50 protein-coding genes, 2 tRNA genes, 2 rRNA genes and 7 pseudogenes (2 of these 61 running past the window's edge) are annotated in these 56000 nt (G+C 60.3%); 23 read left to right on the plus strand and 38 right to left on the minus strand.

What is annotated here, in order from left to right; genetic code table 11:
- From ACZZ0K_RS01670 to ACZZ0K_RS01690, 5 genes are all read left to right on the plus strand, one after another.
- Window positions 1–459 (plus strand): 23S ribosomal RNA (locus tag ACZZ0K_RS01670); it begins 2435 nt to the left of the window's first position.
- A gap of 153 nt (window positions 460–612) precedes the next feature.
- A 5S ribosomal RNA gene (gene rrf / locus ACZZ0K_RS01675) occupies window positions 613–728 on the plus strand.
- 146 nt (window positions 729–874) lie between these two features.
- A complete protein-coding gene (locus ACZZ0K_RS01680; protein WP_056790348.1) occupies window positions 875–1534 on the plus strand; it encodes a paraquat-inducible protein A in 660 nt (219 codons plus the stop codon).
- Window positions 1521–2144, plus strand: a complete 624-nt coding sequence (locus ACZZ0K_RS01685; protein ID WP_095181639.1) for a paraquat-inducible protein A — start codon at window positions 1521–1523, stop codon at window positions 2142–2144. The genes ACZZ0K_RS01680 and ACZZ0K_RS01685 overlap by 14 nt, the downstream gene beginning before the upstream one ends.
- Complete coding sequence (locus ACZZ0K_RS01690) at window positions 2137–4440, plus strand: PqiB family protein (protein ID WP_041480022.1); 2304 nt, start codon at window positions 2137–2139, stop codon at window positions 4438–4440. The genes ACZZ0K_RS01685 and ACZZ0K_RS01690 overlap by 8 nt, the downstream gene beginning before the upstream one ends.
- 178 nt (window positions 4441–4618) lie before the next feature.
- Here the strand turns inward: ACZZ0K_RS01690 and mksF are convergent, their stop codons facing one another.
- Genes mksF through mksB form a run of 3 tightly spaced genes read right to left on the minus strand, consistent with a single transcriptional unit; the run spans window position 4619 to window position 9427 of the window.
- Window positions 4619–7459 carry an Mks condensin complex protein MksF gene (gene mksF, locus ACZZ0K_RS01695; RefSeq protein WP_041480021.1) on the minus strand — a complete coding sequence of 947 codons (2841 nt, stop codon included), beginning with the start codon at window positions 7457–7459 and terminating at the stop codon, window positions 4619–4621.
- Window positions 7456–8157: an Mks condensin complex protein MksE gene (gene mksE / locus ACZZ0K_RS01700; protein ID WP_016773189.1), complete on the minus strand. Its 702-nt coding sequence runs from the start codon at window positions 8155–8157 to the stop codon at window positions 7456–7458. Before mksE ends, mksF begins: the two co-directional genes overlap by 4 nt.
- The gene (gene mksB / locus ACZZ0K_RS01705; protein WP_160768349.1) at window positions 8147–9427 is read right to left on the minus strand and encodes an Mks condensin complex protein MksB; all 1281 of its coding nucleotides are present in this window, start codon (window positions 9425–9427) and stop codon (window positions 8147–8149) included. Before mksB ends, mksE begins: the two co-directional genes overlap by 11 nt.
- A 242-nt stretch (window positions 9428–9669) precedes the next feature.
- Between mksB and ACZZ0K_RS01710 the strand changes: the two genes are divergently transcribed.
- Window positions 9670–10416 carry an energy transducer TonB gene (locus ACZZ0K_RS01710; RefSeq protein ID WP_258708219.1) on the plus strand — a complete coding sequence of 249 codons (747 nt, stop codon included), beginning with the start codon at window positions 9670–9672 and terminating at the stop codon, window positions 10414–10416.
- A complete protein-coding gene (rimI, locus tag ACZZ0K_RS01715) occupies window positions 10409–10861 on the plus strand; it encodes a ribosomal protein S18-alanine N-acetyltransferase (protein WP_039761243.1) in 453 nt (150 codons plus the stop codon). Before ACZZ0K_RS01710 ends, rimI begins: the two co-directional genes overlap by 8 nt.
- Window positions 10862–10981: 120 nt before the next feature.
- Here rimI and ACZZ0K_RS01720 read toward each other — a convergent pair whose 3' ends face one another.
- Window positions 10982–11386: a serine kinase/phosphatase gene (locus ACZZ0K_RS01720; protein WP_258707202.1), complete on the minus strand. Its 405-nt coding sequence runs from the start codon at window positions 11384–11386 to the stop codon at window positions 10982–10984.
- Between the two features lie 140 nt (window positions 11387–11526).
- Here ACZZ0K_RS01720 and can point away from each other — a divergent pair, with 140 nt between their 5' ends.
- Window positions 11527–12171, plus strand: a complete 645-nt coding sequence (gene can / locus ACZZ0K_RS01725) for a carbonate dehydratase (protein WP_039761245.1) — start codon at window positions 11527–11529, stop codon at window positions 12169–12171.
- Between the two features lie 9 nt (window positions 12172–12180).
- On the opposite strand, the gene ACZZ0K_RS01730 is transcribed toward can, so the two are convergent.
- Both ACZZ0K_RS01730 and ACZZ0K_RS01735 read right to left on the minus strand, forming a co-directional pair.
- A complete protein-coding gene (locus tag ACZZ0K_RS01730) occupies window positions 12181–12705 on the minus strand; it encodes an SET domain-containing protein (RefSeq protein WP_071173592.1) in 525 nt (174 codons plus the stop codon).
- Between the two features lie 174 nt (window positions 12706–12879).
- Entirely contained in the window at window positions 12880–14052 is a 1173-nt protein-coding gene (locus ACZZ0K_RS01735) for a hypothetical protein (RefSeq protein ID WP_252882686.1), read from the minus strand.
- A 217-nt stretch (window positions 14053–14269) separates the two neighbouring features.
- On the opposite strand from ACZZ0K_RS01735, the gene ACZZ0K_RS01740 reads away from it, so the two are divergent.
- Window positions 14270–14560, plus strand: coding sequence for a nucleotidyltransferase family protein (locus tag ACZZ0K_RS01740; protein WP_071173590.1), 291 nt, complete (start codon window positions 14270–14272; stop codon window positions 14558–14560).
- A gap of 60 nt (window positions 14561–14620) precedes the next feature.
- Here the strand turns inward: ACZZ0K_RS01740 and ACZZ0K_RS01745 are convergent, their stop codons facing one another.
- Complete coding sequence (locus tag ACZZ0K_RS01745) at window positions 14621–16039, minus strand: short-chain fatty acid transporter (RefSeq protein WP_258707201.1); 1419 nt, start codon at window positions 16037–16039, stop codon at window positions 14621–14623.
- Between the two features lie 342 nt (window positions 16040–16381).
- Here ACZZ0K_RS01745 and ACZZ0K_RS01750 point away from each other — a divergent pair.
- From ACZZ0K_RS01750 to ACZZ0K_RS01765, 4 genes and pseudogenes are all read left to right on the plus strand, one after another.
- A pseudogene (locus ACZZ0K_RS01750) lies at window positions 16382–17694 on the plus strand (MFS transporter).
- 204 nt (window positions 17695–17898) lie between these two features.
- A pseudogene (locus ACZZ0K_RS01755) lies at window positions 17899–18585 on the plus strand (PAS domain-containing protein); the annotation flags it as partial.
- Between the two features lie 102 nt (window positions 18586–18687).
- Window positions 18688–19125 (plus strand): annotated as a pseudogene (locus ACZZ0K_RS01760) (methyl-accepting chemotaxis protein); the annotation flags it as partial.
- A gap of 216 nt (window positions 19126–19341) precedes the next feature.
- The gene (locus tag ACZZ0K_RS01765) at window positions 19342–19941 is read left to right on the plus strand and encodes a flavin reductase family protein (RefSeq protein WP_041480012.1); all 600 of its coding nucleotides are present in this window, start codon (window positions 19342–19344) and stop codon (window positions 19939–19941) included.
- Window positions 19942–19995: 54 nt separating this feature from the next.
- Here ACZZ0K_RS01765 and ggt read toward each other — a convergent pair.
- From ggt to ACZZ0K_RS01810, 9 genes and pseudogenes are all read right to left on the minus strand, one after another.
- A pseudogene (gene ggt / locus ACZZ0K_RS01770) lies at window positions 19996–21827 on the minus strand (gamma-glutamyltransferase).
- Window positions 21828–22043: 216 nt separating this feature from the next.
- Window positions 22044–22292, minus strand: coding sequence for a bacteriocin immunity protein (locus ACZZ0K_RS01775; protein ID WP_252878888.1), 249 nt, complete (start codon window positions 22290–22292; stop codon window positions 22044–22046).
- Window positions 22293–22343: 51 nt separating this feature from the next.
- Window positions 22344–22613, minus strand: a complete 270-nt coding sequence (locus tag ACZZ0K_RS01780) for a bacteriocin immunity protein (protein WP_076564114.1) — start codon at window positions 22611–22613, stop codon at window positions 22344–22346.
- A pseudogene (locus ACZZ0K_RS01785) lies at window positions 22610–22827 on the minus strand (bacteriocin immunity protein); the annotation flags it as partial. The pseudogene ACZZ0K_RS01785 and the gene ACZZ0K_RS01780, both read right to left, overlap by 4 nt.
- Before the next feature lie 145 nt (window positions 22828–22972).
- Window positions 22973–23248, minus strand: coding sequence for a bacteriocin immunity protein (locus tag ACZZ0K_RS01790; RefSeq protein WP_076564112.1), 276 nt, complete (start codon window positions 23246–23248; stop codon window positions 22973–22975).
- Between the two features lie 6 nt (window positions 23249–23254).
- A complete protein-coding gene (locus ACZZ0K_RS01795; RefSeq protein ID WP_330221322.1) occupies window positions 23255–23425 on the minus strand; it encodes a hypothetical protein in 171 nt (56 codons plus the stop codon).
- A gap of 16 nt (window positions 23426–23441) precedes the next feature.
- Complete coding sequence (locus ACZZ0K_RS01800) at window positions 23442–24500, minus strand: S-type pyocin domain-containing protein (RefSeq protein WP_463558937.1); 1059 nt, start codon at window positions 24498–24500, stop codon at window positions 23442–23444.
- Window positions 24501–24726: 226 nt separating this feature from the next.
- Window positions 24727–24803: transfer RNA gene (locus ACZZ0K_RS01805), tRNA-Met, on the minus strand.
- A gap of 115 nt (window positions 24804–24918) precedes the next feature.
- On the minus strand, window positions 24919–26976 hold the full coding sequence (locus tag ACZZ0K_RS01810) for a methyl-accepting chemotaxis protein (protein WP_258707197.1): 2058 nt from the start codon (window positions 26974–26976) through the stop codon (window positions 24919–24921).
- A 432-nt stretch (window positions 26977–27408) separates the two neighbouring features.
- Between ACZZ0K_RS01810 and ACZZ0K_RS01815 the strand changes: the two are divergent.
- Window positions 27409–28620: pseudogene (locus tag ACZZ0K_RS01815) on the plus strand (MFS transporter); the annotation flags it as partial.
- Window positions 28621–28769: 149 nt separating this feature from the next.
- On the opposite strand, the gene ychF reads toward ACZZ0K_RS01815, so the two are convergent.
- The 8 genes from ychF to ACZZ0K_RS01855 form a co-directional block, all read right to left on the minus strand.
- Window positions 28770–29870, minus strand: coding sequence for a redox-regulated ATPase YchF (ychF, locus tag ACZZ0K_RS01820; protein WP_016773202.1), 1101 nt, complete (start codon window positions 29868–29870; stop codon window positions 28770–28772).
- Between the two features lie 22 nt (window positions 29871–29892).
- Window positions 29893–30477: an aminoacyl-tRNA hydrolase gene (pth, locus tag ACZZ0K_RS01825; RefSeq protein ID WP_016773203.1), complete on the minus strand. Its 585-nt coding sequence runs from the start codon at window positions 30475–30477 to the stop codon at window positions 29893–29895.
- A 171-nt stretch (window positions 30478–30648) separates the two neighbouring features.
- Window positions 30649–31251 (minus strand): 50S ribosomal protein L25/general stress protein Ctc, encoded by a 603-nt coding sequence (locus ACZZ0K_RS01830; RefSeq protein ID WP_024014298.1) that lies wholly within the window; start codon window positions 31249–31251, stop codon window positions 30649–30651.
- A gap of 141 nt (window positions 31252–31392) precedes the next feature.
- On the minus strand, window positions 31393–32334 hold the full coding sequence (locus tag ACZZ0K_RS01835) for a ribose-phosphate pyrophosphokinase (protein WP_003171603.1): 942 nt from the start codon (window positions 32332–32334) through the stop codon (window positions 31393–31395).
- Window positions 32335–32379: 45 nt separating this feature from the next.
- Window positions 32380–32454: transfer RNA gene (locus ACZZ0K_RS01840), tRNA-Gln, on the minus strand.
- A 37-nt stretch (window positions 32455–32491) separates the two neighbouring features.
- Entirely contained in the window at window positions 32492–33343 is an 852-nt protein-coding gene (ispE, locus tag ACZZ0K_RS01845) for a 4-(cytidine 5'-diphospho)-2-C-methyl-D-erythritol kinase (RefSeq protein ID WP_122706695.1), read from the minus strand.
- A 3-nt stretch (window positions 33344–33346) separates the two neighbouring features.
- Complete coding sequence (gene lolB / locus ACZZ0K_RS01850; protein ID WP_016773207.1) at window positions 33347–33964, minus strand: lipoprotein insertase outer membrane protein LolB; 618 nt, start codon at window positions 33962–33964, stop codon at window positions 33347–33349.
- A 3-nt stretch (window positions 33965–33967) separates the two neighbouring features.
- Window positions 33968–35692: a tetratricopeptide repeat protein gene (locus ACZZ0K_RS01855; RefSeq protein WP_463558938.1), complete on the minus strand. Its 1725-nt coding sequence runs from the start codon at window positions 35690–35692 to the stop codon at window positions 33968–33970.
- Window positions 35693–35874: 182 nt separating this feature from the next.
- Here ACZZ0K_RS01855 and hemA point away from each other — a divergent pair, with 182 nt between their 5' ends.
- The 6 genes from hemA to ACZZ0K_RS01885 all read left to right on the plus strand — a co-directional run bounded on the left by hemA (window position 35875) and on the right by ACZZ0K_RS01885 (window position 41234).
- On the plus strand, window positions 35875–37161 hold the full coding sequence (gene hemA / locus ACZZ0K_RS01860; protein ID WP_016773209.1) for a glutamyl-tRNA reductase: 1287 nt from the start codon (window positions 35875–35877) through the stop codon (window positions 37159–37161).
- Window positions 37158–38240, plus strand: a complete 1083-nt coding sequence (prfA, locus tag ACZZ0K_RS01865) for a peptide chain release factor 1 (RefSeq protein WP_016773210.1) — start codon at window positions 37158–37160, stop codon at window positions 38238–38240. Before hemA ends, prfA begins: the two co-directional genes overlap by 4 nt.
- Window positions 38241–39071 (plus strand): peptide chain release factor N(5)-glutamine methyltransferase, encoded by an 831-nt coding sequence (gene prmC / locus ACZZ0K_RS01870; RefSeq protein ID WP_252884831.1) that lies wholly within the window; start codon window positions 38241–38243, stop codon window positions 39069–39071.
- The gene (locus ACZZ0K_RS01875; protein WP_258707195.1) at window positions 39065–39820 is read left to right on the plus strand and encodes a molybdopterin-synthase adenylyltransferase MoeB; all 756 of its coding nucleotides are present in this window, start codon (window positions 39065–39067) and stop codon (window positions 39818–39820) included. Before prmC ends, ACZZ0K_RS01875 begins: the two co-directional genes overlap by 7 nt.
- The gene (murI, locus tag ACZZ0K_RS01880) at window positions 39813–40604 is read left to right on the plus strand and encodes a glutamate racemase (protein ID WP_122747842.1); all 792 of its coding nucleotides are present in this window, start codon (window positions 39813–39815) and stop codon (window positions 40602–40604) included. The genes ACZZ0K_RS01875 and murI overlap by 8 nt, the downstream gene beginning before the upstream one ends.
- 111 nt (window positions 40605–40715) lie before the next feature.
- Window positions 40716–41234, plus strand: coding sequence for an acyloxyacyl hydrolase (locus ACZZ0K_RS01885; protein ID WP_041480001.1), 519 nt, complete (start codon window positions 40716–40718; stop codon window positions 41232–41234).
- 93 nt (window positions 41235–41327) lie between these two features.
- Here ACZZ0K_RS01885 and ACZZ0K_RS01890 read toward each other — a convergent pair whose 3' ends face one another.
- The 12 genes from ACZZ0K_RS01890 to ACZZ0K_RS01945 all read right to left on the minus strand — a co-directional run bounded on the left by ACZZ0K_RS01890 (window position 41328) and on the right by ACZZ0K_RS01945 (window position 51450).
- Window positions 41328–41633, minus strand: a complete 306-nt coding sequence (locus ACZZ0K_RS01890; protein ID WP_024014290.1) for a YkgJ family cysteine cluster protein — start codon at window positions 41631–41633, stop codon at window positions 41328–41330.
- Between the two features lie 52 nt (window positions 41634–41685).
- Window positions 41686–42177, minus strand: a complete 492-nt coding sequence (locus ACZZ0K_RS01895) for a DUF2878 domain-containing protein (protein WP_151551149.1) — start codon at window positions 42175–42177, stop codon at window positions 41686–41688.
- On the minus strand, window positions 42170–43435 hold the full coding sequence (locus ACZZ0K_RS01900) for an SAM-dependent methyltransferase (protein ID WP_095181656.1): 1266 nt from the start codon (window positions 43433–43435) through the stop codon (window positions 42170–42172). Before ACZZ0K_RS01900 ends, ACZZ0K_RS01895 begins: the two co-directional genes overlap by 8 nt.
- On the minus strand, window positions 43422–44237 hold the full coding sequence (locus ACZZ0K_RS01905) for a DUF1365 domain-containing protein (protein ID WP_095181657.1): 816 nt from the start codon (window positions 44235–44237) through the stop codon (window positions 43422–43424). Before ACZZ0K_RS01905 ends, ACZZ0K_RS01900 begins: the two co-directional genes overlap by 14 nt.
- On the minus strand, window positions 44234–45481 hold the full coding sequence (locus ACZZ0K_RS01910) for an NAD(P)/FAD-dependent oxidoreductase (protein WP_258707194.1): 1248 nt from the start codon (window positions 45479–45481) through the stop codon (window positions 44234–44236). The genes ACZZ0K_RS01905 and ACZZ0K_RS01910 overlap by 4 nt, the downstream gene beginning before the upstream one ends.
- Window positions 45478–46260: an SDR family NAD(P)-dependent oxidoreductase gene (locus ACZZ0K_RS01915; protein ID WP_041479996.1), complete on the minus strand. Its 783-nt coding sequence runs from the start codon at window positions 46258–46260 to the stop codon at window positions 45478–45480. Before ACZZ0K_RS01915 ends, ACZZ0K_RS01910 begins: the two co-directional genes overlap by 4 nt.
- The gene (locus ACZZ0K_RS01920; RefSeq protein ID WP_071173575.1) at window positions 46257–46679 is read right to left on the minus strand and encodes a nuclear transport factor 2 family protein; all 423 of its coding nucleotides are present in this window, start codon (window positions 46677–46679) and stop codon (window positions 46257–46259) included. The genes ACZZ0K_RS01915 and ACZZ0K_RS01920 overlap by 4 nt, the downstream gene beginning before the upstream one ends.
- Complete coding sequence (phrB, locus tag ACZZ0K_RS01925) at window positions 46672–48117, minus strand: deoxyribodipyrimidine photo-lyase (RefSeq protein WP_463558939.1); 1446 nt, start codon at window positions 48115–48117, stop codon at window positions 46672–46674. Before phrB ends, ACZZ0K_RS01920 begins: the two co-directional genes overlap by 8 nt.
- Before the next feature lie 16 nt (window positions 48118–48133).
- Window positions 48134–49075 carry a MerR family transcriptional regulator gene (locus ACZZ0K_RS01930; protein ID WP_016773222.1) on the minus strand — a complete coding sequence of 314 codons (942 nt, stop codon included), beginning with the start codon at window positions 49073–49075 and terminating at the stop codon, window positions 48134–48136.
- Window positions 49075–50037 carry a YbgA family protein gene (locus ACZZ0K_RS01935; RefSeq protein ID WP_041479992.1) on the minus strand — a complete coding sequence of 321 codons (963 nt, stop codon included), beginning with the start codon at window positions 50035–50037 and terminating at the stop codon, window positions 49075–49077. The genes ACZZ0K_RS01930 and ACZZ0K_RS01935 overlap by 1 nt, the downstream gene beginning before the upstream one ends.
- A gap of 214 nt (window positions 50038–50251) precedes the next feature.
- On the minus strand, window positions 50252–50467 hold the full coding sequence (locus ACZZ0K_RS01940; RefSeq protein ID WP_076564097.1) for a TIGR02450 family Trp-rich protein: 216 nt from the start codon (window positions 50465–50467) through the stop codon (window positions 50252–50254).
- Window positions 50464–51450, minus strand: a complete 987-nt coding sequence (locus ACZZ0K_RS01945) for an NAD(P)/FAD-dependent oxidoreductase (protein WP_041479990.1) — start codon at window positions 51448–51450, stop codon at window positions 50464–50466. The genes ACZZ0K_RS01940 and ACZZ0K_RS01945 overlap by 4 nt, the downstream gene beginning before the upstream one ends.
- A 197-nt stretch (window positions 51451–51647) precedes the next feature.
- On the opposite strand from ACZZ0K_RS01945, the gene ACZZ0K_RS01950 reads away from it, so the two are divergent.
- Complete coding sequence (locus tag ACZZ0K_RS01950) at window positions 51648–52550, plus strand: TIGR01777 family oxidoreductase (protein ID WP_236168901.1); 903 nt, start codon at window positions 51648–51650, stop codon at window positions 52548–52550.
- A gap of 13 nt (window positions 52551–52563) precedes the next feature.
- Window positions 52564–53582: pseudogene (gene hemH / locus ACZZ0K_RS01955) on the plus strand (ferrochelatase); the annotation flags it as partial.
- 110 nt (window positions 53583–53692) lie between these two features.
- Here hemH and ACZZ0K_RS01960 read toward each other — a convergent pair.
- Entirely contained in the window at window positions 53693–54967 is a 1275-nt protein-coding gene (locus tag ACZZ0K_RS01960) for a uracil-xanthine permease family protein (protein ID WP_016773229.1), read from the minus strand.
- Window positions 54968–54969: 2 nt separating this feature from the next.
- Complete coding sequence (gene upp, locus ACZZ0K_RS01965; protein ID WP_024014279.1) at window positions 54970–55608, minus strand: uracil phosphoribosyltransferase; 639 nt, start codon at window positions 55606–55608, stop codon at window positions 54970–54972.
- A 165-nt stretch (window positions 55609–55773) separates the two neighbouring features.
- Here upp and ACZZ0K_RS01970 point away from each other — a divergent pair, with 165 nt between their 5' ends.
- On the plus strand, window positions 55774–56000 hold the 5' end (the start) of the coding sequence (locus ACZZ0K_RS01970; protein WP_016773231.1) for a hypoxanthine-guanine phosphoribosyltransferase. Its footprint extends 331 nt past the window's final position; 227 of the gene's 558 nt are visible here — the first part of the coding sequence; it begins with the start codon at window positions 55774–55776; its stop codon lies off the right edge, out of view.

A 56000-nucleotide genomic window follows, 5' to 3' on the forward strand; every position in this document is an offset into this window, starting at 1 on the left:
GGATAACAGGCTGATACCGCCCAAGAGTTCATATCGACGGCGGTGTTTGGCACCTCGATGTCGGCTCATCACATCCTGGGGCTGAAGCCGGTCCCAAGGGTATGGCTGTTCGCCATTTAAAGTGGTACGCGAGCTGGGTTTAGAACGTCGTGAGACAGTTCGGTCCCTATCTGCCGTGGACGTTTGAGATTTGAGAGGGGCTGCTCCTAGTACGAGAGGACCGGAGTGGACGAACCTCTGGTGTTCCGGTTGTCACGCCAGTGGCATTGCCGGGTAGCTATGTTCGGGAAAGATAACCGCTGAAAGCATCTAAGCGGGAAACTTGCCTCAAGATGAGATCTCACTGGAACCTTGAGTTCCCTGAAGGGCCGTCGAAGACTACGACGTTGATAGGTTGGGTGTGTAAGCGCTGTGAGGCGTTGAGCTAACCAATACTAATTGCCCGTGAGGCTTGACCATATAACACCCAAGCAATTTGCTGACCTGAAAAGGCGCCAGATTGCGGTGTGTGAAGACGAAACGAACCGAAAGTTCGAAGTTCACAAACACCAGCTGTCACATACCCAATTTGCTGAAGCGAGGCCATCCGGTCCCGAGTCAGTACCCGAATTTCTTGACGACCATAGAGCGTTGGAACCACCTGATCCCATCCCGAACTCAGCAGTGAAACGATGCATCGCCGATGGTAGTGTGGGGTTTCCCCATGTGAGAGTAGGTCATCGTCAAGATTAAATTCCGAAACCCCAATTGCGAAAGCAGTTGGGGTTTTGTTTTGCCTGCGAGAAAGTTTCAGCGCTATGGCGAACAAAATTGCACAGTTATTTTCGAACCAGAACACTAGAATAGCCCCATCTTTATCGGAGCCAGAGCCTGTATGTCAGAATCGGTTGACGCCCCCGGGCTGTCAGATTTACCGCTGGAAGACTTGATAGCCTGCCACGAGTGCGACCTGCTGATGCGCAAGCCGACACTTGCCCATGGTGAGAAAGCACTCTGCCCGCGTTGTGGTTATGAGTTGTACGCCCATCGCCATAACGTGGTGCAGCGCAGCCTCGCCCTGGTGATTGCCGCGTTATTACTTTACGTGCCGGCAAACTTTTTACCCATCATGCAACTCAATATCCTCGGGCAATCCTCGCAGGATACGGTCTGGAGTGGCGTAGTCGGCCTGTTCAGCACCGACATGCAAGGCGTGTCGATTGTCGTCTTCCTCTGCAGTATGGCGATACCGTTACTCAAGTTGCTGTGCCAGCTGTTTGTGTTACTGACGATTCGTTTCGATGTCGGCCGCAGCTACGGTTTGCTGCTCTATCGTATTTACCACCACCTCAGAGACTGGGGCATGCTCGAGGTCTACCTCATGGGCGTCCTCGTCGCGATCGTGAAGCTGGCGGATATGGCAGCAATCACCGTCGGCCTCGGGCTGGCATGTTTCATTGGCTTGTTATTGGTGCAAGTCTGGCTGGAGGTGGTGATGTCACCGCATCAGATCTGGCAGGCATTATCAGGAGAGGATGCCCATGCGGGCGATTGATGCGGGCATTCTGGTGTGCACCGAATGCCACGAACTGAACAAGCAGGAAGCTGACGTCGATGAGCAGAGCTGTACCCGCTGCGGCGCGCAGGTTCACGCTCGCCGCCCCAACAGCCTGACCCGCACCTGGGCGCTGTTGATCACGGCAGCCATTATCTATGTTCCGGCGAATGTCTTGCCGATCATGACGGTCAGTTCTCTGGGCCAGGGTGAACCGAGCACTATCATGTCTGGGGTGATTGAACTGGTTCAGCACGGCATGATCCCGATCGCCACCGTGGTGTTCATCGCCAGCATTCTGGTGCCCACGTTCAAACTGGTTGGCATCGCGCTGCTGCTGTTTTCCGTGCAGCGTCGGCAGCCATTGTCGGCCCGTCAGCGTATCTGGATGTACCGATTCATCGAGTTCATTGGCCGCTGGTCGATGCTCGATATTTTTGTGATCGCCATTCTCGTGGCGGTCGTCAACTTCGGCCGGATAGCCAGTGTCGAAGCAAATCTGGGCGCCGTCGCCTTCGCCACCGTGGTGATTCTGACGATGCTCGCCGCAGTAACTTTCGATCCCCGACTGATTTGGGATAACACGGAGTCGGACGACGACCATGACTGATTTGCCTGTAGCGAAAACCCGACCGGCTTCGAACTGGTCGGCCATTTGGGTGCTGCCTCTGATCGCGCTGATCATCGGCGGCTGGCTCGGCTGGCGTGCTTATTCCGAGACCGGTATCGAGATTCAGGTGCGCTTCGAAAGCGGCGAAGGCATCCAGGCCAACAAGACTGAAGTGGTCTACAAAGGCATGCCGGTCGGCAAGGTCAAGACGCTCAAGCTCGACGATGAGGGCAACTCGAAAGGGGTGATCGCCACCATCGAGATGAACAAGGATGTTGAGCAGTACCTGAAGACCAGCACGCGGTTCTGGCTGGTCAAACCGAGCGTGACCCTGGCCGGTATCACCGGTCTGGAAACATTGGTCTCGGGTAACTATGTCGCCATCAGTCCCGGTGAAGGCGAGCCGGTTCGCAAGTTTAAGGCTTTGGCCGAAGAGCCGCCGCTGTCCGACGCCAAGCCCGGTCTGCACCTGACCATCAAGGCCGATCGCCTCGGCTCGTTGAATCGCGGCAGCCCGGTGTTCTACAAGCAGATCAAGGTCGGTCAGGTCAAAAGCTACGTGCTGTCCGAGGATCAGAGCACCGTTGAACTGAAAGTGTTCATCGAGCCGACCTACGCCAAACTGGTGCGCAAACATACTCGTTTCTGGAACGCCAGCGGCATCAGCATCGACGCTAACCTGTCCGGCGTGAAAGTGCGCAGCGAATCCCTGGCTAGTATCGTCGCCGGTGGTATCGCGTTCGCGACGCCGGAGAATCGCAAGGACAGTCCGGCGACCGATCCGAGCCTGCCATTCCGTCTCTATGAAGACTTCGACGCTGCCGCTGCCGGGATTCGCGTGAAGGTCAAACTCAGCGATTTCGAGGGCCTGCAGGCCGGTCGCACGCCGGTGATGTACAAAGGTATTCAGGTCGGCAACCTGAAAGCGCTAAAGGTCGATCCGGACCTGAACAGCGCCACAGCCGAGCTGACTCTGGATCCGTTGGCCGAAGACTATCTGGTTGAGGGCACGCAGTTCTGGGTGGTCAAGCCGTCGATATCCCTTGCCGGTATTACCGGCCTGGAGGCGCTGGTGAAAGGTAATTACATCGCCGTGCGCCCGGGTGATAAAGGCGCCGCGCCAAAGCGCGAGTTCGAGGCGCGACCGAAAGCACCACCGCTGGATCTGCGTTCGCCAGGCCTGCATCTGGTGCTGTTCACCGACTCGCTGGGCTCGATCGATGTCGGCAGTCCGATTCTGTACAAGCAGGTCAAGGTCGGTTCGGTGCAGAGCTACCAGTTCTCCCGAACCAAGAAGCAGCTGGTCATCGGCGTGCACATCGAGAAGGAATATGAAAACCTGGTCAACGCCTCGACGCGCTTCTGGAACGTCAGCGGCATCACCCTCACCGGTGGCTTGACCGGGGGCATTCAGGTCAAGAGTGAATCCCTGCAAACCCTGATGGCCGGCGGTATCGCGTTCGAAACGCCGCAAGCCAATGCGCCGTTGAAGAAACGTATCCCGCGCTTCCGTCTGTTCGCCGATCACGATGAGGCGAACAAGAAAGGTGCGGTAGTGACGATCAAGGTTGATCGCGCTGACGGCTTGAGCAGCGGTACGCCGGTACGTTTCAAGGGGCTGGATGTCGGCAAGATTGAAAGCGTCGATCTGACCGATGACATGCAGTCGGTAATCCTCACCGCTCGCATCACTGAAGTGCCGGAGAAGATCGCGCGAGTCGGCAGTCAGTTCTGGGTGGTCAAGCCGGAACTGGGTCTGATCAAGACGCAGAATCTGGAAACGCTGGTCACCGGCAAATACATCGAAGTCCAGCCGGCGGCGAAGAATCTCGGCCCGCAGAAGAACTTCGTTGCCTTGGCCGAAGCGCCGGAAGTCACCAGGCAGGAAGCGGGTCTGAGTCTGGTGTTGAGCGCCGCACGTCGTGGTTCGCTTAAGCCTGGCGTACCAGTGACTTACCGTGAGATCACCGTCGGAAAGGTGACCGGTTATGAATTGGGCCAGACAGCTGACCGTGTGTTGGTGCACATCCTGATCGAGCCGAAGTATGCGCCACTGGTGCGCAGCGGCAGCCGTTTCTGGAATACCAGCGGCGTGGGCTTCGATTACGGCTTGTTCAAAGGCGTGACGGTGCGCACCGAATCGCTGGAGACGCTGATTCAGGGTGGCATTGCCTTCGCCACCCCGGACGGTGAACGCATGGGCAACCCGGCGCGGGCCGAGCAGACGTTCCCGTTGTTCGACAAGTTCGAGGATGAATGGCTGACCTGGGCGCCGAAGATTCAGCTGGGTAAGTAGTGGCGCCTATTGAATAGCCTTCGCGAGCAGGCTCACTCCTACAAGGGGAACGCATTCCAATTGTGGGAGCGAGCCTGCTCGCGAAGGGGCCAGCCAAATCAACACAAAATCCACTCCATAAAAAAGGGCCGCGATCCCAGCAGATCGCGGCCCTTTTTATGCCTTCAGCTAAAGCCGATCAAACCGCATCCAGCTCCGGCTCATCCGCCTGCACATTCAGCGTGGCCTTGACCACATCATGGCGGCGGATGTACTTCCAGTCCGCTTCATCGATGTAGATCCCGGCCGGGCCGCTGCCGCCTTCCAGGTCGATTGCGACACTGGCGCAGACCTGCGGCTTCACACTTGCGAGAATCGGCACGAAGCCCAGTTGCAGACTGGTTTCCAGCAGCGCCGCCTGGTTCTTCTCATCGATGTCCGCCGCCTCGTCGAGGTAGTACGGCAGACGCACGCGGCCGGCCAGATCGCGATCCATCAAGTGCAGCAACAAGTACATGTTGGTCAGTGCCTTGATGGTCATGGTCGTACCGTTGGAGGCCGCGCCGTCGATGTCGGTGTGGATGACTGGTTGACCGTTGACCTTGGTGATCTCGAAGGCCAGTTCGAACAAGTCCTTGAGGCCGAGCTGGTTGTGGTTCGCTGCCACCAGCCGCGCCAGATATTCCTTGGCCTCTTCGTTCTTGTTGTCCTGCTCGGCGCTCTGGCTGAGGTCGAACACCGACAGGGTTTCGCCTTCCTCATATTGCCCGGCGCTGTGGATGATCTGGTCGATGTGCTTGAGTGCTTCCTTGTTTGGTGCGAGGACGATGCGGAAGCTCTGCAGGTTGGAAACCTGCCGCTTGTTGATCTCGCGGTTGAACAGCGCCAGTTGATGCTCGAGGCTGTCGTAATCGCTGCGGATGTTACGCAGGGTCCGGGCGATGTCGGTGACCGCCGCGCGCCGCGCCTTGCCGAGGGTCAGGGCTTCATCGGTGCGGTGCGCGTAAGCGTTGATCAGCAACGACAGACGCCGCTCCATATCATCTTCGCTGTCGAACTTGGCCACACCTTTCAGACGCACCTGCGCGTACAGCGCTTCGATCTGGCCATCGGCACGCAGCAGGCCCTGCCAGCTGTCCTGATAGTCGTTGAGCAGCGGCAGCAGGTTGTCCATCGAATCATCGACCGGATCCATGAACGGCGTGCCGAACGGCAGATCCGCCGGCAGCAACTGACGACGACGCAGCGCATCGTCGAGCGTGCGTTGCTTGGCTTCCATGTCGGCGATCTGACGGCCGACCAGTTGCAGCTTGGCCGACAGTTGCTGGACGCGCTCGGTGAACGCATCGCTGGAGCGCTTGAGTTCGTCCTGCGCGGCTTCCATCTGCGCCAGTTGCTCAAGCTTGTCGCTTTCTTCGGCGCTCAGGGTCTGGGTGCGACGGAAATCTTCCAGCGCCTTCTGTGCGTCCAGCACCTGCTGGTACAGCGCTTCGGTCTGGGTCTTGCTCGCGGCGCGGTCGGCGGCCACGGCCTGCTGGGTTTTCAGTTGCTTGAGCTCTTTTTCCAGACGCTCTTTCTGATCACGCAACGCGGCGCGGTCAGCCAGCGCCTGCAAGGCGGGCGGCTCAATGTGCGAGATGTCTATCGACAGGCCCGGCACTTCGAAGCGCTCGCCCTTGAAGCCATCAAGAATCAGCTCCACGGATTTGACCCACTCACCGTTCTCGTCGAGGGTGATGCCGTGTTCGCCCAGCGGCAGGCTGAACAGCGCGCTATTGAACAGACGCATCAGACGCTCGACGTCCTGTTGCGAGAACTCTTCGCGCAGGCGGGCGTAGCTGTTGTTATCAGCGTGATCGAGTTGTTGCTTCACCGACTTCAGGCGTTTTTCCAGATCGCGCAGACGCTCTTCCAGATCTTCGGCGCTGAACTGACGCGACTGCGCCAAGGCACCGGCCAGTTCGTCGTGTGCATCCTTGGCGGCGAGCAATTGTTGCTCTAACACTTTGACGTCATCGACCAGGGCAAAGCGGTTCTTCAGCACCGACAACTCGCCGAGCCAGCGCTGGATGCCGGAAATTTCCCGCTCCAGACGCATCAGTTCCTGAGTACCACCGCGTTGATCGTTCTGCAGATCGTCCTGCTCGCGACGGTAGTGCTCGGCCTGGATGGTCAGCTCTTCCTTGCGCGCCGTGGCGTAGTCCGACCAGGTGCCGAGCAAGGAATCGAGCAGCGGCGACAGGCGATGCAGTTTGCCGCGCAGCACGTCGCGCTGTTTCACGCCGTTGGCCAGCGCTTCAACCAATGGGCCGGCGGCGACCAGCGAGTTGTAGTCCTGCTCCATGCGCCGCACGTCGCGGAAGGCTTCTTCGCACGCGGCGATGTAATCGACGCTGCCCGAACGCAGGCTGTGCTCGAAAGCATCGAGGAACAGTTGCTTGAGCTTGGCCGCGGTGATTTCGCGCATGTGCAGCAGGTTGATGAACAGCGCGCGGAAGGTCTTCAGGCTCTGCTCGCTGGTGGAGCGCAGCGGGATCAGCGTCAGGTCGAGCGGGATCGACGTATGGCCGCCAACCAGCAAGCGGCGCAGTTCGTCCGGCTTGAGTTCGTAGGCTTTCAGGCCTTCTTTTTCGAGATTGCTGAACAGTTCTTTCTGGCGCAGGCAGGTGTCGTTTTTCTGGTAATGCGCCAGGTCGAGCTTGCCGGCGTAGGCGAAGAACTGGTGCCCGAAACCGCCGCCCGGGCCGCGACCGACCACGCCGATCACGTGCGGGCCGTGGGGCAGGTTGACTTCAACGAGGATGTAACTGGTGTCGGAGGCGAAGTAGAAGCGCCGCGATTGTTCGAGGCTGTACTTGCCGAAGCTCATGTCCGACATGCGCGCCAGAATCGGGAACTGCAAAGCGTTGATCGACGCCGACTTGCCGAGGTTGTTCGCGCCGTAAACCGACAGCGGTTCTTCCAGCGGAAACAGACCGAGGCTGTAGCCGGCGGTGTTCAAAAGAGCAAAGCGGCGGATGCCGTAGCGTTCCTGGCTCATGCATCGGACTCCTGTTCTTCGGCAATGGCGCGGGCCAGTGCGTCTTCTTCGCTTTCTTCTTCAAATTCGGAAAGATCGAGCGGATCGTCGGTTTCGAGGAATTTCGCTTCGGCTTCTTCGTCGATCAGCACCGGCGCAGGCAGCGGCAGAACGCTGTGGACGCTGGCTGCCAGGTCGCGGTCCTGCTGTACCGACAGGCACACGTCGAGGAAACGGTGCATCGGCGGCAGGAAGCGGTAGACGCCGTTTTCTTCGCCGGCAAAACCAAGCTGGGTCATGCGGCGCATGATTTTTTCTTCGAGTTCTTCAACAGTCTGCACTTCGGCCTGAATGAACAGGTCGCGGTACTTGTCCAGCAGCGACGGCAATTCTTCGCGGCCGAGGCTGCCGCCGTCGAGCACGGCAATCGGGTCGCGGCCCTGATCGGCCAGGTGCTCGACGAGGATGAAGGTGAACAGCGCCAGACGCTGGGCGGTCTTGTTCACCGCTGCGGCGGCCATGTCCGGCACGAAATAGTAGAAGCCACGGGTGTCGCAGACCAGTTCAAAGCCCAGCGCCTTGAACAGCGTGCGGTACTGATCCTGGAAGTTTGACAGTTGTGCGTACAGCTCAGGATCACGGCGGCTGACGTGGTAACCCTTGAACAACTCGCGGAAGATCGGCGCCAGTTGCGACAGTTCGGAAAGATCAAGATGCATTTGGGATGCTCGCAGAATCCTCGGCGGCGGTATCGCTGGCCGAGAGCAGGGCGAAGGAGCGCAGGCTGACCTGATGCTCGTGAGTGTGGTATTCGCGGCGTTCCAGACGCTCGCGCTTGAAACGTTTTTCCCGCGACAGGCGCGAGAACCAGTAAAGCAATTCGTCGGTGGCGCCGTCCGGTTCCTGCTCCAGCAGCCAGGTCATCAGGTCCGGCATCGGCAGGGACTCTTCGCAACGATCGACCATCTCGCGCACGGTGCGCGGCGCTCGTGGAGCGTCGCCCGCCTTCTGGGTTTTGTGCGCCTTGGGGAAGCGCGCCGGTTTCGGCTCGAAACGCGCCAGCGCGTAGACGTAGGCTTCGACCTGACTGGCGCTGCCGAGGAAGGTGCTTTGCGGGCGGGTGAACAGTGGCATCGCTGCTTGCGGCACGGCGTCGATGCCCTTACGCCGGATCGCCGCCAGCGCCAGTGCGGCGCCACGGGTCACGGCGTTGTGCCGACGCGCTTCTTCACGCAACGGCAGCAGCAGTTCGCGGGCATGACGCAGGGTCAGTTGCGCGCTGGTCTGCATTTCGAGGATGCGCGCGTGGGTGCGCAGGAGCATGTCGTCATCGACCAGATGGCCGAGGCGCTGCTGTTCGCTGAGCATCTTCAGCAGCACGGTTTCGACCTTGCGCACGCCTTGTTCGAAGGCGCCATCGGCGTTGACCAGATCGATCATCGGCTCGACGTATTCGTCCCACGTCGCCAGGACTTCGGCGTAACGCTGACGCAGCGGAATCTGCCGGTCGCTGGTCTTCGCCCGTTCGGCCACGGCCACCAGGGCCTGTTCATCGTTGTCGAGTTTCTTCAGTACGTCGCGCACACGCATGTCGAGCAAACGCAACTGGCGCGCCAGATCGTTGCCGTCACGGACGTCGAAAGCGTCCTGGATATAACCGGCCAGACGCTCAAGGTGACGCAAATAGGCTTCGATTTCCAGGCACAGACCGAGGCGGTGTTCGCGGCGCAGGTAGGCGAGGAAGTCGTGGATCTGCGCGTTGAGCTCGAAACGGTTCGGGCTTTTCGCCACCGGAACCAGAATATCGAGGCGAATCCACACGTCGAGCAGGCTGGTGATGTCCTGTGGCGTGCTGTCGAGTTGTTGGGCGGCCAGTTGCGTGCGCAGTTCGTTGAGGCTCAGGGTGCCTTGGTCGAAGTGCTCGCACAGTGGCTCCAGAAGTGCCCAGTGTTCAGCGAGGGCGCGCAAGACGCGCTTGGGTTCGATCATCGGAATGGCCGGCTGGTTGGCGATTAAAAGCGGCGATTGTACTGCATCACAGGCGCGGCGATTCACTCTCGGGACGGGCTGTCGCATTCTTTGGCCAAAGGGCAGCGGCGCAGCGCAGCGCGGGGTATCGATCAACAGCGAGCGATCTTGTGCGAAGGGCGGTAGAATCAGCGCACTTTCCGTTATCCACAAGTGGCCGACCTTTGCTTATCGAGTCCCGCCGCCGCGCCTATTTGAACGCCATGCAGGTGGTCAACTGGCTGCCGCGCACCGAACTGCCTTTCGCCGCACCGTCGCGGCCCGAGCTGCTGGAGATGCCCGAGCCCGAGCTCGAGGTACCGGTTGCTCCGGCGCCTCAGGCCGAAGCACCGGCGCAGCCTGCCGCGCGTCAGGCCGAGCGACCGAAAATCGAGGTGCCGCGTCCGTCGCTGGCCAGTACCCGCAACGGCGCGAAACCGGTGGAGGAAGTCGACGACACGCCGGTGGTGGTCAAGCCTGCGCCAGTGCCGCCGCCGCGGTTCGCCCTGCAACTGCTGCGCGCCGGGCGCTGCCTGCTGCTGGTCGAGTTACCCACAGGCGAAGCGTTTCAGAGTCGCGATCCGGCCTACCTGCTGCTCAAGGACATGCTGCGCGCCGCCGGTCTGCCGGATGCGCCGCAAATCGTCGGCGAACCGGTGCGCTGGCCGTGGCTCAATCGCGGCACGCTGGATCAGGGGCCGGAAGCGGCGCGCGACTTTGTGCAGGGTTTCCTCTCGGTGCAGATGGAAGCGGCGCCCTGCGCCTGTTTGTGGCTGATCGGCCTGCCGGCGCTGAAGTTTGCCGGGGAGGCGGACGCTGAAGCGTTCAATAGTGAATTGCAGATCGAAGGTCTGGGCCTGGCCTGGGCGATTCCCGGTCTGGAACTGTTAATGGAAGAGCCACAGCGCAAGGCCGCTGTGTGGCAAGCCATGCGTCGGCTGATGGCGCGCTGGAAACAATCCGATGAGTGAGGCTGTAACCTTTCGCCCGATGACCGAGGCGGATCTGGACGCTGTGTTGAAGATCGAATACGCCGCGTACAGCCATCCGTGGACCCGGGGCATCTTTCTCGATGGCCTGGGCAAATACCAGATCTGGCTGATGTTCGAAGGCCAGCAACAGGTTGGCCATGGCGTGGTGCAGATCATTCTTGATGAGGCGCACCTGCTCAATATCACCGTCAAACCGGAAAATCAGGGGCGCGGGTTGGGCCTGACGTTGCTTGAGCATCTGATGTCGCGAGCGTACGCGGCTGAGGCTCGCGAGTGTTTTCTCGAAGTGCGCGACAGCAATACTGCTGCTTTCAAGTTGTATGAGCGGTATGGCTTCAACGAGATCGGCCGGCGTCGCGATTATTATCCGGCGGTGGGTGGGCGTGAAGATGCGGTGGTGATGGCCTGTACCTTGGTGGATTAGGCTCTGTAGGAGCTGCCGAAGGCTGCGATCTTATGATCCTGTTTTTGTAAGATCCAAAGCAAAATCAAAAGATCGCAGCCTTCGGCAGCTCCTACAGGGGGCGAATTTCAAGTTAGCGGATCAGCGCTTGCCATCCAACGGATCCAGATCCGCCAGTTCCGCCTCATCCAGCCCGTCGCCGCCGCCGATGTCATTTTTATCGACCACGCTCAAATCCCAATCCGCCTGATCGCCGTCGCCGATTTCCTCGGCATCTCTCGCACCATCCTCGCGAATCAACGTTTCCGGGCTCAGGTCATCGTCAGTCGGCTGATGATCATCCACCGAGGCACCGGTCATGCCAGCCTCACGCACTCGCTCAGCCGGCATCAATTGTTCACGTTCACGCTCGGGCAGTTCATCTCCGATTTTTGCGCTGGGCTCTTCGTCGTCGAAATCCAGCTCGTGCACCGAGCCCATGCGGTCTTCGTTATCGTCGATGGGTTCCGGTTGCACCGCATCATAAGGGCGTCGTGAATCAGTCATGGCAATTCCTCATACTGTGGGCCTTACTGAGTGGACTCACCGGGCGCGCGAGAATTCCAACGAAAACACTTTGCGCTGGCGGCGTGACTTCGACGGGTGGTCGTCTATCAAACCTGCGCATCTTTCTTGAGGCCTTATCCATGCACGATCTACAAGACCTGATTGATAACAACGAGCGTTGGGCTGACGCGATCACCAAGGAAGACCCGGACTTCTTCGCCAAACTGGCGCGCCAGCAGACCCCGGAATATCTATGGATCGGCTGCTCCGACGCGCGCGTGCCGGCCAACGAAATCGTCGGCATGCTGCCGGGCGATCTGTTCGTACACCGCAACGTCGCCAACGTCGTGCTGCACACCGACCTCAACTGCCTCTCGGTGATCCAGTACGCGGTGGATGTGCTCAAGGTCAAACACATCCTCGTCACCGGCCACTACGGCTGCGGCGGCGTGCGCGCGTCGATGCAGGATCGCCAGTTCGGCCTGATCGACGGCTGGCTGCGGTCGATTCGCGATCTTTATTACGAAAAGCGCGAAGAGCTGGCCAAGCTGGCGACCGAAGAAGAGCAGGTCGATCGCATGTGCGAACTCAACGTGATCCAGCAAGTGGCCAACGTCGCGCACACCAGCATCATCCAGAACGCTTGGCATCGCGGGCAGCCGCTGTCGATCCACGGCTGCATCTACGGCATCAAGGACGGCCGCTGGAAAAGTCTCAATACCACCATCAGTGGTTTCGAACAGTTGCCGCCGCAATACCGTTTGCGTCCGGTCGGCGCGCCGTAACCGCAGCTTTCAGCTTCGGCCTGGATGCCGCCAGCGCTGTAAAAAGCGCTGGCCTTCAGGCGTGGGTGGTTCGTCGTAACCGGTGATCCAGCCACGGCAGCGCGACGAACCGCAATCGCAGGCGAACTGGCGTAGCAGTTTGTCTTCGGTCGATGCGTAATCGATGCTCAGATGTTCGCCGCTATGGATATCTTTCAAGGCCCACAGCCACAACTCGCTCATGTCGAGAAATACATTCGGATCGCAGGCGTGCTCGAGCACACCGCAAAAGCGCGGATCGTAAACGTGGATGCCGGTTTGCAACTGACGGGTCTGTCGACAGCGATAGGGCAGCAATTGCCCGGAAACCCGGCACATTCGGCTAATGCGCAGAAACTCGCGGCGCGCTACCACCGCCGTGGCCATGCCACGTTCGTCGTGGATAATCTGAAAGTCCTGGCAGGATGGGAAGCCCAGCCGCACCGGAAGTCCGGCGAACGGATAGATGCCTTCTGTGTCGCGCGGCAGGTGCCGGCCCACGGCTTGATTGTTCATAACGATCCTTGTTGGTGAGTGTTGCCTCCGGGTTGTGCCCATGCCTCGCCAGGCGAGGCATGATTGGATCCAAGCGTCGCGCAATTGAAATTACCGGTCTACTGTCAAACCTGACAGGCGCGATCACCGTTATCCCGCGTCAGCATTGGCTGACACGGGGGACTTCAGCAGCGATTACAGAGTTGGTGCGGGCACGGCGGCCGCAGGCAGTGGCGCTTTCAGCTGTTGCAGCTGTGTCTTGATGCGTGGCGTGGCGCACTTGGCAGCCGCTTGTTCAGCGCTGAGGTTGCGGATCGAGGTATAGAACAACTCGCAGGTTTTGACCTTTTGCGTCACCTGCCATGTTTGCGTGCAACTGTTCAGCGTGGCCTGCGCATCGCTGCCCGGTTTGCTGCCCATTGCCGCCTGCCAGCAGGCAGCACTCAAATCCTGGCCCATGACTTTCAAGCCCGCCGCGTCTGCCTTCGCCTGGGCATCGTCGCCGGTATAGCTTTTCGGATCGGCGGCGTACCAGATATAGCTCGGATGGTTGGAACCGAGCACTGGCACATTCACCCCTTCGGCCGGGCTGATGCTCGCCAGCCCCAGCACCCCCACGGTCGGCCCGTATTGTTCCTTGATCCAGTTGCGCACCGGCGCCCCGAACGCAACCATCGGCAGCGTCGTGCCGCTGGCGGTCTGGCTGAACTGCTTGACCAGCGTAGTCTGGTAATCCTTGAAGTAGTCGTAGACGTCCTCCAGATCCCCGCCGGCATTGGACGGCGCGGCGATCGGCGCGATGTCGATGATGGTCTGGTAAGCCGGCGTCTGCCCGGCGGGGATGCCGTTATCGGTCAGCAACGTCGCCCAGCGATCGGTGGTGTTCGAGCGCAGATAGTCCTGCGCCTGGGTCAGCGAGTAGTCAGGCGGGAAGTGCAGCAACTCGACGCTCTTGCGATTTTCCAGAGCCATGCCCAGCGGCAGGAACAGATACCAGCTGTAGGCCCATTTGCCATCGGCATTCAGCTTGCTGGCGCCGGCATAAGCCAGGTCGCCGGCGTCGAGCAACGCCGACAGCGGCTTGTCATAGCCGTCCGGCACTCCGGTGATCTCGGCGTAAAGCTGATCGTTGTCGGTTTTCACCAGCACCTTGGCATCGGCGTAACCGTCGCGCTGGACGCTCTGGCTCAGGTAGTGAGCAACGGTCTGCTCCAGCGTCCAGTTGCGAAAGCAGATCACGCTGCAATTGTTGGGGTAGGCGAAGAGGCGGGTGACGCGCTCGGTGCTGCCCAGTTTTACGTCGACATCGGCGTGGACGGCGGCGCTTAGCGTCAGTGCAACGAGGGTAAGTCCTGCGAGTTTGAACATGCTCAGATCCTTTTCAGCGTGGGTTCCCCTCGATTTGGGGGCGCTTCATAGTGGATCAGTGGTGTTTGACAGAAAAGCGGTTGAGTGTGGATTCTTGCCTGAATGCGGTATTACCCAAGCAGCGCACATATTGTTACGGCTGTGCCAACAGGCACGCTGCCTGGTGCGCGTCCGCACTGCTAGACTGCAGCGACATCGAATTTTCCAAGGGTGAGTCATGAAGCCTTCTACTGCTCTCGACATGCAAAGGTCCGCCGTCCGCGAAGTGATCGGGCGCTTTCGCGTGGCCAACCCGCGTGTATTTGGTTCAGCATTGCTGGGGACGGATCTGGACGGTAGCGATCTCGATCTGCTGGTTGACCCGCTGCCCGGCACGACGCTTTTTGATCTGGGCGGACTTCAGGTTGAGCTTGAAGACCTGCTGGGTGTTGCGGTCGAGGTGCTGACCCCCGGCGACCTGCCACTGAAATTTCGTCAGCAGGTGCTTGATCAGGCGCGACCCGTCTAAAGCAGCGATCAAACCAAGTTTTGAGAGCACCTGCCCTTGAGCAGGTGCGTTTTTATCGACTTACGGCATCACCGGCGGCGTATACGCCAATGTCGTCCCCAGCGCCCACAACAGCAGCAGCACCAGCGGCGTGTGCACCAGCAGTTGCACAAACGAGAAGCCTATCAAATCCCGCGCCTTCAACCCGAGCACGCCCAGCAGCGGCAGCATATAGAACGGATTGATCAGGTTCGGCAGGGCTTCGGCGGCGTTGTAGATCTGCACCGCCCAGCCGAGGTGGTACTGCAGGTCATTGGCGACTTGCATCACGTAGGGCGCTTCGATGATCCATTTGCCGCCGCCGGACGGGATGAAGAAACCGAGAATCGCCGAATACACGCCTATCAGCAGCGCATAGGTGTCGTGGGAGGCGATGCTGACAAAGAAAGTCGAGATGTGATGCGCGAGGGTTTGCGCATCGGCGCCTTTGACCGTGGTCATCAGCGCGGCGATCGAGCCGTACAGCGGAAACTGGATCAACACGCCAGTGGTGGTCGGCACCGCACGGGCCACCGCATCGAGGAAGCTGCGCGGGCGCCAGTGCAACAGCGCGCCGAGCATGATGAACAGGAAGTTATAGGTGTTCAGGCCGGAAATCGCGGTAATCGCCGGCTTGGTCGAAAACTCGTGGAATAGCCATCCCGCCGCCAGAAGCACCAGCACAATGATCAGCAACGGGCTGTGTTCCAGCCATTCACCGGGGCGAGTGCGCGGTTGCAGCGGCGGCAGGTTGAACGCCGGGTCGATGCCGCAGGCCTTGGCGTCGCGTGCCGAGTTCGGCCCGGGCGCGGTGGCGTAGGCGATGATGATCGAGATCACGATCAGCGCCAGCAGCATGACCCCGGATTGCCAGAGAAAAATGGTTTCGGTGAACGGGATTACGCCAGTGATCGACAGGATCGACGGCGGCAGGCTGCCTGGGTTGGCCTGCAACTGTGCGGCCGACGATGACAAGCCCAGCGCCCACACCGCGCCGAGGCCCAGGTAAGCAGCGGCACCGGCGGCGCGGTAATCCATCTTCAGATCGGTGCGGCGGGCGAGGGCGCGTACCAGCAGCCCGCCAAATACCAGCGACAGACCCCAGTTGAGCAAAGATGCGACCATCGAGATCAATGCCACCCAGGCCACGGCGGAGCGGCCGTTTTTCGGGATGTGTGCCAGTTTGTCGATCAGTTTGACTGCGGGCGGAGAGCTGGCGACGACGTAGCCGCCGATCACCACGAAGGCCATCTGCATGGTGAACGGGATCAGGCTCCAGAAGCCGTCGCCGAAGGCCATCGCTGCAGCGGTGGGTTTGGCGCCCATGGCCAGAGTGGCCAGCGCAACGATGATCACGGCCAACGCGGCGAATACCCAGGAATCGGGAAACCAGCGTTCGGCAAAACTGGAACAGCGCAGGGCAAAGCGCGCGGAGCGGCTATCTTCGATATCAACGGCCACAGGAAGTACCTCGGATTTTTTATGGTTATTTTGATCCGTGGGAGCAGTCGCCCGGCTCGACAGCCACAGAGAACCCTGTGGGAGCGAGCCTGCTCGCGAAGACGTCGGCACATTCAGCATCAGGTTGTCTGAACTGACGCTTTCGCGAGCAGGCTCGCTCCCACATGGGCGGCTGGTCGGTGTTGGCGTGGTCCCATGGACAGGCGCTAACAGTAAATCAAGCGCCGCCCTTTTGTTGAGCAGGTTTTCGCAAACCGAGACTATGGTCTGACGGGTTGTCGATCCGTGCTTTTGCGTAGACCATGGGCGCCTTGGTTTTTGCCGATGCCTGAGTTCTTTGTCATGACTGCCAATTCTCCAGCCCGACCGGCGCCGTTCAGCCGCTCCGACTACAAGACCCTCGGCCTTGCGGCGCTTGGCGGGGCGCTGGAAATCTACGATTTCATCATCTTCGTATTCTTTGCGCTGACCCTCAGCCAGCTGTTCTTCCCCCGGAAATGCCCGAGTGGCTGCGTTTGCTGCAAAGCTTCGGCATCTTCGTCACCGGTTATCTGGCGCGGCCGTTGGGCGGGATTCTGATGGCGCATTTCGCCGACCGTCTGGGCCGCAAAAAGGTGTTCAGCCTGAGCATCCTGATGATGGCGCTGCCGTGCCTGCTGATCGGGATCATGCCGACCTACGCGCAGATCGGATATTTCGCACCCTTGCTGTTGCTGGCGCTGCGCATCCTGCAAGGCGCTGCGGTGGGTGGTGAAGTGCCGAGTGCCTGGGTGTTCGTCGCCGAGCATGCGCCGACCGGCCATCGTGGCTACGCCTTGGGCTTTCTGCAGGCCGGCCTGACCTTCGGTTACTTGATCGGCGCACTCACGGCGACCTTCCTGGCGCAGGTTTTCACGCCTGCCGAAATTATCGATTACGCCTGGCGCTATCCGTTTCTGCTCGGCGGCGTGTTCGGCGTGGTGGGCGTTTACCTGCGCCGCTGGCTCAGCGAAACCCCGGTGTTCATGGCCATGGAAGCGCAGCGCGAGGCGCGGGTCGAGCTGCCGCTGCGCACGGTGCTGCGTGAGCATCGTCTGGCCATGCTGCCGGCCATGTTGCTCACCTGTGTGCTGACCTCGGCGGTGGTGGTGTTCGTGGTCATCACCCCGACGATGATGCAGAAAACCTTCGGCATGACCGCCAGCCACACCTTCGGCCTCAGTGCCTTGGGCATCGTTTTTCTGAATATCGGCTGCGTGATCGCCGGACTGCTGGTCGACCGCATCGGCGCCTGGCGCACGGTCATGCTGTACAGCCTGTTGCTGCCGCTGGGCATTGGCGTGTTGTATGGCTGCCTGATCATGGGCGGGCATTGGATCGGCATGGCCTATGCGGTCGCCGGCCTGGCTTGTGGGGTAGTGGGTGCGGTGCCTTCGGTGATGGTCGGGTTGTTCCCGGCGCGGATTCGCGTGTCGGGCATTTCCTTCACCTACAACATTGCCTACGCCGCCTGGGCAAGTATCACACCGCTGTTGTTGATTGGTCTGATGCCGTGGAGTCCATGGATCTGCGTGATCTTTTGTGCCGTGATGGGCGCTGTGGGGATTGTGACGGCGGCGTATTTCGGTGCGCGCATGCCACGTACCGGACCGTGTCAGGCGGCCGGCGCTGCCTGATCCGCAAGCGCCGGATTATTTTCGACTGACGGGTCTGGAGCTGGCTTAAGAAAAGCTGCGCAAGGCCGATGGCTAGGTTGTATCCGCTAACTACCCTGCCATCGGTGCTTTCCCATGTTCAATAAACGCTTGAAACAAGAGCTGGCTGCTCTGCGCGAAGAACTCTCCAGCCTTGTACAAGTGAAGGAAAGCCTGGAAAGCGAAATGCTCGCGCTGACCCTTGAGCCCGACGGGCGGATTCGTTCGGTCAACCAGAATTTTCTCGATGAAATGTTCTACAAGAGCCAGGACCTGATCGGCCGGGCAATCGAAGACATCGTCCCGGCCCACGTCAAAACCGACGAATTCCATCAGCGCTTCAAAAACTCGATGAGCCGTGGCGAGCACTTCGCCGGCGCCGTGCGCCTGTTGCGTGGCAATGGCGACGAGGCGTGGCTGCGTTCCATCGTGCAACCGGTGCGCTCGTCCGATGGCCGGATCAGACACATCTCCTTCTACGCCAGCGACCTGACCCGCACCATCGAAGCCTCCCGCGAGCATGAGAACCTGATCGGTGCGCTGGTGCGTTCCACCGCCGTGATTGAATTCGACCTCAACGGCAATGTGCTCAGCGCCAATGATCGCTTCCTCAACGGCATGGGTTACAGCCTGGCGCAGATCAAGGGTAAACATCACCGCACGTTTTGCGCCCCGGAAGAGTACAACAGCGCCGAGTACCAGAACTTCTGGCGGCGCTTGAACAGTGGCGAATTCGTCGCAGGCCGCTTCAAGCGTATCGACAGCCATGGTCGTACGGTGTGGCTGGAAGCGTCCTACAACCCGGTGGTCGATGCCAACGACAGACTGTACAAAGTGGTGAAGTTCGCCACGGTGATCACCGATCAGGTCAACCGCGAGCAGGCGGTTGCCGACGCAGCGAGCATCGCTTACAGCACCTCGCAACAAACCGACAGCACCGCGCAACGGGGCACGACGGTGGTCACCGAAGCGGTGAACGTGATGCGTGATTTGTCGCGGCACATGCAAGCCGCTGGCGAAGGTATCGAGGCGCTCAACGAGCAGTCGCTGGTGATCGGCACGATCGTCAAAACCATCAGCGGCATTGCCGAACAGACCAACCTGCTGGCGCTCAACGCCGCGATCGAAGCCGCCCGGGCCGGCGAGCAGGGCCGTGGTTTTGCCGTGGTCGCGGACGAGGTCCGGCAACTGGCCTCGCGCACCAGCCAGGCGACGGACGAAATCGTCGGCGTGGTACGGCAGAACCAGGAAATGGCCCGCAATGCCGTGGCGCTGATGACCGACGGCAAGCTTCAGGCTGAACAGGGCCTGGCGCTGGCGGCGGAGGCGGGCACGGTGATCGTCGAGATTCAGGACGGTGCGCAGAAAGTGGTGGATGCGGTGGGGCAGTTTGCCAATCAGCTCTCTCACTGACACCGCACTGATCGTTCCCACGCTCTGCGTGGGAATGCCGCCCGGGACGCTCCGCGTTCCTTCGCTGGCGTGACGCAGAGCGTCACAGGATGCATTCCCGCGCAGAGCGTGGGAACGACCACCGAGGGGCAGCGCCGCATCTGCTCGCTCCCACAGGTTCTGTGTTTCGCCAGTGACAGCGCTACAATCGGCTCCTTTTCCTCCGGAGCAAATCCCATGAGCGTTTCCCACCGCCGTCCGGTACCCCTGAACAAAGCCTATCGCCTGCTCAATCACGGGCCGACCGTTCTCGTCAGTGCCGCTCACGACGGGCAGCGCAACATCATGGCCGCCGCCTGGGCCATGCCGCTGGATTTCGAACCGCCGAAAGTCGCCGTCGTCCTCGACAAATCCACCTGGACCCGCCAGTTGCTTGAAGCCTCCGGGACCTTTGTGCTGAACGTGCCTTGCGTCAATCAGGCCGATATCGTGCAAACCGTCGGCAATACGTCCGGCCTGGAAATCACCCGTAACCAGGGGCACGACAAATTTCAGGCGTACGGCCTGCACACCTTTGCCGGCGAACAGGTTGAAGCGCCGCTGCTCGAGGGTTGTGTTGCCTGGCTCGAATGCCGCCTGCTGCCAGAGCCGCGCAATCACGAGCAATACGACCTGTTCCTCGCCGAAGTCATCGCCGCCCAGGCCGATGAGCGTGTGTTCAGCGATGGGCGCTGGCATTTCGAAGGGCAGGATGGATTGCGCACGCTGCATCACGTTGCGGGCGGGCATTTCCTGAAGATTGGGGATGGGGTGGATGGCAAGACGTTGGCGGTCTGATTTATTCCTGGGAGAAGGCCTGCTGCTCGACAGGCCTTTTTTCAATGCAGTGTTTCAGTCCCCCAACGCTTCTCCCTCACGCCGAGGATCGGCACCCCCGTCAAGGTCGCTTTGCCCTGCGCATCCTTCACCCGCACGATCGCTTGGGTGCCGCTGGTCATGTCGATTTCACTGACCGTGTGGCCTTTGTCTTTCAACGCCTGAATCAGCACCGGGCTGAACTGTCCCTGTTCCAGTTCGGTGGGACCGTTGCGGCTGCCGAAATTGGGCAGGTTGATCGCACTTTGTGCATCGAGGTTCCAGTCGAGCAGGCCGATGGTGGTTTTCGCCACGTATTCGATGATTTGCGAGCCGCCGGGCGAGCCGACCGTGGCGACGAATTCACCAGTGTTGCGATCAAAGATCAGTGTCGGCGCCATCGACGAACGTGGGCGTTTGCCCGGTTCGACGCGGTTGGCGACTTTCTGCCCGTTCTCTTCGGGGATGAACGAAAAGTCGGTCATCTGGTTGTTCAGCAAGAAGCCCTGAACCATCAGGTGCGAGCCGAACGCGGCTTCGATGGTGGTGGTCATCGATACGGCGCCGCCGAGGTCATCCACCGCCACCACTTGCGAGGTGGAGATGCGTAACGGCGAGCGGTCCGGTGCATAGGCAACCTGCACGCCCGGCGGTGTGCCCGGTTTGGCGCTGCCCATGCTGCGCTCGCCGATCAGGCTGGCGCGGCTGGCCAGGTAGGCCGGATCGAGCAGACCTTTGACCGGCACCGGGACGAAGTCGGTGTCGGCCACGTATTGCGCACGGTCGGCATAGGCCAGACGTTCAGCCTCGGCGATCAGGTGCACCGCTTGCGGCGCCGGTTCCATGCCGGCCGGCCTATTGGTGTTCACTGGTTTGAGTGGAGTCAGCGACAGGCGGGGATCGCGAGTCTCCAGCGCCTGCAACGTGCCGAGAATCTGCGCCACGGCGATCCCGCCCGACGACGGTGGCGGCATGCCGCAGACCTGCCAACGCTTGTAGTCGGTACACAGCGGCGCGCGCTCCTTGGCCTGATAACGCTGCAAATCGTTCAGCGACAGGCTGCCGGGGTTGGCGTGCTGTTGAACCCTGGCGACGATCTCTTCGGCGATCGGACCTTTGTACAGCGCATCGGCACCTTCGCTGGCGATACGTTTGAACACGGCCGCCAACTTCGGGTTCTGCAGGCGCGTGCCGACAGCTTTGACGCTGCCATCGTCATTCAGGAAGTACGCAGCCATGTCTGGCGACTGGCGTATCAGTGGATCGGCAGTCAGCAGCGAATGCAGACGCGGGGAAATCGCAAAGCCTTGCTCGGCCAGTTTGATCGCTGGCTCAAACAGCTTCGCCCATGGCAAGCGACCGTGTTGTCGATGCGCCAGCTCCAGCGCCCGCAATACCCCGGGCGTACCGACCGAGCGCCCGCCGATCTGCGCTTGCGTAAAGGCCATCGGTTTACCGTCAGCCTTCAGGAACAGCTTCTCGGTGGCCCCGGCCGGCGCCGTTTCGCGGCCGTCATAGGTGCGCACCTGCTTGCCATCCCACAACACAATCATCGCCCCGCCACCGATCCCGGAAGACTGCGGCTCAACCAGCGTCAACACCGCCTGCATCGCAATCGCCGCATCAATCGCCGAACCACCCTGACGCAACATCTCCCGCCCGGCTTCGGCCGCGAGTGGATTGGCAGCAGCGGCCATGTGTTTATTGGCATGACGGGTTTGCAGATCAGTGCGGTAACCGGAAGCGGCTTCCGGTGCCAGCGGCAAGGAAGAAGAGGGCGGGGCGTTGCATGCGGTGAGGGTCAGAGCGCTGACAAGCAGTGTCAGGGCTGGCAGGCGAAAGCGCTTTAAGGGCTGGGCTGGAAACACGCGGGCTCTCCGTCCGTGGGGTAAAAGTCTTCGGGGACTTTATCGAGCGGGCCGGCGGGGTGCAAACTGCGTGAGGATTACAGCCCTCCCGCTCAGCGGCCGCGCCAATCGTTCGGCCGAAAACGATACCCTTGTGGGAGCGAGCCTGCTCGCGAAAGCGGTAACTCAGGCGATGCGATCTTCTTGAGAGTGATGCAGGGTTAGTGAGTCAGAAACTTATTGCTTGAAGCCGGGTAGACCATGGGTAGAGCGCCACTTTTTCACGATTTCGGTAATGCTCTCGGCTGTTTGTTGTTTCATATCCTCGGGCCAATAGATAAGGTCAGTGCCCGCTGGGTGCTCACACAGATGTACAAATTCAAACAACAGCGGATCGAGAATCTCGTCTGGGCTTGTATTGGCTGCAAGAACAGATTGCACAAATTTCAAGAATTCTGCTTCGGTGTAGTCGGATATGTTAGTCATGACATTCCCAAGTTGTAGTTCCACAGTTACAAATGAAAAGGGCGGCAGGATTCATGTCTTGAACCCAGGTAGTCGATTCGCTTCGCGCCATGCCATGACTGTACGAGCTATTCCGGCAGATGTTGTATCTGCTCCGGGCTCGGGGTAGAAGATCAGGTCTGTTCCAGCGGGGTGGCCGGTCAAAGCCCTGAATTCCGCCAGCAATCTGCCAAGCTCCTTGTCAGACCCACTTCTGTTGACTGCTCTTATATTTTTCACGAAACAGATGAATTCTGATTCTGTGTAGTCAGCTATGCTTTGCTTGGTGCGTTTTCTTATCATTGCTTGAAGCCCGACAGCCCATGGTCACTACGCCATTTCTTCAATGACTCAATGATTCCCTGTGCCGAGTCATCGGCGCCATCTTCAGGGTAAAAATCAAATCGGATCCTGTTGGGTGTCCACAAATCAAATTGAAGTGAAGAACGAGCTTGCTTTCTTCTTCTTCGCTCCCCTCATTTCCGATAATGCGCTCAAGGATGTTGATGAATTCTTGCTCGGTGTAATCTTACAAATCGTCTTTAATAAGGAATTCCGTTGCCATTGCCTATCTCATGCACGAATCTTGGATGTGTTGAGACGCAATAAATCGTGACAGCCAAAGTTAACTCGACGGCTCGAACCCTCAACGACACGATTTATCAAGAGCCTTTGAACCCCGGCAATCCCTGTGCTTCTCGCCAGTCCCTGACACTTTGCATTACCCCCACAGGGGAGTTATCAGCACCAGGCTCCGGGTAGTAGATCAAGTCCGATCCTGCTGGATGCTCGCTGATTGTCTCGAAGTGCGCCAACAGTAAATCAGCACGATCATCGTTTTCAGCTTCTTCATCCTCTTTCGCGAGCTCTTGTAGTAGCGCGACGAATTCGGCCTCTGTGTATTCAGAAATGCTGGCTTTTAATAAGGTGTCTTTCATATTTGCCTATTCACGCCGGTGTATATCGATATGGTTCCGAGGAGTATTTACTCGAAGGTTATCTAGGTCATATACGCCACCACCCTTGGATATTTTTTCGAGATGGTGAATTTCATAAGACTTTCTACCGCCGACTCTATCGGCTTTACGCACACGTGGCGCCTTACCCTTACGCATGCGACCAACATTCTGTTCAATCAACTCCCCCCGATGTTGACTCTGCAACAGTTTTCCAAAAGGTTGCTCTGAATGAGTCGAAGTTTTTGAATTCTCGTCCTCGTAGAGAGTTGGCAACGTCTGTTGGAATCGGAACCCCCACGTCCGAATCAGCCCCCGCAAGCCATATCCCCGCCACATCCTCTCCCACCCCCGTAACGATCCCAGGCGTCTGCCTCGCCGGCCTTGAATAAACCACATACAACGACTTCAGCCCGGTGTCCGCCGGGAACACCAGAATACAATCCTCGGCCGTTACATCCTCGCCCGGCAGTCCCTCAATCTGGCTATCGGTGTTCTCCGGGATCGGGTGGACGAGGATCGGGTCGAGTGCATCACCGTGGTCGGGATAAACCAGCGGAGGCATCGACCCCAGCGGCCCGCGTTGCGGCGTCCAGAGAATGGTGATGCCGTTGAGCTTGGCCTCCATGGCGGTCTTGTCGGCGTTCCACTTGACGTTCACCGTGCGTACGGCGTCGTCGCCAGAGGCGCCGGAATGGATGCCGTAAACCCGCAGAACACCTTCGGCATCACGACGAAACTGGAAGCGCACGCGCGTGGTGGCGCGGCTCATGCGGCGTAGTTCTTCGTCGGTGTGAAACGTGCCGTCGGCCATTTTGCTCGGCAGCATTCCCAGCACGAACACGCTGGCCGGCCCGCCGGCGCCACGGATGGCCCAGTTCAGGCGCTGTTGCAAAATCCCGCCGCCGGCCAGACGCCCCAAAGCCAGGTCGGCACCTATCGCCGTCGCTACAGCGGTACTGGCGGAGGGCATGAGCATGGCGCCGGCGACCATGATCTTGCCGAAGTTGCTGGCTGGCTCCTCGGCAGTGCCAGCGTCCGTGCGACACCAGTTGTCCGGCGTGCAGGACTTGGCAAAGACCCTGTCTTCGCGTGGCTTGGGCGCAGGCCACTCATCCTTCTCGATGTACACCGGCTCCGGCGCTTTCGGTGGAAGCAAAGTAAACCAGGCCCTGCCACCGCTATACGGATTTAATAACCAGTCATCGTCGAGAAGGTATTTGTATTGAGGCATGCCAACTCCCTGTATGGCGCTGAATCGAGCCAGGGGAGCTTGTCGGTATAGGAGCGATTCGGGGAGAGAGCGACAGGTGGCTGATGCTACGAAAGATCCGTTTCGTACCAGAGATCTACTTTTTTCTTACGGAGGCATCTGAATTGCATGCAGGGAGCGGGAGGAAAAGGACTTTTCTCGAGGCATAAAAAAACGGCCTACCTTTCGGTAAGCCGTTTTTAGTACTTGGTGGCTACACAGGGACTTGAACCCCGGACCCCAGCATTATGAATGCTATGCTCTAACCAACTGAGCTATGTAGCCAAGTGGCGCGCATTATTCCCCTGAAATGGCAAAGCGTCAAGCGTAAATCGAAAATATTTCTTCCTGTTTTCAACTGCTTATCCTCCGGCCCCGAAAGTCGGGGCCGGGGAGGGCGTCAGCGCAGTTGGAATCTGGCGGTATTGGCGCTCAGGGCCTCGCTACCCTGGCTCAAGGTGTCCGCCGCGAGGTTTACGGCGCGTGCGCCTTCGAGCAAACGCACCGCCGCTTGATCGACCTGCTGGATATTGCCGCTGACTTCGTCGGCAGTGCTGGCCTGTTCTTCAACCGCTGTGGCGATTTGCGCCAGGGTGTCGGTGACACTCTGTACGGCGCTGGCGATTTCTCCCAGGCGTTCGCCGAGTCCGGTGACTGCTTCGGCATCCGATTGCGCCTGACCACAGGCGGCTTCCATCAGGCTTACCGCTTCGTTGACCGTGGCGCGCAGGCTGTCGACGGTGCCGGCGATCTGCGCGGTGGACGATTGCGTGCGCTGCGAGAGGCTGCGCACCTCGTCGGCGACCACGGCAAAGCCGCGACCCTGTTCGCCGGCGCGGGCGGCCTCGATGGCGGCGTTGAGCGCGAGCAGGTTGGTCTGCTCGGCGACGCCGCGAATGGTGTCCACGACCAGTTGAATCTGCTGGCCTTGCTCGCTGACCCGGCCGAGCGCGGCGGCGGTGTCGTTCAGGCGCTGATTGAGCTGCTGAATGCTCGCCGTGGTGCGTTGGCTGTCGCGGCTGCTGTCGGCGGCGATGCGCCGGGTTTGCTGGGCGCTGCCGGAGGCCTGTTCGCAACTCTGCGCGACGCCTTGCGAGGTGGCGGCCAATTGCGTGGCGGCAGCGGCGATCTGGCTGATCTGCAATTGCTGCGCTTCGACTTCGCTCAGGGCGCCGCTGGAGTGTTGGTTGAGGCTGCGTACCGCGTTGCTCAACTGCGAGGTCTCGTGGTCGACGCCAAGCATGCTGCTGCGCAATTGCACCACAGCGACGTTGAGCGCGGTGCTGATCGCTGCCAGCTCATCGCGCCCCACCACCGGCACTTGCAGGCTCAGGTTACCGTCGCGCAAGGCTTCGGCGAGCAAGGTGATGCCGCTGGCGCTACGGCGGATCGAGGCTTGCAGGCAAACGAACAGGTATAACGCGGCCAACAGCAGGCAACCGAAGATTGCGGCGACAACAATGAACTGGCGGATCGCCGAGCTGTAATACGCATCGAGCCGCTGATCCAGCGCGACCAGGGATTGCTGGCGCAGGGAAGCGAGGTCGGTGAGCAGCGCGTCGAGGCTGCGTTCGAAGTCCTCTGGCTTGAGGTTGATGCTGCCGCCAAACACACCGTCGTCGAGGACTTTCAGGCCGCTGTCGAGGTGTTTCAGGCTGTCGTGATACTGGCCGGCCCAGGCTTGCAGCTCGACTGGTAGACGCGCCTCCAGCAGGCCGGCGGTTTTCACCAGTTGCTCGCGGGCGTCGCCGATGCGGCTGCGCAGGTCGCGCAACTGCAGGCGGCTCTGCAGGGTGAACTGACCGGAGACGACCGAAGCCTGGCCGACTGCGGCGAGACGGCCGACCCGCTCGATCAGGTCCGGAGCGTGCTGCGTGGAAATCTGCGTCAGCAGGTAGGTTTCCAGCCACGGTGCAAGGGTCAGGCGATTGTCCATGACGATCTGCTCGCGCAAGGCTTGCAGCGCGCCCAAGGCATTGGTGAAGCGGTCATAACCGTCCGGCCACCAGCCGACACTGCTCAAGCTTTTCGAATCAAGGCCATTGAGTGCGGTTTGCAGCGCCTGAAAGCGTTCGAGGATTGCGCCGTCGGCGCCTTGCTGGTTCAGGGCATTGCCCAGCTCCGTGGTGGCTTGCAGCACCGCCGGTTGCACGCCGTCGAAGGCGGCCATGGCGGCGAGGGTGGCCGGTGTCGGCTGACGATTGGTCTCGGTGGCGCGCCAGCGGGCGGCGCGGTCGCGTTGCGCGGCGAGCAGGTTGTCCAGCGCATCCAGCGCGAGCAGCTGACGCACGCCGGCACGTTCGCCCGAGATCAGATTGAGCTTCTCGCGATAGTCATGGCCGATCATCAACAGGCTGCCGGCCAGCGGCAGAATGAACAGCAGAAACAATAATTGGAATTTACCTGCGAAGCCAAACCGCCCCAGCAAATTGATCCCCGGTGAAAGGAAAGCCTGCATGCCTCATGACTCCTCTGGACACCACGCACCATTGGCGTGCATCGCGAACCTTTCGGCTGCGACCTGTGCCCTCTAAAAGGCCTCGAAAGTTCACCCTCGCCCGCTCTGTAGGCCGGCTCTGTAGCGAAACTTCCCATTGTCGAGCGCCTTTGTAAGGCGATCGTGTTCAAGGGCAGAAGCAAGGCAAGATTCAGACCATGGCGTTGCGCTATCACCTTCGCCACCAACGATCCCCTGTAGGAGCTGCCGAAGGCTGCGATCTTTTGACTTTGATGCTTAGAAGCAAGATCAAAAGATCGCAGCCTTCGGCAGCTCCTACGCGAGATAGGAATGTTGGTTAGTTAGCTGGCTAAGGGGATAGCGCGAGCGCACCGAAAAATGGCACATTGACGCACCTGCCTGCGGGCACCCATCTGCTGTCCGGAATTTTCCATGGCTATCAGCAACGTCCAGACCGCCGCTGCCTCGGCGACCGCTGCTCCGCAAAGCAGCCCCTTGGTGATGCGCATCATCGGCGCGGTGGCGCTGGCGCATCTGATCAATGACCTGATCCAGTCGGTGCTGCCGTCGATCTACCCGATGCTCAAGGCCAACTATGGCCTGACGTTTACCCAGGTCGGCCTGATCACCTTGACCTTTCAGTTGACCGCGTCGCTGTTGCAGCCGTGGGTCGGGTATCACACTGATCGCCACCCCAAACCGTGGCTGTTACCGGCAGGCACGGTGTGTACCTTGATCGGCATTCTGATGATGTCGGTGGTCGGCAGCTTCCCATTGATTCTGCTGGCGGCGGCGCTGATTGGTATCGGCTCGTCGACCTTTCACCCGGAAGCCTCGCGTGTTGCGCGGCTGGCCTCGGGCGGCCGGTTTGGTCTGGCGCAATCGACCTTTCAGGTCGGCGGCAATGCCGGCTCCGCGTTCGGCCCATTGCTGGCGGCGGCGATCATCATTCCCTTCGGCCAGGGCAATGTGGCGTGGTTCGGTCTGTTCGCGGTGTTTGCGCTGTTCGTGCTGTACCGCATCAGCCGCTGGTACGCCAATCACCTGAACCTGTTCAAGCTCAAGGCCGGCCAGGCGGCGACGCACGGCTTGTCGAAGGGCAGGGTGACCAGTGCGCTGGTGGTGCTCGGGCTGCTGGTGTTCTCCAAGTATTTTTACATGGCCAGTTTCACCAGTTATTTCACCTTCTACCTGATCGAGAAGTTCGACCTGCCAGTGGCGAGTTCGCAATTGCACTTGTTCCTGTTTTTGGGCGCAGTGGCGGCTGGGACGTTCTTCGGCGGGCCTATCGGCGACAAGATCGGGCGCAAGGCAGTGATCTGGTTTTCCATCCTGGGGGTGGCGCCATTCACCCTGATCCTGCCGCATGTCGATCTGTTCTGGACCAGCATTCTCAGCGTGGTGATCGGCTTCATTCTGGCGTCGGCATTCTCGGCGATCGTGGTGTACGCGCAGGAACTGGTGCCGGGTAATGTCGGGATGATTGCCGGGATTTTCTTCGGCCTGATGTTCGGTTTCGGCGGGATTGGCGCGGCGCTGCTCGGGCATCTGGCGGATGTGCACGGGATTGAGTACGTGTATTTCCTTTGCTCATTCCTGCCGTTGTTTGGTGTGTTGGCGATCTTTCTCCCGCGTACTAAAAAGCTTGAGATCAAAAGATCGCAGCCTTCGGCAGCTCCTACAGGGGATAGATGTACATCTGTAGGAGCTGCCGAAGGCTGCGATCTTTTAACAATCTTTCGGGCACAAAAAAGCCGCGTATCAAACGCGGCTTTTTCTTGTGCGGCTGTTGCTTAGACGTTGAAGCGGAAGTGCATCACGTCGCCGTCCTTGACGATGTAATCCTTGCCTTCCAGACGCCATTTGCCGGCTTCTTTGGCGCCGGCTTCGCCCTTGTACTGGATGAAGTCGTTGTAGGCGATGACTTCGGCACGGATGAAGCCTTTTTCGAAGTCGGTGTGGATCACGCCGGCGGCCTGTGGTGCGGTGGCACCGACCTTGACGGTCCAGGCGCGGACTTCTTCGACACCGGCGGTGAAGTAGGTCTGCAGGTGCAGCATTTCGTAACCGGCGCGGATCACGCGGTTCAGGCCAGGCTCTTCCAGGCCCAGCGCTTCGAGGAACATGTCCTTCTCTTCGCCGTCGTCGAGCTCGGCGATTTCCGCTTCGATCTTGTTGCACACCGGAACCACCATGGCGCCTTCTTCTTCGGCAATGGCCTTGACCACGTCCAGGTGCGGGTTGTTCTCGAAACCGTCTTCGGCAACGTTGGCGATGTACATGACCGGCTTGGTGGTCAGCAGGTGGAAGCCCTTGATCACGGCTTTCTCGTCCGCGCTCATGTTCTTCATCAGGCTGCGTGCCGGTTTGGCTTCGGTGAAGTGCGCGATCAGTTGCTCGAGCAGAGCCTTCTGAACCACGGCGTCCTTGTCACCGCCCTTGGCGTTGCGCGCGACTTTCTGCAGTTGTTTCTCGCAGCTGTCGAGGTCGGCGAAGATCAGTTCCAGGTCGATGATTTCGATGTCGCGTTTCGGGTCGACGCTGTTGGACACGTGGATCACGTTGTCGTCTTCGAAGCAGCGCACCACGTGAGCGATAGCGTCGGTTTCGCGGATGTTGGCCAGGAACTTGTTGCCCAGGCCTTCACCTTTCGAGGCGCCGGCGACGAGGCCGGCGATGTCGACGAATTCCATGGTGGTCGGCAGGATGCGCTTGGGATTGACGATGGCCGCCAGCGCTTCCAGACGTGGATCAGGCATCGGCACGATGCCGCTGTTCGGCTCGATGGTGCAGAAGGGGAAGTTCTCCGCCGCGATACCGGATTTGGTCAGGGCGTTGAACAGGGTGGACTTGCCGACGTTAGGCAGGCCGACGATGCCGCAATTGAATCCCATGGTGTTTCCCCTCGGGTAAAAGTCAGGCCTTCTGGCTGTGCAGGTTTTTCATCGCGCGGTTCCATTCCCCGGCGAGGATATCCGGCAGCACGCCGAGGGCAAAGTCGATGCTGGCATCGAGTTTTTCCTGTTCGGCGCGTGGCGCACGACCCAGGACGAAATTTGAAACCATACTGGCAACGCCCGGGTGGCCGATGCCAAGCCGCAGGCGGTAGAACGTGTTCTGATTGCCCAGCTGCGCAATGATGTCGCGCAACCCGTTGTGACCGCCATGGCCGCCGCCCTGCTTGAGCTTGGCAACGCCCGGAGGCAAGTCGAGTTCGTCATGCGCCACGAGGATTTCTTCAGGCTTGATGCGGAAGAAACCGGCGAGTGCCGCCACGGCCTGGCCGCTGCGGTTCATGTAGGTGGTGGGAATCAGCAGACGAACATCCTGACCCTGATGCGAGTAGCGCCCGGTCAGGCCGAAATATTTGCGATCGGCCACGAGATTCACATTCTGTGCGTGGGCGATGCGCTCAACAAAAAGGGCCCCTGCGTTATGCCGGGTCTGTTCGTATTCAGCGCCTGGATTTCCCAGGCCAACGATCAGTTTGATGGCAGTCACGATAGGGGCCCTTCCTTGGAGTGGTGGATAACATCGCCGCGATCGGGGAAAGCGGCGAAAGTGGACGAAAAATGCTCATTTACCATGGATGTAAACTCCGCGTTCTCGCCCGCTTTCTCGCTACGTTCCAGTCCGCGATGTTACTTGCTCACTCCGGCATGACAGAGTGAATTACTCTGCTTCGCCTTCTTCGGTAGGTTCTGCAGCAACACGTGGAGCGTGGACGTTGGCAACAGCCTTGTCATCGCCGTGTGCCAGAGCAACGAACTCAACACCTTTAGGAGCTTTGAGGTCCGACAGGTGAATGATGGTGCCGATTTCTGCTTTCGACAGATCGACTTCGATGAACTCAGGCAGATCTTTTGGCAGGCAGGTCACTTCGATTTCAGCAACAACGTGCGAAACTTCGCCGCCTTTCTTCACTGGAGCTTCTTCGCCAACAAAGTGTACAGGCACGATGGCGGTCAATTTCTGGCCGGCAACAACGCGTACGAAGTCAGCGTGCATCACGTGGCCTTTGGCCGGGTGACGCTGCAGAGCCTTGATGATGACGTTCTGCTTGGTGCCACCAACGTTCAGCTCGATGATGTGGCTGTAAGCCGCTTCGTTTTCGAGCAGTTTGGCAACTTCTTTGGCCAGCATGCTGATGGATTCAGGGGCTTTGTCGCCACCGTAAACAACAGCTGGAACCAGAGCGGCGAGACGACGCAGGCGGCGGCTCGCACCTTTCCCCAGGTCGGAACGCACTTCAGCATTCAGAGTAAAATCGTTCATTTTGTATCTCCAAAATAGCCATGACCGAGTGGCGTTTGCGACCAGCGCCGAACACGGTATGGGCAAAAAAGCCCCGCCCCGACAGGAATGCCGGGGCGGGGCGCTTTTCGTCAACGAGACATTTCGCGAAGGGCAGGGCCCTTAACGGAACATCGCGCTGATCGATTCTTCATTGCTGATGCGGCGAACCGCTTCGGCAACAACCGGTGCGATATCCAGTTGACGGATACGTGCACAGGCTTGTGCTGCAGCGGACAGCGGGATGGTGTTAGTGACCACCAGCTCGTCCAGCACGGAATTTTCGATATTCTCGATGGCCCGGCCCGACAGCACAGGGTGTGTGCAGTAGGCAAAGACCTTGGCTGCGCCATGCTCTTTCAGGGCCTTGGCCGCGTGGCACAGGGTGCCGGCGGTATCGACCATGTCATCGACCAGAATACAGGTACGCCCTTCGACATCACCGATGATATGCATCACTTCAGAGTGATTGGCTTTCTCACGGCGTTTGTCGATGATCCCGAGATCGACGCCCAGCGACTTGGCAACAGCCCGTGCACGCACTACGCCACCAATGTCCGGGGACACGATCATCAGGTTTTCGAAGCGCTGATCTTCGATGTCATCCACCAGAACCGGGGAGCCGTAGATGTTATCTACCGGAATATCGAAGAAGCCCTGAATCTGGTCAGCATGCAGATCAACCGTGAGAACACGGTCGATGCCGACTACGGTAAGCATGTCAGCAACGACTTTCGCGCTGATAGCCACACGTGCGGAACGCGGACGGCGATCCTGACGGGCATAACCAAAATAAGGAATAACAGCAGTGATACGAGTAGCTGAGGAGCGGCGGAAGGCATCAGCCATCACTACCAGTTCCATCAGGTTATCGTTGGTCGGAGCGCAGGTCGGCTGAATAATGAAGACGTCTTTACCGCGAACGTTTTCATTGATCTCGGCTGTGATTTCGCCGTCGGAAAACTTGCCGACAGAGATGTCACCGAGAGGGATATGCAGCTGACGTACGACACGCCGAGCCAGATCGGGGTTGGCATTCCCCGTAAAGACCATCATCTTGGACACGCGCAGTACCTAGAGGCTGAGGGTAACCTGGATGAGTAGAGAAAATGGCAGGGGCGGCTGGATTCGAACCAACGCATGGCAGGATCAAAACCTGCTGCCTTACCGCTTGGCGACGCCCCTGTATCTGTTGCTTTCAAGTGCCGGGCACTTGATTCCTTTAGAGCAGACTTTGCAGCTTGCGATGCAACATCGAAACGTTACTTCCTTTCGCTACAAACCCTGTAAGGGTCTCTGTCAGAAGGGCCGAGACTTTATCAGCTTCAGCTTTGCTTGGGAAGCCCCCAAACACACAACTTCCAGTTCCGGTGAGCTTTGCTTCGGTAAATTTACCTAACAAATCCAATGCGTTACGTACCTCTGGATAACGCCTTGCTACCACCGGCAAGCAGTCATTTCGACTGTTTCCCTCGGGAACGGGGCGCACTTTAATGGGCGGTGTGTTACGTGTCAACAAAGGATCGGAAAAAATTTCCGCCGTACTAACAGCGACTTGCGGCACGAGCACCAGATACCACGGTTCTTCGGGGTCGACCGGGGTCAGTTTCTCGCCGACGCCCTCGGCAAATGCCGCATGGCCACGGACGAACACTGGTACGTCGGCACCGAGTGACAGGCCCAGTTGCGCCAGACGATCTTCATCCCAGCCCAGTTGCCACAAATGGTTGAGCCCGAGCAGGGTCGTCGCCGCATTCGAGCTGCCGCCGCCAATGCCGCCGCCCATGGGCAGGACTTTGTCGATCCAGATGTCGATACCGAGCGCGCAGCCGGACTGTTGCTGCAACATCTTCGCCGCGCGCACGATCAGGTTGCTGTCGTGGGGCACGCCGGCGAACTCGGTGTGCAGCTGAATCACGCCGTCATCGCGCACGGCGAAAGTGATTTCATCGCCGTAATCGAGGAATTGAAACAGCGTCTGCAATTCGTGATAACCGTCTTCACGGCGACCGAGAATGTGCAGCATCAAGTTGAGTTTGGCCGGCGAGGGCAGGGTCAGGCGTGCAGCGGTCATGCTTTATTGCCCCAACTTGCGCGGTTGCCAGGTCTTGATCACCAGCGTCACGTCAAGGTCGGTGCCGTGCAGCTTGATGCGCTCGGGCAGCCAATAACCATTCTGTTCGGTGTAGGCGGTGTATTCGACTTTCCAGCCGTCCTGCTCAAGGCTGGCCAGGCGACTGTCGGCGTCCAGGTTCAAGCGACTCTTGCTTTCCGGAGCGGGCAGGCCGCGAACCCACCAGGCCAGATTCGACACCGGCAATTTCCAGCCCAGTTGCTCTTCGAGCAAGGCTTCAGGAGATTGCGATTCGTAGCGGCCCTGGTTGGCGACTTCCAGCGACACCTTGCCCGGACGCCCGGTCAGGCGCGCCGCGCCACGACCCAGCGGGCCGGACAGGCGAATGTCGTAGTAGTCCTGACGCTGCAGCCAGAACAGCGTGCCGCTGCCGGAATCTTTCGGCGCGCGGATGCCGATCTTGCCGTCGATCTGCCAGCCATCAAGGCCGGTCAGTTGCTGTTTATTCGCCGCCCACTGGGCCGGGCTGCCGTGGCCCTCGACCGATTCGCGAGTGCCGAAACCCGAGCAGCCGGCGAGGAGGGCGATGAAGCTGAAAACAATAACGTGGCGCAAAAGCATGGTTTAAAGATTCTCGGATCCGGTCAGGCGCTTGATGGTGCTGCGCAGAATGGTGCTGTCGGGCTGATCCTTGAGGAACTTGCCCCACACTTGTTTGGCTTCGCGCTGATTGCCCTTGGCCCACAGAACCTCGCCAAGGTGCGCGGCGACTTCGTGGTCAGGGAAACGCTCGAGCGCCTGGCGCAGGTATTTCTCCGCGTCGTCCAGATTCCCCAGGCGATAGTTCACCCAGCCGAGGCTGTCGAGAACTGCCGGGTCTTCCGGGTTGATCTGGTGCGCCTGCTCGATCAGCGTTTTCGCTTCAGCGTAGCGGGTGGTGCGATCGGACAAGGTGTAGCCCAGAGCATTGAGCGCCATGGCGTTGTCCGGGTCGCGCTTGATGATCAGGCGCAGGTCTTTCTCCATTTGCGCCAGATCATTGCGTTTCTCCGCGAGCATGGCGCGGGTGTAAAGCAGATTGAGATCGTCCGGGTATTTCTGCAGCGCTTGTTGCAGAACCTTCCAGGCCTTGTCGTCCTGTTTATTGGCCGACAGGCTTTCCGACTCGATCAGATACAACTGGATCGCGTAGTCGGGCTGCTCGTCACGCTCGGCCGCCAGTTTGCTCTGCGCTTCGGCGGTTTTGCCGTTGCTCATCAGGATATCGGCCTGACGCAGCTGTGCCGGCAGATAGTCATTGCCCGGGCCGACCTGGGCGTATTCGATGAGCGCGCCTTGCGGGTCATTGCGTTCTTCGGCAATCCGGCCGAGATTCAGATGCGCTGAATCGACGTGGCTTTCGCGAGCGATCAGGTCTTCCAGATAGCCCTTGGCTTCATCCCACGCCTTGGCTTCCAGGCACACCAGTGCCAGCGAGTAACGCAGTTCATCGTCTTCCGGGTATTGCTGAACGAGCGTGGAGAATTCTGCCTTGGCGTCGTCCATGCGGTCCTGTTCGACCAGCATGCGCGCGTAGGTCAGGCGCAGGCGCTTGTCTTCCGGGTATTTTCTGATGCTTTTCTGCAACAGCGGCAGCGCTTCGTCGCCACGGTTGAGCAATTGAAGCAGGCGCCCACGCAGCAGGATCGGTGCGATCTCGCCGTCTTCCGGTGGGTTGTCTTCGAGCAGAGTCAGCGCGCCTTGATTGTCGCCATCCTGCTGCAGCAGCAGAGCCTTGCCGAAAATCAGCTGATTGTTGTTCGGGTGACGCTCAAGCAAACGGTCGAAGCTTTTCATCAGGCCGTTGCGGGTTTCCTGATCGGTGTCGGCGGCCGACAGCGCGAGGAAATCGAAATGGGTGTCGCCCTTGCCCTGCAGGACTTTCTCCATGTAGACCATGGAGTCGTCGTAACGCCCGGCGCGGGCCAGTTGCACGGCGGCGGCGCGTTGCGCTTCGAGATCATCCGGAGCGTTGCGCGCCCAGATCAGCGCGGTGTCGAGGGCCGGTTGATCGGCGCCCAGATATTCGGCGATGCGGAACGCACGCTCGGAAACGCCCGGATCCTGGGTGTTGATGGCCTGGGTCACGTAATTGTCCAGGGCAATGTCGAAACGATTGCGCTGGCCAGCGAGTTCGGCGCTCAGCAGACTGAACACGGTTTCCTCGCTGAACGAGCCGTAAACCTTGGGCTTTTCAGGCGCGGGCGTGGTGTCTTCGACCGGCGGGGTGCCGTCCGGCGCAACGGGCGCCATGGCCTGGCAGCCGCTGAGGAAGACAAAAGCGAGGAGCAACGCGGAAGATCTATTCATATAGGAAGAGGACGACTAACCTGCGGTCGGATCATCATGACACAAGCCTTCGGCCAAACATAACCGAGACTCAATTGTGGCCATTATAGGGGCTGACGATTGGGACAATAGTCAGCGGTAGTTGTTCTGAATCTTTCGAAGTAGGACAATTGCCGGCTTCACGTCACCACCAGCGACCTTGAATGGCCTTCCTTGCACTCGGTATTAACCACAAGACTGCTTCAGTAGACGTCCGCGAGCGCGTGGCCTTTACCCCTGAGCAGCTGGTGGAGGCCTTGCAGCAGCTCTGCCGACTGACCGACAGCCGCGAAGCCGCGATCCTCTCCACCTGCAATCGCAGTGAGCTTTATATAGAACAGGATCAGCTCTCGGCCGATGTCGTGCTGCGCTGGCTGGCCGATTATCACCATCTGAGCCTCGACGAACTGCGCGCCAGTGCCTATGTGCATGAAGACGATGCGGCTGTTCGTCACATGATGCGCGTCGCTTCCGGGCTCGACTCGCTGGTGCTGGGCGAACCGCAGATTCTCGGTCAGATGAAATCGGCCTACGCCGTGGCCCGCGAGGCCGGCACCATCGGTCCGCTGCTGGGGCGGTTGTTCCAGGCGACGTTCAATGCCGCCAAGCAAGTGCGTACCGATACCGCGATTGGCGAGAACCCGGTGTCGGTGGCGTTTGCCGCAGTGAGCCTGGCGAAACAGATTTTCAGCGATCTGCAACGCAGCCAGGCGCTGCTGATCGGTGCCGGCGAGACGATTACGCTGGTCGCGCGCCATTTGCATGAGCTGGGGGTCAAGCGCATCGTCGTCGCCAACCGCACGCTGGAGCGCGCCAGTCAACTGGCCGAACAGTTCGGCGCCCACGCGGTGCTGCTCTCGGACATTCCGGCGGAGCTGGTGCGCAGCGACATCGTCATCAGTTCGACCGCCAGCCAGTTGCCGATCCTCGGCAAGGGTGCGGTGGAAAGTGCGCTGAAGCTGCGCAAGCACAAGCCGATCTTCATGGTCGACATCGCCGTACCGCGAGATATCGAGCCAGAAGTCGGCGAGTTGGACGACGTTTACCTGTACAGCGTCGACGATCTCCACGAAGTGGTCGCCGAGAACCTCAAGAGCCGCCAGGGTGCAGCCCAGGCAGCGGAGGAGATGGTCTCGGTCGGCGCCGACGATTTCATGGTGCGCCTGCGCGAACTGGCGGCAGTCGATGTGCTCAAGGCCTATCGTCAACAGAGCGAACGCTTGCGAGACGAAGAATTGCAGAAGGCCCTGCGTCTGCTGGCCAACGGCGGCAACGCCGAAGACGTGCTCGGGCAACTGGCCCGTGGCCTGACCAACAAACTCTTGCATGCGCCCAGCGTGCAATTGAAAAAGCTGTCTGCCGAAGGCCGCCTCGATGCGCTGGCCATGGCCCAGGAACTCTTTGCCCTTGAGGGCTCACCGGATAGTTTTTCGGATAAAAAACCGCAATGAAAGCGTCACTGCTCAACAAGCTGGACATTCTCCAGGACCGTTTCGAGGAACTGACCGCGCTGCTCGGCGACGGTGAAGTCATTGCCGATCAGGCCAAATTCCGCGCCTATTCCAAGGAATACGCCGAACTCGAGCCGGTAGTGGCCGCCTATAAAAAGCTGCTCGGCGTACAAAGCGATCTTGAAGGCGCGCAGGCGCTGCTCAAGGACAACGACCCGGACATGCGCGAAATGGCCGTGGAAGAAGTTCGCGAAGCCAAGGAGTTGCTGGTCACGCTGGAATCCGATCTGCAGCGCATGTTGCTGCCTAAAGATCCGAATGACGGGCGCAACGTCTTCCTCGAAATTCGCGCCGGCACCGGTGGCGACGAGGCGGCGATCTTCTCCGGCGACCTGTTCCGCATGTACTCGCGTTATGCCGAGCGGCGTGGCTGGCGCGTCGAGATCCTCTCGGAAAACGAAGGCGAACACGGCGGCTATAAAGAAGTCATCGCGCGCATTGAAGGCGACAACGTTTACGGCAAGCTGAAATTCGAGTCCGGCGCGCACCGCGTTCAGCGCGTACCGGCTACCGAATCCCAGGGCCGGATCCACACGTCGGCCTGCACCGTGGCGGTGTTGCCGGAGCCGGATGAGCGCGAAGCCATCGAGATCAACCCGGCGGATCTGCGCGTCGACACTTACCGTTCCTCCGGCGCTGGTGGTCAGCACGTCAACACCACCGATTCGGCGATCCGCATTACCCACATCCCGACCGGCACTGTCGTCGAATGCCAGGAAGAGCGCTCCCAGCACAAGAACCGTGCCCGGGCGATGGCGTGGCTGTCGGCCAAGCTCAACGATCAGCAAAACGCAGCGGCGGCCAACGCGATTGCCAGTGAGCGCAAGTTGCTGGTCGGTTCCGGCGATCGATCCGAGCGTATCCGCACCTACAACTACGCCCAGGGTCGGGTCACCGACCATCGCGTCAACCTGACCCTGTATTCCCTGGATGAAATTCTCGCCGGTGGCGTCGAAGCTGTAATCGAGCCCTTGCTGGCCGAATATCAGGCTGATCAACTCGCAGCGATAGGTGAATAAATGACCATCATCGCCAGCCTGTTGCGCGCCGCCGAGTTGCCGGACTCGCCGACTGCGCGTCTGGACGCTGAATTGCTTCTCGCCGCCGCACTGGGCAAGTCGCGCAGCTTCCTGCATACCTGGCCCGAGCGCATCGTGCCGAGTGAAGCGGCGCTGACCTTTGCCGAGTATTTGCAACGGCGGCGTAGCGGTGAACCGGTGGCCTACATTCTCGGCCAGCAGGGCTTTTGGAAGCTGGATCTGGAAGTCGCGCCGCACACGCTGATTCCGCGTCCTGACACCGAATTGCTGGTGGAGGCAGCCCTTGAGCTGCTGCCGGCAACTCCGGCCAAGGTTCTTGATCTGGGCACCGGCAGTGGCGCGATTGCTTTGGCCTTGGCCAGCGAACGGCCGGCGTGGAAAGTCACCGCCGTGGATCGTGTGCTTGAAGCCGTGGCCCTGGCCGAACGCAATCGCCAGCGTCTGCACCTGAACAACGCTACGGTGCTGAACAGCCATTGGTTCAGCGCCCTCGAGGGCCAGCGTTTCCAATTGATCATCAGCAACCCGCCGTACATTGCCGCCGCCGATCCGCATCTGGTCGAAGGCGATGTACGCTTCGAACCGGCCAGTGCGCTGGTCGCCGGTGAAGATGGCCTCGATGATCTGCGCCTGATTGTTGCGCAGACGCCGGATCATCTTGAAACCGGCGGCTGGCTGATGCTCGAACACGGCTATGATCAGGCCGAAGCGGTGCGTGATCTGCTGCTTACCCGTGGCTTTGAAGAAGTCCATAGCCGCACCGATCTGGGCGGCCATCAACGCATCAGTCTGGGGCGCCTGCCGTGCTGAATGATCAGGAATTGCTGCGCTACAGCCGGCAGATTCTGCTGCAACACATCGACATCGACGGGCAGCTGAAACTCAAAGGCAGCCGCGTGCTGATCGTCGGCCTTGGCGGCCTCGGCGCGCCAGTGGCGTTGTATCTGGCAGCGGCGGGCGTCGGCGAATTGCATCTGGCGGATTTCGACACGGTCGATCTGACCAATCTGCAACGGCAGATCATTCACGACACCGACAGTGTCGGCATGTCCAAGGTCGACTCGGCGCTCAAGCGCCTGGGCGCGATCAATCCGGAAATTCAACTGGTCGCCCATCGCCAGGCGCTGGACGAGGATTCTCTCGGTGCAGCGGTGGCGGCGGTGGATCTGGTGCTCGATTGCTCGGACAATTTCTCTACCCGTGAGGCGGTCAATGCCGCCTGTGTTGCCGCGTGCACGCCACTGGTCAGTGGCGCGGCGATTCGTCTGGAAGGGCAGTTGTCGGTGTTCGATCCACGACGTGCCGACAGCCCTTGCTATCACTGCCTGTACGGTCACGGCAGTGAAGCCGAACTGACCTGCAGCGAGGCCGGCGTGGTCGGGCCATTGGTCGGTCTGGTCGGCAGCTTGCAGGCGCTCGAAGCGTTGAAGGTTCTGGTCGGCTTTGGTGAACCATTGGTGGGGCGACTGTTGTTGATCGACGCCTTGGGCTCGCGATTCCGTGAGCTTCGCGTCAAGCGCGATCCGGGCTGCAGCGTCTGTGGCGCCCGCCATGCGTGAAGCGCCGATCGGCGTGTTCGATTCCGGGGTCGGCGGCTTGTCGGTCCTCGGCGAAATCCAGCGCTTGCTGCCCAACGAATCGCTGCTTTATGTCGCCGATTGCGGGAACATTCCTTACGGCGAGAAAACCCCGGAATTCATCCGCGAGCGTTGCAGCGTGATGGCCGGGTTTTTTCGCGAGCAGGGGGCCAAAGCTTTGGTGCTGGCGTGCAATACCGCGACCGTGGCGGGGGTTGCCGATCTGCGTCGCGATTTCCCCGACTGGCCGATTGTCGGCATGGAACCGGCGGTCAAACCGGCCGCAGCGGCCACACGAAGCGGCGTGGTTGGCGTCCTGGCCACGACCGGCACGTTGCAGAGCGCGAAGTTTGCCGCGTTGCTCGATCGCTTCGCGGCTGACATAAAAGTCATCACCCAGCCCTGTCCGGGACTGGTCGAACTGATCGAAACGGGTGATCTGCACAGCGCCGAATTACGCACTTTATTGCAAGGTTACGTCGCTCCATTGCTGGCGCAAAACTGCGACACGATCATTCTTGGCTGTACCCATTATCCCTTCCTCAAGCCGCTACTCAGGTCGATGATCGCCGACGATGTCAGCCTGATCGATACCGGAGATGCCGTGGCCCGGCAGTTGCAACGCTTGCTCGCCGAGCGTGATCTGCTGGCGCAACGTCCGAGCCAGCCGGTGAAGTTCTGGACCAGCGGCGATCCGCAATCTCTCAGAAAAATCCTACCGTTGCTGGGCCAAACTGCGTCGAATGTGCAAAACTTCGACTTGTAAAAAAAATGTGAAATAACTAAAAAAACGCTGAACTTCTGACCAAGCGCGGATTTCTATAGCGACAGCAGCAACTAAAAACCAAACGATCGTTCCGGAAAAGGAAGTTTCAAAGTGAAGCGACTATTCTGCTTGGCCGCGATTGCGGCCGCACTGATGGGGCAAAGCATTACTGCACAAGCCGCTGGCGTTGAATTCGCCGTCGGCGGTACCAGCGATTCGACAATGACGTATCGCTTAGGCATGAATTTCGACTGGGACAAGAGCTGGCTGCAGAGCGACGTGGGTCGCCTGACCGGCTACTGGAGCGGTGCCTACACGTACTGGGAAGGTGACAAGACTTCCAGCAACAACAGCCTGTCGTTCTCGCCTGTATTCGTTTACGAGTTTGCCGGTCAGTCGGTCAAGCCATACGTGGAAGCGGGTATCGGCGTGGCGTTCTTCTCCAACACCGAATACGAAAGCAACAACCTGGGCGGCTCCTTCCAGTTTGAAGACCGCATCGGTGTCGGCCTGCGTTTCAACGGCGGCCACGAAGTCGGCATCCGCGCCACGCACTACTCCAACGCCGGCCTGTCCAGCGACAACGATGGTGTAGAAAGCTACGCGCTGCATTACACAATGCCGCTGTAACACAGATCAAAAGATCGCAGCCTTCGGCAGCTCCTACATGGGAATGATGTCTCCTGTAGGAGCTGCCGAAGGCTGCGATCTTTTGTTTTTGAATCAGCGGTAGGCTGTAGCGATACCCCGGCGCTCTTCGATGCACTCCGGCGCGCCCATTTCAAACTCGCGGCAAATCAGCGGGCGTCGTTCATAGATCGTGCACATCATGCTGTCGCGATCCAGTGCCGCGCACCAGCCGTCGTCCAGACGCAGCATCACTTCGCCGCCCCATTCATCGGTATCGATAAAGCGATCAGGCACGCCGGTGTCGGTGATCAGCATCACTTCGAGCTGGCAGCAGCACGCCGCACAGGTCGAGCAGGTGACCGCCGGTTCGGCGATTTGTGTGTGAGGGATGGTTTTCATCGTGGCAGTGTAAGGCAGTGATCGCGGTGGGTGTGAAAGCGCTGACGGACGCTCACGGCGCCAGACGCCGTGCCATCAAGTGCAACAGCGGGAACAGCCCTGCCCAGAGCAGCCCGATAACGATCAGCGTCGACACTTCGCCGTAAGGGAAATGCACGCCGGCCAGGCGTCCGCCACCGTAGTACGACAACGCCCCGCCCACCGCGCCAAGTGCGCTGGCCAGCCACCATGGCCGCGCGCTCCAGGCCAGGCAGTGGCGCAACGTGGTGGCGAGCAACGCCCACAGTAGCATCAGCCACAGCGGAATCAGCGGTGACGCGTCTGCAAAGCGGAACACGTCGAGGTAACGCAAGACGCTGTCCACCGCCGTGCCGACAATCACCACGCACAGAATCAAACGACCTTCTGCCGCCCAACTGCTGATCCAGCGCAGATGAATCACCAGCGCCGCCAGTGCCAGCAACAGCCATAAACTGTTGCCGCCGAGCACGCAGGCCAGCCAGCCGAGCTGAAACAGCACGGCATTGGCGATTCGCTCACGCATCGAAGCGTCCGAGCAGGGGAGCGGTCATCGCCGCCGGTTTGGCCAGCAGCAATTGCGCGGTGCCGATGGTGCGTTCGAGGAATCCGCCCTCGCAGTAGCACAGATAGAACTCCCACAAACGCAGGAAATAATCGTCGTAGCCCAGCTCGCTCAGGCGACCATGGGCGAGGCGAAAGTTCTCGTGCCACAGGCGCAGTGTCCTGGCGTAATGCAGGCCGAAATCTTCCATGTGCAGCAGGTTCATGTCGGTTTCGCGGCCGACCACATCGAGCATCTTGTGCACCGAGGGCAGGGCGCCGCCGGGGAAGATGTAGCGCTGGATGAAGTCGACGCTGCGCTTGGCCTGTTCGTAGCGTTGTTCGCGAATGGTGATCGCCTGGAGCAGCATCAGGCCGTTGCTTTTGAGCAACTGCGCGCATTGCTTGAAGTAGGTCGGCAGGAACCGATGGCCGACCGCTTCGATCATCTCGATCGACACCAGTTTGTCGTACTCGCCGCTGAGGTCGCGGTAGTCCTTGAGCAGCAGGGTGACGCGATCCTGCAAGCCGAGTTGTTCGATGCGCTTGGCGGTGAACGCAAATTGCTCTTTCGACAGCGTCGTGGTGGTCACGCGGCAACCGTAATGCTGCGCTGCGTACAGGGCCATGCTGCCCCAACCGGTGCCGATTTCCAGCAGGTGGTCGCTGGGTTTGAGCGCGAGTTTCTGGCAGATGCGTTCAAGTTTGTTCAATTGCGCCTGTTCCAGGGTGTCGCTCGGCGAAAGGAACTGGGCGGCGGAATACATCATGGTCGGGTCGAGAAACTGTTCGAACAGTTCATTGCCGAGGTCGTAGTGCGCGGCGATGTTTTTCTGCGAACCCTTGCGCGTGTTGCGATTGAGCCAGTGCAGGCCTTGCACGAAGGGCCGGCCCAGACGCGCCAGGCCACCTTCCATGGCATCGAGTACATCGAGATTGCTGACGAACACGCGCACCACAGCAGTCAGGTCCGGCGAACTCCAATAGCCGTGGATGAATGCTTCGCCGGCGCCGATCGAGCCGCTGCTGGCGACCATGCCCCACAGGGCCGGGTCGAGTACATGGACTTCGCCGAGCAGAGCACTGCCCGGGGTGCCGAAAAGCATTTGTTCGCCATCCTCGACGACCATCAATTGTCCGTGTTTGAGCTGGGCCAATTGGCGCAACACGCCACGGCGCAGCAGCGAGCCGGTCAAACCGTTGGTGCTGAAGCGACCGAGCGGCAGGCTAGAGGATTTCATGGTGCGGCTCCTTCGGAGGCACAGTGGCGGTTTTAAAGCTGCCGTCGGCAGCCTGGTGAGGGAAGATCGGCGCGCGCTTGAGCAGCAGTCGCAGTGCTTGCCAATAAATCGCCAGAGCGGTTTTTGCGGTCATCCACGGGAAGCGCCGCAGATAGCGATGCAGGCTGCGACGATCGAGCGGTTCGCGGCGCAGATTCAGTGTGGCGTCGAACAGTTTCTCGCTGCCCTGCCAATCGGCCATGTGCACACCCAGGCTTTGCGCGGCCGGGCTGAAGCTCATGCGGTATTCGAGGTCGCGGGGCAGAAACGGTGAAACGTGAAACGCCTTGGCTACAGCAAAATGTTGGTGGAAATCCACCAGACTGGTCGGCGTCTGCGCCGGCAACACGTAATGAAAACGCTCGCGCCATGGCGTATTGGTGACTTCACAAACGATCGCCGCCAGTTGTCCGTCGGCTTCATGGCAGTAGAAGAAGCTCACCGGATTGAACGACAGGCCCCAACTGCGCGGCTGAGTCAGCAGGCACACCGCGCCTTGTGGTTCATGACCGATGGCTGCACCGACCTGCTGGCGCACCGCGTCGATCAGGCGTATGCCCTTGCCGGTGAAGGCTTTGAGGTAATCGGTTTCGCGAAACGAGAACGGCGCAAAGCGGCTGCGCCCCGCCAGCGGCGACAAGGCCAGCACGGCGTCCTGTTCGCTCAGGTCGAGATAGAGCAGGCCAATGCGGTAGCGGAATTCGTGGCGGCGCGGCGCAAAACGTCGGTGGCCAATCACGCCGCTATACAGTGCGCTGTTCACAGGGTTTCACCGAACGCGGCGGCCACACGCAAACCGCTGACCACGCCATCTTCATGAAAGCCGTTGGCCCAGTAGGCGCCGCAATAATGCGTGTGCTGCTCGCCATCGAGTTCGCCCCAACGGTTTTGCGCGGCCGCTGCGGCGAGGGTGTATTGCGGGTGGGCGTAGGTATAGCGGGCCAGCACTTTATCGGGGCTGATGCCGGCAGTCTGGTTGAGGCTGACGCAGAACGTGGTGTTGCTCTCGATGCCCTGCAGGATGTTCATGTTGTAGGTGACCGCCGCGCGGGTATGGCCGGCGCCGCCGAGGCGATAGTTCCAGCTGGCCCAGGCCAGTTTGCGCGTCGGCAGCAGGCGCGTGTCGGTGTGCAGCACGACGTCGTTGTCGGCGTAGAGCAGGGCACCGAGAATCGAACGCTCGGCGTCGCTCGGATTGGCCAACAGCCTCAGTGCCTGATCGCTGTGACAGGCGAACACCACCTTGTCGAAATGTTCGAGGCCGGCCGGGCTGTGGATAACCACGCCGTGCTGGTTGCGCTCGACGCGGCTGACCGGGCAGTTCAGGCGAATCCTGTCGCTGAACGAAGCGGTCAGCGGCGCGATATACGCACTGGAACCGCCTTCAATGACCTGCCACTGCGGCCGATCACTGACCGACAACAGGCCATGATTCTTGAAAAAACGCAGGAAAAACTGCAGCGGGAAATTGAGCATTTCCGCCATCGGCATCGACCAGATCGCCGCGCCCATCGGCACGATGTAGTGCAGGATGAAGCGCTCGCCGTAGCCGCCGGCCTTGAGGTAATCGTCAAGGGTGGTGTCGGCGGCGATGCGCAGTTCCACCAGGTCGCGCTGGGCTTCTTTGTTGAAGCGCAGAATGTCGCGCAGCATGCCCCAGAACCCGGGCGACAACAGATTGCTGCGCTGGGCGAACAGGCTGTTGAGGTTGTTGCCGTTGTACTCCACGCCAGTGTCCGGGTCGGTTACCGAAAAGCTCATTTCGGTCGGCTTGAACGCCACGCCGAGCTGGTTGAGCAAGCGAATGAAGTTCGGGTAGGTCCAGTCGTTGAACACGATGAAACCGGTGTCGATGGCGAACGATTCCCCGGCCACGCTGACCGGTACGGTGTGGGTATGCCCGCCGACCCAGTCACTCGCTTCGAACACGGTGATGTCGTGGCGGCGGTTCAGCAGGTAGGCGCAGGTGAGCCCGGCGATACCGCTGCCAATTACGGCGATTTTCATATCGGGTCCCGCTGCGGTGGGTTCTTGCGCACCATGCGTTTGCCGATCGCCAGTTGCGCGCGAGCGGGCAGCTTGGACAGCGGCCACAGCGCGGCCATGAACAGCCCCGGGAAGGCAATTTCCAGCGGACGGTCCTTGAGTTTGGCGAAGATGTGCCGCGCCGCTTTATCTGCGGGCCAGCTCAGCGGCATCGGGAAATCGTTCCTCTCGGTCAGCGGCGTTTCGACAAAACCCGGGCTGATGATGGTGACTTCAATACCTTCATCCGCCAGATCGATGCGCAGCGATTCGAACAGGTAACGCAGCCCGGCCTTCGATGCGCCATAGGCTTCGGCCCGTGGCAGCGGCAGGTAAGTCACCGAGCTGGCCATGCCGACCAGATGCGGCGCCGTGCCTTTGCGCAACAGCGGCAGGGCGGCTTCGATGCAATAGCTGCTGGCGAGCAGATTGGTGCGCACCACGTGCTCGATGATCGACGAGTCGAACTGGCGCGCGTCGACATATTCACAGGTGCCGGCGTTGAGAATCACGCTGTCCAGCGAACCCCAGGCCTCGGTGATCTGCTCACCGATTTCGCGCACGGTCTGACTGTTGGTCAGATCGCCGGGCACCACCAGCACCTGGCCCGGATAACGCTGGGACAAGACCTTGAGCGGCGCGGCCGAGCGCGAGCTGACCGCCAGGTGCGCGCCGCTTTTCAGAATGTCCTCACACAAGGCTGCACCGATGCCACTGCTGGCCCCGGTCAACCAATACCGCCGTGGAGGTGTACGACTCATCCCATTCTCCTTTTCAGCCAGGCAATCACCCGGCCCAATATTGGCAAGTGTTCATACAGCAGCGCCCCGGCATCGAAATAATCCCGATGGCGATAAACCTTGTCGCGCCAGAGCAGGTGCGAACAGCCACCGACTCTGATTTCCCGCCCGTTGGCCAGGCGCGGATGGCGATAACTCATGACCCAGCGCAGGTAACCCTCACCTTCGCGGATCTGGTCAAAGCCGTGAAAATCGAAACGCAGATCGCTGACGTTGGCGTACAGCTCACTGAAGTAATCCCGCAGTTGTGCCAGGCCCTGAACTTCGTGCAGCGGATCGGTGAAATGAATGTCGTCGCTGTACAGCTCGCCGAGGCGATGCAGGTTGTCTTTGTTCAACCCGCAAAACTCGCGGGCGAAACTGCGCAGGAATTCACTCATCGCTGCCGCCCACTGGCTGGCGCGACGGCAGGTTCTTGAACGCCGTCAGCGCACGCTCGCGTGAAGTGCTGAGATTAACGATCGGCGCCGGATAACCGGACACGCCGAACAGTCCTCCGGCTGCCGCCGGATTGTGCACTTCCTTCTTGTTGAGCCCGGCCAGTTCCGGCAACCAGTGCTTGATGAACACGCCTTCGGCATCGAATTTTTCCGACTGGCTCAACGGGTTGAAGATACGGAAGTACGGCGCCGAGTCGGTGCCGGTCGATGAGCTCCACTGCCAGCCACCGTTGTTGGCCGCCAGGTCGCCGTCGATCAGGTGGCGCATGAAAAAGCGTTCGCCCTCGCGCCAGTCGATCAGCAGGTTTTTGGTCAGGAACATCGCTACGACCATGCGCAGGCGATTGTGCATCCAGCCGGTTTCCAGCAGTTGACGCATCGCCGCGTCGATGATCGGCAGCCCGGTGCGTGCCTCCTGCCAGGCCTTGAGTTCTTCCGGCGCATCGCGCCAGGCCAGCGCTTCGGTTTCCGGGCGGAAGGCGCGATGCCGGGAGACGCGTGGATAGCCGACCAGAATGTGTTTATAGAACTCGCGCCACAGCAGCTCGTTGATCCAGGTCACCGCGCCGACCTTGCCGCTTTCGAACTCGCCCTGATTGCTTTGCAGTGCAGCGTGCAGGCACTGGCGTGGCGAGATCACGCCGGCGGCGAGATACGCCGACAATTGGCTGGTGCCAGGTTTGGCCGGGAAGTCGCGTTCGCTGCGGTAGTAGTCGATCTGCGCATCGGTGAAGGTGTCGAGGCGGCGCCGCGCCTCTTGCTCGCCGGCCGGCCACAGGGCGCGCAGGGATTCGCTCGGTGTGGCGAAACCTTTTACCGCCTCCGGAATTGCATCGCTGGCGATATCCAGCGCGGCCTGCTTGCCGGGTGCCTTGACCAGTGCCGGCATCGAGCGATGCAGGCGTTCGTAGCAGACTTTGCGAAACTGACTGAACACCTGGAAGTAGGTGCCGGTCTTGGTCAGCACTGTGCCGGGTTTGAACAGCAACTGATCCAGGTAACTGTGGAATTCGATGCCTTCGGCTCGCAACGTTTCGGCCACGGCTTCATCACGGCGGCTTTCGTGAACGCCGTATTCCTCGTTGGCGTGCACCGCCTCGATCTTCAAATGCCGGCAGAGTTTGAGCAGCTCCGCCGGTGCCTGATCCCAGTGCGGTGCGCTGCGAATCAACAACGGGATGTTCAGCGCGCCGAGGCTCTGACTCAGTTCGCGCAGGTTGCGCAGCCAGAAATCCACTTTGCACGGCGCATCGTCGTGCTCCAGCCATTGCTGCGGACTCAACAGATACACCGCCACGGTCGGGCCGCGCGCTGCGGCGGCCGCGAGGGCAGTGTTGTCATGTAGGCGCAAGTCGCTGCGCAGCCAGATCAGTTGCATGTGATTAAACCCATCATCAAATCAATCCGCGCTCGAGCAGCGCCTGGTGGGCGGCAAGCGGATCTTCAGCCAGGAACAGATCGGCAGTCTGGGCGGTGCGTGCGGACAACTCGGTGTGGTGGATGTGCACCGTGGGGCCAGCAATCAAGGTCGGGCAATTGACGTTTGCCAACAGCTTGGGCAACTGCGCCAGTTGCATGGCTTTGCTCGAATACAGCAGCACGCCACGGGCTTGCAGATGCTCGACGGTCAGCGCCAGTTCACCGGCCGGCAGTGGCCAGTCGAACACTTGCACCGGGCAATCGGCACTGCTGATCAGCCATGCGCACAGCCACAGATGCGGCTCCAGCGGCAGGTCGGAATGATTGATCAACAACAGCGGCGCCGAATGCAGCTGACGGTTGTTATGGTAGATGCGTGCGCCGAATTTGCTGCGCAACCAGGAAAAGAAAAACGTCCGTTCCATCTGCGCACCGAACTGGCCCTGCCAGCGCTGTTCGAGCTCGGCCAGCAGCGGCATCAGCAATTGCTCGCACAACGTCCGTGGCGGATACAAGGCGATGGCCTGATTGACGCTGTCATCCAGCGCGCGCTCATTGAGCGAGGTGACCGCCGACAGCAACGTCTGATGCAGACGCTGCCAATCGTTTTCCACAGTTTCCGTGAAGGCCTGCGGCGCGTCGAGGAGAGGCTTGACCTGACTGACCGCAACGCCACGGTTGAGCCAGGTAAGGATGGCCATGATCCGCTGCACATGTTCAGCGCTATACAGTCGATGGCCCTTGGGCGTGCGCTGGGGCACCACCAACCCATAGCGACGTTCCCACGCGCGCAGGGTAATGGCGTTGACGCCGGTCTGCCGCGCGACTTCGCGAATCGGCAACCAGCCCTCGTCGAGGGCTTTCTTGAAGTCGGCGCCGAGGTCTTCCCGGGCGCTGCTATCGGTTTTATCGTTCATTAGATCGCGTTTCGCAGACTGAGGTTTTCCGGGTGCGGCTGCAGGTAAACCTGCTGCGCGATGTACGGGTCCGGATGGAGTCGAAAATGGTGTTTGAGCAGCGTCAACGGCACCACGAGCGGCACGATGCCCTGGCGGTACTGGCCGATGATCTGCTGCATTTCCTGTTTGTCTTCGGCGCTCAGCGATTGTTTCAAATAACCGCTGAGGTGCAGCAGCACGTTGCAATGGGTGCCGCGAGTGGCGCATTTCTTCAGCGCGGCCATCAGCTCGCTGAAATAGCGCGGGCCGAGTTCGGCGGGATCGCTGTCGGCCATGTTGCCGAGCATCTTGCCGAGGTTTTTGTATTGCAGCGGGTTGTGCGCCATCAGCAGGTACTTGTAGCGCGAATGGAACTCGGTGAGGGCGCGGCGGCTCAGGCCCTCGGCGAGCACTTGCTGCCAGGCGCTGTAGGCCAGGACGCGGGTGATGAAGTTTTCCCGCAGCACCGGATCGTTGAGGCGCCCGGCTTCTTCCACCGGCAGATCCGGATGCTGTGCACAGAATGCCTGCGCATAGATGCCGCGTCCGCCACCGTTCACTGGCGCGCCGTTGTCGTGATAGACCTTGACCCGTTCCAGCCCGCAGGAGGGCGACTGCTGCATGAAGATATAGCCGGACAGGTCCTGCAACTCGGCGGCCATTTTCTCGCCGTACTCGGCCAGCGGCCTGGTTACGTTGATGGTCCGGTCAACGGTGCCGACTGCCTCGGGTTGTTCAGGGTCGCCGACCAGCCGAATCGGCTCACGGGGAATACCCATGCCGATAGCAACTTCCGGGCACAGCGGGACGAAATCGAAATATTCGGTAAGGGTGCGGCTGCACAGCCGCGATTCCTTGTGCCCACCGTTGTAGCGCACTTCTTCGCCCAACAGGCAGGCGCTGATGGCGATCTTCGGCTTGGACAGGGAAGCAGTAGACATGAGCACCTCGAATCTATACCTGTACAGAGAGTTATCTCTGTACAACTTTTCCTCAGCATAGATCGATGGATGTACAAGTCAAATGATTTGTATAAGATTTTTCTACAGCGCTGAATATGTGGGAGCGAGCCTGCTCGCGAAAGCGGTGGGTCAGTCAGTGATTTCGTATCCGATACAGCGCTTTCGCGAGCAGGCTCGCTCTCACAAGGGAAATCTATTTCCAGCCGAGTAACCAGTGCTCGCTGTCTTTCAGCACCTGCCAATCCAGGCGCTCGCTACGCTGGGTCAGCACCGCCTGCAATTCAACTTCCAGCACCGTACCTTCCTCGTCGCGGATCAGTTCGGTGACCAGAAAATGTTTTTCGCGATTTTGCGGGTGGGCTGCTGTCCACTTCGACAGCAGCAATTTGCGCGGATTGATGCGATTCATTGCAGGTGTTCGTGCAAGCGACGTGCAGCCTCCTGACCGCTCAGCCAAGCGCCTTCAACGCGGCCCGACAGGCACCAGTCGCCGCAGGCGTACAAGCCCAGGTCGGCGTCGGCCAGCGTGGTCCACTCGTGGCCGGTAGCGGGGCGGGCGTAGAGCCAGCGGTGGGCGAGGCTGAAGGTCGGCGCAGGCATGGCGCTGTGCAGCAGTTCGGCGAAGGCACCGTGCAGATGTTCGATTACTGCTTCCTTGGAGAGGTCGATGTGTTGCCGGCTCCAGGCGCTGGTTGCATGCAGCACCCACGTGTCGAGAGTGCTGTCGCGCCCGGGTTTGCTGCGGTTGCGCGCCAGCCAGTCGAGCGGGCTGTCCTGTACGAAGCAACCTTCGATCGGCGTATCGAGCGGGGTTTCAAATGCGAGGGCGACGGCCCAGGTCGGCTCCATTTTCACCCCGGCAGCAACCCCGGCAAGTTTCGGTGCGGCGGCGAGCAGCGCGGTGGCTTGCGGTGCCGGCGTGGCGATCACCACATGGCTGAAGGGGCCGTGGGTGCAGCCGTCGGCGTCCTGCAGATGCCAGTGTTCTTCGCCGCGATAGACCTCGGTGATGCGGCAGGCAAACTGCACGTCCAGGCCATCGAGCAGGCCACGGGTGATGGCGCTCATGCGCGGCGTGCCGACCCAGCGGGTCTGCTCGTCCGGCGACATGTTCAGTTGGCCGCCCTGGAAGGTGTACAGCTGCGGCGTCCACTCAGCGGCCCAGCCCCTGCTCTGCCAGCGCTGCACTTCGGTGACGAAGCGCCGGTCGCGCGCGGTGAAGTATTGAGCGCCCAAGTCCAGCGAGCCGGCGTCGCTGCGCTTGCTCGACATGCGCCCGCCGCTGCCGCGGCTTTTATCGAACAGTTGGACGGTATGCCCGGTCTCTGTCAGAGCCTGGGCGGCGGAGAGCCCGGCGATGCCGGTGCCGATGATTGCGATAGGTACAGTCATAGGGGCCTCGTTTACCTTTCTGTACAGACTACGCCGTCGATCAAACCTGTACAATTCTGTTTTTTGGTATAACTTCTAGCGTTCTCGTTCTGACAGCTTGGCCTATTGTTAAACCATAGAGCCTGCCCGATCGAAAAGATCCCTGCCTATAAAAATAGACTAGTGATCCGGGTTAAACGCCACGCGAGGAAGATGTCATGCACATATTGCTGACCGGCGGTACTGGTTTGATCGGACGTCAGCTCTGCCGGCACTGGCTGGAGCAGGGCCATCGGCTGACGGTGTGGAGTCGCCGCGCGGAAAAAGTCGCGCAGATCTGCGGCGCGCAAGTGCGCGGGATTGCCCGTCTGGAGGACCTCGGCGAAGAGCCGCTGGATGCGATCGTCAATCTCGCCGGCGCGCCGATTGCAGACCGCCCCTGGACCCATCGTCGCAAGGCGTTGCTGTGGAGCAGCCGCATCACGCTGACGGAAACGCTGCTGGCGTGGCTGGAAACTCGCGCGCAGAAACCGTCGCTGCTGATTTCCGGCTCGGCGATCGGCTGGTACGGCGACGGTGGCGAACGCGAGTTGACTGAAGAATCACCGCCGGGCATCGACGACTTCGCCAGTCAGTTGTGCATCGCCTGGGAAGAAACCGCCCTGCGCGCCGAAAACCTCGGCATCCGCGTGGTACTGGTGCGAACCGGTCTGGTGCTATCGGCTGAGGGCGGCTTTTTGTCGCGGCTGTTGCTGCCGTTCAAGCTCGGGCTGGGCGGGCCTTTGGGCAATGGTCGGCAGTGGATGCCGTGGATTCACATCGACGATCAAATCGCCCTGATTGATTTTCTTCTGCACCGGAATCAGGCCAGCGGTCCTTATAATGCCTGCGCGCCGAAACCTGTGCGCAACCGCGAATTTGCCAAGACCCTGGGCAGTGTGTTGCACCGCCCGGCGTTCATGCCGATGCCGACCCTGGCGCTGAAAGTCATGCTCGGCGAGCTGTCACTGTTATTGCTCGGCGGCCAGCGCGCGACGCCGGCACGCCTGGTGGAAGCGGGGTTCAGCTTCCGCTTTACGGATTTACGCGCGGCTCTGGATGATCTCTCCAGCCGCCTCTGAAATAGGACGTTGCATGACCGATCACGCTTTGCTTCTGGTCAACCTGGGCTCTCCGGCCTCCACCTCGGTGGCGGATGTGCGCAGCTATCTCAATCAATTTCTGATGGACCCCTACGTGATCGACCTGCCATGGCCGCTGCGGCGGCTGCTGGTGTCGCTGATCCTGATCAAGCGTCCCGAGCAATCGGCACACGCCTATGCCTCGATCTGGTGGGAAGAGGGCTCGCCGCTGGTGGTGCTCAGCCGCCGTTTGCAAGAGCAGATGACCCGCACGTGGAAACACGGCCCGGTAGATCTGGCGATGCGTTATGGCGAGCCGTCGATCGAAACCTGTCTGCTGCGTCTGGTCAAAGCGGGACATAAGAAGATCACTTTGGCGCCGCTGTACCCACAGTTCGCCGACAGCACCACGACCACGGTGATCGAAGAAGCCCGCCGCGTGCTGCGCGAGAAGAAACTCGACGTGCAGTTGTCGATCCTGCAACCGTTCTACGATCAGCCGGAATACATCGAGGCACTGGCCGCCAGCGCGCGTCCGCATCTGCAGCAGGATTACGATCATCTGCTGCTGAGCTTTCACGGTTTGCCTGAGCGCCATCTGAGCAAACTCGATCCGACGGGCAATCACTGTCTCAAAGGCGCCGATTGCTGCCAGACCGCCTCGCCGGCGGTATTGGCAACCTGTTATCGCGCGCAGTGTTTCCGTACCGCCGCCGCCTTCGCCAAAAGCATGGGGCTGGCGGACGGCAAATGGTCGGTGTCGTTTCAGTCGCGCCTGGGCCGGGCGAAATGGATCGAGCCGTACACGGAAGCGCGGCTGGATGAACTGGCCAAAAGCGGGGTGAAAAAGATTCTGGTGATGTGCCCGGCGTTCGTCGCCGATTGCATCGAGACGCTGGAAGAGATCGGCGATCGCGGCAAGGAACAGTTCCGCGAAGCGGGGGCGAGGAGTTGGTGCTGGTGCCGTGCCTGAACGACGACCCGCAATGGGCCAAGGCGCTGGCGACCCTCTGCGAAAGAGCGCCGCTGGCCTTTAAAGCTTCGCGAGCAGGCTCGCTCCCACAGGTTGAAATGCATTCCAGACCTGTGGGAGCGAGCCTGCTCGCGAATGCTATCTGTCAGGCGATGAAGATCCGAAAGCCTTAGATCAGCGGCTCATCCGCCTTCTTCTGCTTCCAGCCATCATTGCCCGGCAGGATCAGGTTCAGCGCAATCGCCACCACCGCGCACAGCGCGATGCCTTTGAGGCCGAAGTCATCAGGACCGGTGCCGGTGCCAACCAGCACGCCGCCGATACCGAACACCAGCGTCACCGAAACAATCACCAGGTTGCGCGCTTCGCCCAGGTCGATCTTGTGGCGGATCAGGGTGTTCATGCCCACTGCCGCGATCGAACCGAACAGCAAGCACAGAATCCCGCCCATTACCGGCACCGGAATGCTTTGCAGCAGCGCGCCGAACTTGCCGATGAACGCCAGGGTGATGGCGAAGATCGCCGCCCAGGTCATGATTTTCGGGTTGTAGTTCTTGGTCAGCATCACCGCGCCGGTCACTTCGGCGTAAGTGGTGTTGGGCGGGCCGCCGAACAGGCCGGCGGCCGTGGTGGCGATGCCGTCACCGAGCAGGGTGCGATGCAGGCCTGGCTTCTTCAGGTAATCGCGGCCGGTCACGCTACCGACGGCAATCACGCCGCCGATGTGTTCGATCGCCGGGGCCAGCGCTACCGGAACAATGAACAGAATCGCCTGCCAATTGAACTCGGGCGCGGTGAAGTGCGGCAGAGCGAACCATGGCGCTGCAGCAATTTTCGCCGTATCGACCACGCCGAAATAGAACGACATGGCAAAACCCACCAGCACGCCGGAAATGATCGGCACCAGACGGAAGATGCCTTTGCCGAACACCGCCACGATCAACGTGGTCAGCAGCGCCGGCATGGAAATCATCATCGCCGTCTGATAGTGAATCAGCTCGGTGCCGTCGCCGGCCTTGCCCATCGCCATGTTCGCGGCAATCGGCGCCATGGCCAGGCCGATGGAAATGATTACCGGACCAATCACCACCGGTGGCAGCAGACGGTCAATGAAGCCGGTGCCTTTGATCTTCACGGCGAGGCCGAGGAAGGTGTAGACGAAACCGGCTGCCATCACCCCGCCCATGGTCGCGGCGAGGCCGAACTGGCCCTTGGCGAGAATGATCGGCGTGATGAAGGCGAAGCTCGACGCGAGGAACACCGGCACCTGTCGCCCGGTGACGATCTGGAACAGGATCGTCCCCAGACCCGCGGTGAACAGTGCCACGTTCGGGTCCAGGCCGGTGATCAGCGGCATCAGCACCAAGGCGCCGAAGGCCACGAACAGCATCTGCGCGCCGGACAGCACCGTGCGCCAGAGCGGATCGTTGAACTCTTGCTGCATGGTCACGCGTCCTTCTGCTTGGTGCCGAAGATCTTGTCACCGGCGTCGCCAAGCCCAGGAATGATGTAGCCGTGCTCGTTCAAGCGTTCATCGATGGACGCGGTGTAGATGGTCACGTCCGGGTGCGCCTGTTCGACCGCAGCAATGCCTTCCGGCGCGGCCACCAGGACCATGGCGCGGATGTCGCGGCAACCGGCCTTTTTCAGCAGGTCGATGGTGGCAACCATGGAGCTGCCGGTGGCGAGCATCGGGTCGATGATCATCGCCAGGCGCTCGTCGATTTCCGGTACCAGTTTTTCCAGATAGGTGTGCGCTTGCAGGGTCTCTTCGTTGCGGGCAACGCCCACAGCGGAGACCTTGGCGCCCGGGATCAGGCTGAGCACGCCTTCGAGCATGCCGATACCGGCACGCAGGATCGGCACGACGGTTATCTTCTTGCCGGCGATTTTCTCCACCGACACGGTGCCGCACCAACCGGCAATGTCGTAGGATTCGAGCGGCAGATCTTTTGTAGCTTCATAGGTCAACAGGGCGCCGACTTCCTGAGCGAGCTCGCGGAAATTCTTGGTGCTGATGTCAGCGCGGCGCATCAGGCCGAGTTTATGACGGATCAGCGGATGGCGGATCTCGAGGATGGGCATGGGAAAGGCTCCGGCGGCGGGCAAAAAAACCGGCCTAGATTAATCTATCCGAGGGTGATGTCCTATAGGACATTCTGTACGTTAGTCCATAAGAGCTTGATTCGACCTCGCGGGATGCGTACCTTTGCCCGCTTTTCCAATTCCGCCAACCCCCTGGAGAGCGCCATGTCCGCTGATCTCGAGCATATCCGTCAAATCATGCGAGAGGCTGACTGCCTGTACACCGAATCTGAAGTCGAGGCGGCCATCGCCCGCGTCGGTGCACAAATCAACGAACAACTGGCTGACAGCAATCCGGTGGTGTTCTGCGTGATGAACGGCGGCCTGATCTTCTCCGGCAAACTGCTGACGCATCTGCAATTCCCGCTGGAAGCGTCCTACCTGCACGCGAC

This window comes from Pseudomonas sp. AC255, assembly GCF_979258175.1.

Excerpts from the sequence above, each read along its gene's own strand:
- ACZZ0K_RS01680 (WP_056790348.1), top strand. The coding sequence starts at position 875 with ATGTCAGAATCGGTTGACGCCCCCGGGCTGTCAGATTTACCGCTGGAA.
- ACZZ0K_RS01685 (WP_095181639.1), top strand. The coding sequence starts at position 1,521 with ATGCGGGCGATTGATGCGGGCATTCTGGTGTGCACCGAATGCCACGAA.
- ACZZ0K_RS01690 (WP_041480022.1), top strand. The coding sequence starts at position 2,137 with ATGACTGATTTGCCTGTAGCGAAAACCCGACCGGCTTCGAACTGGTCG.
- mksF (WP_041480021.1), bottom strand. The coding sequence starts at position 7,459 with ATGAGCCAGGAACGCTACGGCATCCGCCGCTTTGCTCTTTTGAACACC.
- mksE (WP_016773189.1), bottom strand. The coding sequence starts at position 8,157 with ATGCATCTTGATCTTTCCGAACTGTCGCAACTGGCGCCGATCTTCCGC.
- mksB (WP_160768349.1), bottom strand. The coding sequence starts at position 9,427 with ATGATCGAACCCAAGCGCGTCTTGCGCGCCCTCGCTGAACACTGGGCA.
- ACZZ0K_RS01710 (WP_258708219.1), top strand. The coding sequence starts at position 9,670 with ATGCAGGTGGTCAACTGGCTGCCGCGCACCGAACTGCCTTTCGCCGCA.
- rimI (WP_039761243.1), top strand. The coding sequence starts at position 10,409 with ATGAGTGAGGCTGTAACCTTTCGCCCGATGACCGAGGCGGATCTGGAC.
- ACZZ0K_RS01720 (WP_258707202.1), bottom strand. The coding sequence starts at position 11,386 with ATGACTGATTCACGACGCCCTTATGATGCGGTGCAACCGGAACCCATC.
- can (WP_039761245.1), top strand. The coding sequence starts at position 11,527 with ATGCACGATCTACAAGACCTGATTGATAACAACGAGCGTTGGGCTGAC.
- ACZZ0K_RS01730 (WP_071173592.1), bottom strand. The coding sequence starts at position 12,705 with ATGAACAATCAAGCCGTGGGCCGGCACCTGCCGCGCGACACAGAAGGC.
- ACZZ0K_RS01735 (WP_252882686.1), bottom strand. The coding sequence starts at position 14,052 with ATGTTCAAACTCGCAGGACTTACCCTCGTTGCACTGACGCTAAGCGCC.
- ACZZ0K_RS01740 (WP_071173590.1), top strand. The coding sequence starts at position 14,270 with ATGAAGCCTTCTACTGCTCTCGACATGCAAAGGTCCGCCGTCCGCGAA.
- ACZZ0K_RS01765 (WP_041480012.1), top strand. The coding sequence starts at position 19,342 with ATGAGCGTTTCCCACCGCCGTCCGGTACCCCTGAACAAAGCCTATCGC.
- ACZZ0K_RS01775 (WP_252878888.1), bottom strand. The coding sequence starts at position 22,292 with ATGACTAACATATCCGACTACACCGAAGCAGAATTCTTGAAATTTGTG.
- ACZZ0K_RS01780 (WP_076564114.1), bottom strand. The coding sequence starts at position 22,613 with ATGATAAGAAAACGCACCAAGCAAAGCATAGCTGACTACACAGAATCA.
- ACZZ0K_RS01790 (WP_076564112.1), bottom strand. The coding sequence starts at position 23,248 with ATGAAAGACACCTTATTAAAAGCCAGCATTTCTGAATACACAGAGGCC.
- ACZZ0K_RS01795 (WP_330221322.1), bottom strand. The coding sequence starts at position 23,425 with ATGCGTAAGGGTAAGGCGCCACGTGTGCGTAAAGCCGATAGAGTCGGC.
- ACZZ0K_RS01800 (WP_463558937.1), bottom strand. The coding sequence starts at position 24,500 with ATGCCTCAATACAAATACCTTCTCGACGATGACTGGTTATTAAATCCG.
- ACZZ0K_RS01810 (WP_258707197.1), bottom strand. The coding sequence starts at position 26,976 with ATGCAGGCTTTCCTTTCACCGGGGATCAATTTGCTGGGGCGGTTTGGC.
- ychF (WP_016773202.1), bottom strand. The coding sequence starts at position 29,870 with ATGGGATTCAATTGCGGCATCGTCGGCCTGCCTAACGTCGGCAAGTCC.
- ACZZ0K_RS01830 (WP_024014298.1), bottom strand. The coding sequence starts at position 31,251 with ATGAACGATTTTACTCTGAATGCTGAAGTGCGTTCCGACCTGGGGAAA.
- ispE (WP_122706695.1), bottom strand. The coding sequence starts at position 33,343 with ATGACCGCTGCACGCCTGACCCTGCCCTCGCCGGCCAAACTCAACTTG.
- lolB (WP_016773207.1), bottom strand. The coding sequence starts at position 33,964 with ATGCTTTTGCGCCACGTTATTGTTTTCAGCTTCATCGCCCTCCTCGCC.
- ACZZ0K_RS01855 (WP_463558938.1), bottom strand. The coding sequence starts at position 35,692 with ATGAATAGATCTTCCGCGTTGCTCCTCGCTTTTGTCTTCCTCAGCGGC.
- hemA (WP_016773209.1), top strand. The coding sequence starts at position 35,875 with ATGGCCTTCCTTGCACTCGGTATTAACCACAAGACTGCTTCAGTAGAC.
- prfA (WP_016773210.1), top strand. The coding sequence starts at position 37,158 with ATGAAAGCGTCACTGCTCAACAAGCTGGACATTCTCCAGGACCGTTTC.
- prmC (WP_252884831.1), top strand. The coding sequence starts at position 38,241 with ATGACCATCATCGCCAGCCTGTTGCGCGCCGCCGAGTTGCCGGACTCG.
- murI (WP_122747842.1), top strand. The coding sequence starts at position 39,813 with ATGCGTGAAGCGCCGATCGGCGTGTTCGATTCCGGGGTCGGCGGCTTG.
- ACZZ0K_RS01890 (WP_024014290.1), bottom strand. The coding sequence starts at position 41,633 with ATGAAAACCATCCCTCACACACAAATCGCCGAACCGGCGGTCACCTGC.
- ACZZ0K_RS01895 (WP_151551149.1), bottom strand. The coding sequence starts at position 42,177 with ATGCGTGAGCGAATCGCCAATGCCGTGCTGTTTCAGCTCGGCTGGCTG.
- ACZZ0K_RS01900 (WP_095181656.1), bottom strand. The coding sequence starts at position 43,435 with ATGAAATCCTCTAGCCTGCCGCTCGGTCGCTTCAGCACCAACGGTTTG.
- ACZZ0K_RS01910 (WP_258707194.1), bottom strand. The coding sequence starts at position 45,481 with ATGAAAATCGCCGTAATTGGCAGCGGTATCGCCGGGCTCACCTGCGCC.
- ACZZ0K_RS01915 (WP_041479996.1), bottom strand. The coding sequence starts at position 46,260 with ATGAGTCGTACACCTCCACGGCGGTATTGGTTGACCGGGGCCAGCAGT.
- ACZZ0K_RS01920 (WP_071173575.1), bottom strand. The coding sequence starts at position 46,679 with ATGAGTGAATTCCTGCGCAGTTTCGCCCGCGAGTTTTGCGGGTTGAAC.
- phrB (WP_463558939.1), bottom strand. The coding sequence starts at position 48,117 with ATGCAACTGATCTGGCTGCGCAGCGACTTGCGCCTACATGACAACACT.
- ACZZ0K_RS01930 (WP_016773222.1), bottom strand. The coding sequence starts at position 49,075 with ATGAACGATAAAACCGATAGCAGCGCCCGGGAAGACCTCGGCGCCGAC.
- ACZZ0K_RS01935 (WP_041479992.1), bottom strand. The coding sequence starts at position 50,037 with ATGTCTACTGCTTCCCTGTCCAAGCCGAAGATCGCCATCAGCGCCTGC.
- ACZZ0K_RS01940 (WP_076564097.1), bottom strand. The coding sequence starts at position 50,467 with ATGAATCGCATCAATCCGCGCAAATTGCTGCTGTCGAAGTGGACAGCA.
- ACZZ0K_RS01945 (WP_041479990.1), bottom strand. The coding sequence starts at position 51,450 with ATGACTGTACCTATCGCAATCATCGGCACCGGCATCGCCGGGCTCTCC.
- ACZZ0K_RS01950 (WP_236168901.1), top strand. The coding sequence starts at position 51,648 with ATGCACATATTGCTGACCGGCGGTACTGGTTTGATCGGACGTCAGCTC.
- ACZZ0K_RS01960 (WP_016773229.1), bottom strand. The coding sequence starts at position 54,967 with ATGCAGCAAGAGTTCAACGATCCGCTCTGGCGCACGGTGCTGTCCGGC.
- upp (WP_024014279.1), bottom strand. The coding sequence starts at position 55,608 with ATGCCCATCCTCGAGATCCGCCATCCGCTGATCCGTCATAAACTCGGC.